Raw genomic sequence first — 57,671 nt, 5'->3', positions numbered from 1 at the left:
GGGGCTGCACTCAGTACTGGAGCCGGCGGAGTTCGGCGCGCCTGTGCTGTTTGGGCCGCGCCACACGCAGAGCCGCGACGCAGCGCTTCTCATTGCCGCGAGAGGCGGCGTCGCCTGTGACGATGCCGCCGCACTCGGCGCAGCCCTGCTCTCGCTATTGACGGACAAAGCAGAGCGCGTGGCGGCCGGCGGCCGCGCACGCGCAATGGTCGAGCGTGGAGTCGGCGCGGCCGAGCGCTCTGCTGCGCTCGTGTCGCGATTGCTCGCTACTTCTTGAGCCCCTTCGGCGTCCACGCCACCGAAAAACCAACGGCGTCGGTGGAAGCGAGATAATCTGTACCGCCAAGTAACGCCGCGACGCGCACCGACACCTGCGGGGTGAGTTGCAGGTTGGCGCCGATATCGACATCCACGTTCATCTTGGTGTCGGAGTGCCCTGCCACACAGTCGCCGCAGCGATCGAACGACAGCCGCGGGTGCACGAACGCCGTCAGGCGATAGCCTCGATCAAGGTCAAACGTATGACCCACCACCGCTCCCACCGGCAGACGGAACACCGTGCCGTTGGCCACATGCGCACCTGAGCCGCCCTGATCCGCACTACCCGCGGACAAGCCCGCGCCGGCGGTGGCGGCAATGTCAAAAGGAAAGTCTTCTTTGTTGCGCGTCAGCTGATACGCGGCGCCCACGCCGAGGATCACGCGCGCATTCACATTGGCACCCGCCGGAGCCGCGAGCCCGCCCTCGGCGGTGAGCTGCCAACCCGGCACCAGCGCTTCGCGCCATTGGAAAATGAGCGACGTTCCCGCGCCATTGCCGCTCGCGGCCACGAAGTTGTATTCGCGCTCGGAAATTATGGACGGCTGGAGCGAGGGCGCGTTATAGAACTGCGCGCGCGCGGCGCTGGAGACCAGCACGGAGAGCAGCAGGAGCGGGAGAAGGCGTCGCATAGGAGTCACAGAGTCGGAGACATCTGGTAGACGACCCGCGAACGCCTTTGGTCAAGCCTTGGCGGCTTTCTCCGTTACGACACGCACCTGATTATCGACGACCTGCAGAAATCCGCCTTCCACGGTGAACGACGGACCACCACCCACGCGCAACGTGCCCTTGCCGAGCACGGTGACCATCGGGGCGTGGTCCGTGAGAATGCCGACCTCGCCGTCAAAAGCAGGCGCCGTTACTGACGGCGCCTCACCCTCAAAGAGGGTGGCTTCTGGCGAAATGACGCTGACGTGGAGCACGGGAGTCTCGGTCGAATGAAAGGAAATCAGCTCGCGGCCATCTTCCGAGCGTTCTCAACCACATCCTCAATACCGCCGGCCATGAAGAAGGCCTGCTCGGGGAGGTGATCGAATTCGCCGGCCACCAAGCGCTCGAAGCTCGAAATGGTTTCGTCGAGCTTGCAGTACTTGCCCTTGATGCCCGTGAACTGTTCGGCGACGGCAAACGGCTGCGACATAAAGCGCTGAATACGGCGCGCGCGACCGACGACCTTCTTGTCGTCTTCCGAGAGTTCGTCCATGCCGAGAATGGCGATGATGTCCTGCAGTTCCTTGTAGCGCTGCAGAATGCGCTGCACTTCGGTGGCGGCCTTGTAGTGGCGCTCGCCAACGAACTGCGGATCGAGAATACGCGAGCTCGAGTCGAGCGGATCCACGGCCGGGTAAATTCCGAGCTCGGTGATCTTACGATTGAGCACGACGGTGGCGTCGAGGTGGGCAAAGGCCGTCGCCGGCGCCGGATCGGTAAGATCGTCAGCCGGCACGTAAATGGCCTGCACCGAGGTGATCGAGCCGTTGCGCGTCGAGGTGATGCGCTCCTGCAGATCGCCCATTTCCGTGGCGAGCGTCGGCTGATAGCCCACGGCGCTCGGCATGCGGCCGAGGAGCGCGGACACTTCGGAGCCGGCCTGCGTGAAACGGAAGATGTTGTCAATGAAGACGAGCACGTCCGCGTTTTCGCGGTCGCGGAAGTATTCGGCCACGGTCAGACCGGCGAGCCCGACGCGCAGACGCGCACCCGGCGGCTCGTTCATCTGGCCGTAAATCAGCGCGACCTTGTCGAGAATGCCCGCTTCCTTGAACTCGAGGTAGAGGTCGTTCCCTTCGCGCGTACGTTCACCCACGCCGCAGAACACCGACTTGCCGCCGTGTCCCTTGGCGACGTTGTTGATGAGCTCCTGAATGACGACCGTCTTGCCCACGCCGGCGCCGCCGAAGAGCCCGATCTTGCCGCCCTTTACGAACGGGGCGATGAGGTCGATGACCTTGATGCCCGTTTCGAAGACTTCCGTCTTCGGCTCGAGGTTCACGAAGTCCGGGCGCTTGCGGTGAATCGGCCAGCGCTCGACGCTCGCCGGAATCTCGGCGCCGTTGTCCACCGGCTCGCCGAGCACGTTGAGAATGCGTCCGAGTGCCGGAGCGCCCACTGGTACGGTAATGGCAGCGCCCGTATCGACGGCCGCCATGCCGCGCACCACACCGTCGGTGGAGCTCATGGCCACCGCGCGCACCTGATTGCGGCCGATGTGCTGCTGCACTTCGACCGTCACGCGAATCGATTGGCCCGAGTCGGTCTTGCCCTCGATGCGCAGCGCGTTGTAGAGCTCAGGCAGATTGTCCGCGGGGAACTCGATGTCGAGCACGGGGCCGATGATCTGGACAATCTTGCCGGTGTTCAGGGCGGTGGCGGTAGTCATGTGATTGAAAGCGAGAGTAGCTACTTGAGTGCAGCGGGTTGTCAGTGGTTTTCGGTTTACGGTTAACCGTGAACGGTCAACGGTAAACGTGTAATGCAGATCATCCAGTCAGTGCCGACGCCCCACCCACAATCTCCGCGATCTCCTGCGTGATGTTGGCCTGGCGGGCACGGTTGTACGTCCGGCGGAGCACATTCAGCATTTCACCAGCATTGTCCGTCGCGCTCTTCATGGCGTTGCGACGCGCCGCTTGTTCGGCGGCAGCCGTCTCGACGAGCGCGCGATACACGGCGTTGCGCACATACGCGGGCAGCAACTCCGTAAGAATCGCCTCAGCGGACGGGTAGAGTAGATAATCTTTCTGCGCGCTCGTTTTGTCGGGGCGAGCCACGGGGAGCACCTGCGTACTCGTCGGTGGCGCGGAAAGCGCCGACTTATACACGGAGTGCACGACATACACCGCGTCGAGCGCGCCCGTAATGAAGCGGTCCATCAGGCCGTCCACCAACGACGAGGCATCGGCGGCGTGCGGCGCTTCGGAAATATCCGTGCGCTGCGACGCGAGTTCGCGTCCCACGTAACGGAAATAGCCCGCACCCTTACGCCCCACCACGTGCAGTTCGACCGTGATCCCCTCGCCCTCGAGCTTGGCGACGAGTTGACGCGCTTCACGAATGAGATTTGCGTTGAAACCGCCAGCGAGGCCGCGGTTCGACGTGAGCAACAACACCGCCGCCGTCTTTATGGTGGACGGCTGCCGGAGCAGCGGGAACGACTCCGCGAGCTCGGCATTGTAGAGACTCGAGATCACGTCGCCCAACGCCTTGGCGTACGGACGCGCCGCGACCACGCGATCTTGGGCGCGCTTCATCTTGGACGTGGCCACCATCTCCATCGTCCGCGTGATTTTTCGAGTGTTCTCGGTCGACTTGATGCGACCGACCAGTTCGCGACCCTTAGCCAAAGCAACCCCTACAGCAGTAGACGGTAGACGGTAAACAGTGAACGGTTAACCGTACACGACTGAAAACAGCCCCTACGCCACCGACTTCTTGAACGCTTCAATCGCGCGCTTGAGTTCGGCTTCGGTGTCCTTCGACAGCGCCTTTTCCGTGCGGATCTTGTCGCCGATCTGCGGGAACTGGCTCTTCACAAACGCGTGGAATCCAGTCTCCCACGCGCGAACCTTGGCCACGGCGATTTCGTCGAGATAGCCGTTGCTCACGGCGTAAATGATCATGACCTGATTCTCGACGGCCATCGGCTCGTACTGCCCCTGCTTGAGCACTTCAACCGTGCGCGCGCCGCGATCGAGCTGCTTCTTGGTCGCTGCGTCGAGATCCGACGCGAAGGCGGCAAAGGCTTCGAGTTCGCGGAACTGTGCAAGGTCGAGACGCAGACGGCCCGCGACGCCCTTCATTGCCTTGATCTGCGCTGCGCCACCGACGCGACTCACCGAAATACCGACGTTCACCGCTGGGCGAACGCCCGCGTAGAAAAAGTCGGACTGCAGGAAGATCTGTCCGTCGGTGATCGAAATCACGTTGGTCGGGATGTACGCCGACACGTCGCCGGCCTGCGTCTCAATGATCGGAAGCGCGGTGAGCGAACCACCCGGCTTGAGAATGTTCACGCCGTCCACCACCGACGGATCGGTGGAGAGCTTGGCGGCGCGCTCGAGGAGACGCGAGTGGAGATAGAACACGTCACCCGGGAACGCTTCGCGGCCGGGCGGACGACGGAGCACGAGCGAGAGCTGGCGGTACGCGGCGGCCTGCTTGGAGAGGTCGTCGTACACCGCGAGCGTCGCCTGCCCTTCGTTGTACATAAAGTATTCGGCCATCGCCGCGCCCGAGTAGGGGGCGATGTACTGCATCGGAGCCGGGTCGGACGCGGTGGCAGCCACCACAATCGTGAACTCCATCGCGCCGGTCGCTTTGAGGCGTGCCACAACGCTCGCCACAGTCGACGCCTTTTGACCGATCGCGACGTACACGCAGATGACGCCGGTGCCCTTCTGGTTGATGATCGTGTCTACCGCGATCGCCGTCTTGCCGGTGCCGCGATCGCCGATGATCAGTTCGCGCTGACCACGGCCAATCGGAATCATCGAGTCGATAGCCTTGATGCCGGTCTGCAGCGGTTCCTTGACGGGCTCGCGGACAATGATGCCCGGGGCCTCGCTCTCCACTTTGCGCTTGTGCTTGGCGTTGATCGGGCCGAGGCCGTCAATCGGACGGCCGAGCGGATCGACGACGCGGCCGATGAGTTCCGGGCCCACCGGCACTTCGAGCACACGAGCCGTGCGGCGCACTTCATCGCCTTCTTTGAGGACGAGATAGTCGCCCAAGATGACGGCGCCGATGTTGTCTTCTTCGAGGTTCAGCGCGAGGGCGGTGATTTTCTCACCGGTTTCCGTCGCGGTGATTTCGAGCATCTCGCCAGCCATGGCTTTCTGCAAGCCATAAATGCGCGCGATGCCGTCCTTCACCTCAAGCACCGTACCGACTTCCTCGACATCGAGGGCGTTCAGGTCGGCCGCTTCGATTTCACGAAGCAGAATGTCCTTGATTTCACCGGGGCGGAGCGAGGTCGAGGATGCCATGGGAAGAAGGCGTTGGAAGCGTGAAATGACGTGGCGCGCGACTCAGGCAAATGCAGCGAACGGCGCCGAGCCGCACCGAATCCGGCACAGCTTGTGAAAAATATCACAAGACTGACATTCTTGCAACCGCTACCGGGGGTGGCGGCTACCCCGCGCGCCGGCGTGAGCGCCCGCGTCCTTGGCGGAATCTTTCCATTAGATCGGTCGCCCGCAGACGAGCCAGCGAGGCCGAACGCGCACCCACAATCCGCAGCGCGGTGCTCCCCAAGTGCGACGCCGACGCAAACTCCAGCACCTGCGCCACGTCGCTCACGTCGTACCCTGGGTTCTTCGACAGTTCCGCCGCGGCTATCAGACGCACCAAGTCAATGATGCGTTTGAGGTTGGGTGAGCCACTCGCCGAAAAACTACGGCTTAAATGCTCGCGGGTAACGCCGAGTTGTTCGGCAATCATTTCTGTGCGCACGGTGCGGCCGCCGTGCGCGATGATGGCGCGCCACGCCTTCTGCTGCATCGGTGCTTCCAATCCGAGTGCGGTTGGGGCGTCGTGCAGGGCGGCGGCAAACCGGCAGGTGAAGCTCGCTGGCATCACGAGGTCGCGCAAAACCCCCTCATCCACTCCCTCGGCGATGAGATCGGCAAACTCCGCCGCTGCGCAACGGGCCAGCGCCCCGCCATCGGCGACGCGCGACGGCCCGAGGCCAAAGAACGGAATGCTCGGAAAGTCCGGCGCGAGCGCCACGGCTTTCCAGGTCTCCTCACTCGGCTGCGCAATATCCACGATCACCGCATCCACCAGCGAACTGCGGAGGCCCGCCTCCAACTCGTCGGGGGTCCGAACGAAGATCAGGTGGTGGCGACGCTTGGGGAAAATCCGTTTGAGCATGTCGCGCGCGCGCGGCCGGCCGGTGTAGGCCAGCAGAACGGGCAGCGACGCCGGCGGTGGCGCTGGCACGGCGGCGCTGGCGGTTTTAGCAGCTGCGCGAGCCATTACGCGGCGTCCGACGGCGCGGCGTCGTGCGTCGCGTCGTGCGTCGCGTCGTGCGTGGAGGCGAGGATGGCGTGCGCCCGCTGCAACACAGACTTGGCGTTGTCGTACGCGAGCATCTGCGTGGCCTGCTCAAAGGTCACCCAGCGACAGGCGGTGATCCCTTCTTCAAGCTGCGGTTTTGTGCGGCGTTGCCGCGTTTCCATCAAATAGAAGTGGCACACCTTGTGAATCTGGCGGCCTCGGAACCGAAACTGCCACTCGATCACCTCAATGGCGGCCCGCATCACGAGGGCACCGAGTCCGGTTTCCTCAGAAACCTCGCGGAGCGCCGCGCGTTCCGGTTCTTCCCCCGCCTCGAGATGGCCCTTGGGAAAGCCCCAGTTGTGGTAGCTATCGCGAATGAGAAGAAAGACCACGCCCTCACGGCCGTGACGATACACCACGCCCCCCGCCGACGTCTCTTCCCGCGGTTTGCGGCGGCGCGGCTTCTGGGTCACGCCAACGGCCCGGCGACAATGGGCGAGGCGCGCCCTTCAATGAACTGGCGCACAACGGGATCGTCGGTGGCGTGGATTTCGTCGACCGTCCCCACCCAGCGCACCTGCCCCTCGTAGAGCATGGCAATGCGGGTGCCAACGGAGAAGGCGCTCCGCATGTCGTGGGTAATGACGATCCCCGTCACCCCCAGTTTGTCGCGCATGCGGATCATCATTTCGTCGATGACGGCGGCCGTCACGGGGTCGAGCCCGGTGGTCGGCTCATCGTACAGGAGGTACTTGGGATGCAACGCAATAGCCCGCGCGATGCCGACACGTTTGCGCATCCCGCCCGAGAGCTCGATGGGGAGCACGTGGCCGGAGTCGGGGAGGTCTACCAACTCGAGGGCCTCCTGCACCCGGATGTCGATTTCGCCGGGGGTCAGGGTCCCCATCTTTTTGAGCCCCATCGCCACGTTTTCGGCCACCGTGAGCGAGTCGAACAACGCCGAAAACTGAAAGACGTAGCCTATTTTGGCCCGGAGGGCGTACAGCTCTCGGCGGGAGAGAGTGGAGACCTCTTGGCCGTCCACAAAGACCCGCCCCTGGTCGGGCTCGAGGAGCCCCACAATGTGCTTGATGGCCACGCTCTTGCCGGTCCCCGAGTAGCCGATGATGACCATCGTCTCCCCCTCGCGGACTTCGAGGGAGAAGCCGCTGAGGACCTGCTTGGGGCCAAATGCCTTATGGATGTTGTCTAAGACAATCATGATACCGTTCAAGATATGCACTGCCAGCGGCCTGCACGAGGACAGGGGATAACCCGTGATGTGACAGAACCTTGACTGGGTGGGTACTTGGTCGGAAGATTGTCGGACTCTAGAGGAGCGTCTCCGCCCCCCCACTCTGGGCCGTGGATGGCACTCCACCCACCAAGTCTCTGGAGGCTTACGTGCGCAGGATCGTACTCTTCGCCGCCGCAATGCTGGTCGCGGTGGCACCCAATCTGGCTTTCGCGCAAGGGCGCGAGGTGACCGGTAAGGTCATTGAAGCCGGAACGGGGCAGCCCCTCGTTGACGCGACGGTGACCATCCTCGGTCAGAGCCTCGGTGCTCGGACCAACGAAAAGGGCGAATACCGCCTCAAGGTCCCGGCCGGCGACGCGACGTTGCTTGCCCGTTCCATCGGTTACAAGCGCATGTCGATCAAGATCACGAGCTCGACTGGCACGGCAGACTTCTCGCTTGAGAAGGACGTCCTGCAGCTCGAAGGCGTGGTCGTGACGGGTCAGGCCACGACGGTTGACCGCCGCAACGCCTCCACGGCGATCGCGACGGTTTCGTCGGAAGAGCTGAACAAGACCCCCGGCAAGTCGATCGAAGCCAACCTGTCTGGCAAGATCATCGGCGCCAAGATCTCCGAAAACAGCGGCACCCCGGGCGGCGGTATGCAGGTGCAGATCCGCGGCGCCACGTCGGTGCTGGCGCAGGGCGATCCGCTCTACGTCGTGGACGGCGTCATCGTCTCGAACGCCTCCGTCGGTGCGGGCCTCGCGGCGATCACGCGTTCGTCTGGTTCGACGACGTCGTCGCAGGACCAGATGGTGAACCGCCTTGCCGATATCAACCCGAACGACATTGAGAGCATCGAAGTGCTCAAGTCGGCGGCGGCGAGCGCCATTTACGGCTCGCGCGCAACGAACGGCGTGGTCGTGATTACCACCAAGAAGGGCACCTCCGGCCAGTCGCGCTGGAACATCACGCAGCGCATGGGCACGCAGCAGCCGTCGAAGCTCCTCGGCTCGCGTCACTTTGCCTCGTACGCCGCGGTCAAGCCGTACCTCGGCCCTGCGGCACAGGCTGATTCGGTGGCCAAGGCCAACTGCGTCACGGTTTGCCCGTACTACGATTGGCAGGGACAGCTCTATAGCCAGACGGATCCGTCGTATGAAACGATCCTCTCGACGCGCGGTGGCGTGGGCAACACGCGCTACTATGCCTCGGTCAACGATCGCCTCAACAAGGGCATCCAGATCAACACGGGCGCGCGCCGCACGTCGGGCCGCCTGAATCTTGACCAGACGATTGGCGACAAGCTCACGGTGAGCGCTGGCGTTGACGTCACGCACAACCTGACGCAGAACGGTCTCGGCAACAACGACAACGCCGGCGTCAGCCCGATCTATAACTTCGGCTACTCGCCGGCCATTATGGATCTGTTGCAGAAGACCTCGAACGGCCACTACGTGACCGTGCCGTTCAACGGCGGCGGATCGGTGAACTCGAATCCGTTCGAAGTGCTGAACAACATCACGGCCAACGAAGAAGTGTGGCGTCAGACGGGCAACCTCCGCGCCAACTACTCGTTGCTCTCGACGGCCAACAACACGATCTCCATTTCGTACCTTGGCGGCCTTGACCGCTTCCAGGACGAAGGCACCACCTACTCGCCGAACTTCCTGCAGTACGAGCCGGCGGACGGTTACCTCGGCACGGCGCAGATTGCCAACGTGTCGAGTCTCCAGTTCAACCAGAGCCTCAACGGCGTCTGGACCTGGACGCCGAAGTCGAACAAGTGGCTGAACTCGGCGCAGTCGTCGGTCGGTACGACGTATGAGAACCAGAAGATCGTCAGCTACAACATTCGCGCCCGCGGCCTGCTGCCGACGCGTCAGCTCGTCACGGCCTCGGCCGAACCGGCTGCGATCGGTAACGGCGTCACAGAATTCCGCGACCAGTCGTACTATGTGAACGAACAGTTCATCGGCCTCGACGACCACCTCACGGTGAGCGCCGGCGTTCGTATGGACCGCTCGAGCGCCAACGGCGACCGCAAGGCGTTCTATGCGTTCCCGAAGTACTCGGCCAGCTATCGCACGACCAAGCCGTTCAGCTTCCTCCCGGGCGCCATGGGCTCGGCGATTGAAGAACTGAAGATCCGTGCGGCGCAGGGGCAGTCCGGCAACCGTCCGAACTACGGCAACCGCGACGTGCTCATCGCCAACGGCGGCATCATCGGCGGCGCTGCGTCGCTCGCCGCGGCCACCGCGCTTGGCAACCCGGCGATCAAGCCGGAAGTCATGCACGAAAACGAAGTAGGCTTTGACGCCAGCGGCTTCAACTCGCGCGTGTCGTTCGAAGCGTCTGGCTATAGCCGCCAGATTAAGGACCTGCTGCTCAGCTTCCCGCTGCCGCTCAGCTCCGGCCTTTCGTCGCAGATTATCAACGGCGGCCAGATCTCGACGCGTGGCTTTGAAGCCGGCCTCACGATTGTGCCGATTCGCACGCGCAACTTCGAGTGGTCGAGCCGCGTCACGTACAACACGAACGTGCAGCACACCGACTTCATTCCGGTGCCGGCGTTCGCCGTCGGCGGTTCGTTCGGCGCTTCGTACGGCCGCAATCGTATCGTCGCGGGCACGATCAGCTCCAAGATCTGGGGCAACATTCCCTTCTCCTGCATCACGCCGGGCGCCACCGGTTCCGACGGCAAGCCGTGCCATCTGCTCGCCGAAGGCACCACGCTCGCCGGTTCCACGGCGCGTGACTCGATCGTCGCCGATGCGAACTCGCGTCACCAGACGCAGTTCCTGAACACGATCACGTACAAGAACTGGTCGGTGAGCGCGCTGCTCGACTGGCGCAATGGCGGCTATGTGGCCGACATGACGAACAACCTGTTCGACGAAGGCGGCCAGTCGGCCGACTACGACGCCAAGTCGCCGCAGGCTGGCGTCTTGTTGGGCGACTATCGTTATGGCACCTTCGCCAAGAACGACATCCGCCCGTACGTCCAGGACGGCACGTACCTCAAGCTGCGCGAGTTGACGGTGACGTACGAAGCCCCGCGCAAGCTCGCCGAAGTGTTCAAGGCGCGCGATCTGCGCGTGAGCTTCAGCGGTCGTAACCTGTGGATGTCGTCGAAGTACTGGAGCTTCGATCCAGAGTTCAACAACTTCGGCAACACGAACTTCAACCGCTTTATCGACCTGGCACCGTATCCGCCCATGAAGCAGTTCTTCTTCAGCGTGGACCTCGGGTACTAAGCCATGACTACTCTGATTCCAACCACCCGCCTTCGCGGGCCGAGGATTTCTTCGATGCGTATTCGCTTGATGAGCGTTGCGCTGGGCGCCCTGACGTTGGCGGCGTGCAGCGACAAGCAGCTCGCGATTGGCAACCCCAACAGCCCGACGGTGCAGGCCGCCGCGGGTGATCCGCAGGCGTTGCAGCTGCTGGCCACGGGACTCACGATCGATCACCGTGGCAGCCGCGCGGGTTTCATTCGTGACGTCGGGACGTTCGGCCGCGAAGCGTTCTTCTACTTCCCGACCGATGCCCGCTACACGTCGCACTACCTCATTGGTATCGTCGTGGGCGGCAAGGCCGTGATCGACCCGTCCGGCTTTGCCAGCGGCGATTGGGGCACGCAGTACAACGCGCTCCGCGACAACTACAACTTCCGCAAGACGGTGGCAGGAGCCAGCCTCTCCGACGCGCAGAAGAATGCGGCGCTCGGCTTTGCGCGGACGTTGGAAGCCGCCGAGTTGCTCGAAGTGATCATGACCCGCGACACGCTGGGCGCGATCACCGAGATCAAGGAAAACGCCGCCGAACTGGCGCCGTTTGTCTCGCGCGATTCCGTGTACAAGTACATCCTCGCGACGTTTGATGACGCCGCGAGCAAGCTGGCCGCCGGTGGTTCGTCGTTCCCGATCTCGCTGCACGCGGGCTACGCGGGCTTCAACACCCCGGCGACGTTCGCCACGTACACGCAGGCCCTCAAGGCCCGCGCCGCGGCGTACTATGCCACGTCCGGCGGCGGTGCCGCCGCGTGGGCGACCGCACTGTCGGCGCTCAGCAAGTCGTTCATCAATCCCGCCGCCACGTCGCGCGCGGCCCTCGATGTGGGTGTGTACCACATCTATTCGAGCGCCTCGGGTGATGCGACCAACGGCCTGAATGCCGCCACGGTCCTCGATCTGTATGCCCACCCGTCGATTCAGACGGATGCGCAGCTGAAGGCCGACGGCAATCCGGACGACCGTTACACGGCCAAGATTCGCACGGCGCCGGTGCGCAACGCGCCGCAGAACCTCGGCATCAGCTCCTCGCTCGGCTATAGCATCTGGGCCAACGCCAGCAGCCCGATGGCCGTGGTTCGCAACGAAGAATTGATCGCCCTTCGCGCAGAAGCGAAGCTTGGATCCGGTGACAACGCCGGTGCCATTGCGGACATGAACATCCTCCGCACGGTCTCGGGCGGTCTGCCGGCCAGCACGTTGACGGCCGCCAGCTCGGCCTCGGCGATTCTGCACGGCATTCTGTACGAGAAGCGCTATTCGACGCTGATGGAAGGCTTCCGTTGGGTCGATATGCGCCGCTACGGCCTGCTCGGCGAGCTCCCGCTCGACTTGCCCACGCACTTTGTGGCCAAGGTCATTCCGATCCCGCAGGCCGAGTGCCTGTCGCGGGCTGGTAAGACGGGCGCGATCGCTGGTCCGGGTTGCTGAGTTCGTTCGTCGTATGATGGGAAAACGGGGCCGCCTTCGGGCGGCCCCGTTTTCGTTTCGCTCACGTCCTGGTAGACACTGGTAGACAGTCGTCCGTTAACCGTTATCCGTTTCTAACAGGCGGAGCGTACAACGGCAGGTACGGATAGCCGAAAAAGGTATACGGTCCACTCGCCGTTGCCTGTACAAAGCGGGGCGCCGGCTATGCCGGCGCCCCGCTCGTTTTGTGCGCTCCGCAGCCTGCTACGAAGCGAACGATCCGAGTGCTCTACCCACATCGCCTTCGCGGAGGCGCTTGAGGGCCCGGTCGCGCAGCTGGCGGACGCGTTCGCGCGTGACGCCGAGCATGGAACCGATTTCTTCGAGCGTGTGTTCGCGACCCCCTTCGAGACCGAAGTAGAGGCGCAGAACCTTTGCGTCACGCGGCGGGAGCGTGTTGAGCGCTTGTTCGATTTCGTCGGTGAGGAAGCGGTTCATCGCTTCTTCTTCGGTGTCCGGCATTTCGTCGGCCACGAAGCGCTCGATGAGCGAGCGATCGCCGTCCGGGTCCATGGGGGCATCGAGGCGCACGTCACCCGTATTGAGGGCGGCGAGCGACTGCACGACGTCTACGGAAAGGCCGGTAACCTGCGCCAGTTCTTCTGGCGTGGGCTCGCGCCGCATTTTTTGGCGCAGGATTTCACTGGCCTTGATGATGCGCGAGAGGTCGGCCGTGCGGTTGAGCGGCACGCGCACGGTACGGCCCTGACGAGCGAGCGAGCTCAGGATGGCCTGACGGATCCACCACACGGCGTACGAGATGAACTTGACGCCTTGGTCGGGATCGAACTTTCGGGCGGCTGTGAGGAGGCCGACGTTGCCTTCACCGATGAGATCGATGAGGGGCAGCCCGCGATTCTGGTACTTCTTGGCGACGGAAATGACGAAGCGCAGGTTGCGCTTGACCAGTTCCTGAAGCGCATCGGCGTCGCCCGCGCGAATTTTGCGGGCGATGTCGATTTCTTCGGTGCCCTTGAGGAGCGGATAGGTGGACACTTCGTACAGGTACTGATCGAGGATGTCGCGTTCCGGCTCGCTAGGGGCAATGCCGGCAGGTGCGGCACGACGACGGCGGGCCTTTGGAGCAAGAGAAGTCACGAGTGCTTTTCCAGGAGGGGCGGGTGCCTTTGCGGGTGCAGCTTTGGCCGGGGCGACTTTCGCAACCGCACCCTTTGCCGGAGCGGCCTTGGAAGCCGGTGCGGATTTGGCCACAGAGACCGGCTTGGCAGCGGCCTTAGGCAGGGCGGCCTTTGACGCGACGGTCTTGGATGCTGCGGTTTTAGGTGTGACGGTCTTGGTTGGCAAGGCTTTAGCTGCTGCGGCTTTGGCGGAAGGAACGGACGCCGCTTTCTTTGCGGAGGGTTTGGCACGGGCAGGCGCGGCAGTCGCCTTGCCGCGCTTTGAGCGCGGAGTCGTCATTGCGGCATCGTCTCCCGAGGTGAGGCGCGGAGGAGCGGGCAGGAATGCCCGCGGAGCGCGCCCGTGTGATCCCCCGCAGTCGGGGGACGAAAAGGACTGAAAAAATAACGCTTTATCACCAAATATTCAACACTTATCACTTGACCCCTCTCCGACACCTGAATAGCTTTTTTGGTTCCTGTCGGTAGCGGCTGGTGAGCGGTTTCGGCTGCTAACCAGTGCTCGCCGCGGCGGGGGCGTAGCTCAGTTGGGAGAGCGCTTGAATGGCATTCAAGAGGTCAGGGGTTCGATCCCCCTCGCCTCCATCGTCCGGCTGCTGACCTTGAGAGCTGCCTGACGTGTGGATCCGGGTGACCTGATAGGAACGCACGGTTCCGTCAGTTCGCTCATTTTGCGGGAATAGCTCAGTTGGTAGAGCACAACCTTGCCAAGGTTGGGGTCGCGGGTTCGAGTCCCGTTTCCCGCTCTGAAGGGCCGTAGGACCAGTATTGAAGAAACGCTGAAGTATCCGGTTGGAAGCCGTTGGGGGTTCAACGCTCGAGGTACCTCCGCGCGTTCCCGTGGCATGATCGGCAACCTCTGTCTTTCGGGGCGGTTAGCTCAGTTGGTTAGAGCGCCACGTTGACATCGTGGAGGTCACAAGTTCGAGTCTTGTACCGCCCATCGCCTCACGGGGTCTTCTCGTGGGGCGTTCGTTTTCTGTGCCACGCATCACCTCTTCCCTGGTTTCGCCATGACCGCTCACCGCTCGGTTTTCGCGCTCGTCCTTGCGACGCTGTCCACCATCGCGCCGCTCGCCGCTCAGCAGCCAGCCGCCGCCCAAGCGGCTGCGGCGGTCTCCTGCCCCATTGAGTTGATGCAGCCGCAGCAGCTTGGCATCGCCAATCTGCAGCGCACCAAGGTCCTCAACGCCAAGTCAGACGCCGAGGCGATCAAGGCCATCCAAGAAGCCACCAAGCTGCTGTTTGACGCGCGCGCCGCGTCGAACGCGCTCGGCCGCGACTACCTGCTGGCGCAGTTCTATGCGCTCGCCATCGAGCATGGTGGCGAAGTGCAGACGCGCGGCGCCCTCGGGCTGCCGGGCGACAAGGCCGCCAACGTTGATCTGCTCGTCGCCTTTGATTCCCTCCTCACGATTGTGGAGAAGGGAAACCCGCAGTGCAAGAAAGACGTGGACGAATGGCGCCAGTACAAGCCGTACATGGCCAACATCCAGAACGCCTACAAGGCGCTTGGCGCGAACAAGCTCGACGACGCCGAGAAGATGGCCAGCCGCGCGCTTATCCTGTACAAGGAAGGCCCGCAGCCGTACGACGTCCTCTGGCGCACGGCCAAGGCCAAGAACAACGCTGAAGGCGTGGTGAAGAACCTGCAGTCCGCCGTGGAAAAGCTCGCGGGCGACACGCTCAACGACGCCGTGCGCGCGAACCTGATGTTCAACCTCGGGCGCGAACAGCAGGACTTTGGTCAGGCCGAAAAGGACCCCGCCAAGAAGCAGGCGTTCTACCGCGGCTCAGCTGCGGCGTACGTCGCCGTGGCCAAGGAATATCCGAGCTCGGAAGAGGCGCCCTTTGCGCTCAACGGCATTCAGATCAATGCCGCGGTGCTCAAGGATGAATCGCTGAACACGCAGGTGCTCGACCTTGTGAAGGGATCGCTCGACAAGTTCAGCGACGTTGCGCTCGCGCAGGCCGGCGTGCTCGCGACGCGTGCCAGCAAGACGCTCGACGCGGTGACGCTCTTTGGCGAAGCCTCCAAAAAGAACCCGTACTCGCGCGACTACCTCTACAACTACGCGGCGATGCTGTACGAAGCGCATCGTCCGTCGGTGATGGTGCCGGTGGTGAAGCAGCTCGTCGCGCTCGACCCGGCGAACCCGGACAACCTCATGTTGTTTGCGTATGCCTACAAGGGGTTCGCGGACACGGTCGGCGTGCAGGTGGCGCGCGTGCAGAAGGACTCCGCGACGCGCTTTGCCAAGGCGGACGTCGCCACCAAGAAGTTGCTGCGTGACTCGGTGGCGTTCCACCGCAACATCCAGAAGGCGCTCATCGACACAGTGAACGCGTGGGGCAAACAGGCCGAGGACATGCCGTATCGTTTGGCCTTCACGTCGGTGGACCGTTTGAAGGAAAAGACGAACGTCGAAGGGGAAATTGAGAACCGTTCGAAGGTGGCTCGCACGTACACCATCGAGCTCGACTTCTTGGGCAAGGACGGGGCGTCGCAGGGGAAGGTGACGGCGACGACGGAGAGCGTAGCCGCAGGTCAGACGGGGAAGTTCAAGGCCGAACTGCCGAAGGGTGGCGTTCTGGGCGTGAAATACGCTCCGTTGCCCTTGAAGTAAGGGTGCCAAACGTCTAACTTTTGATGCTCGCCCCGAGAGGGGCGAGTGAGTTGATGGGCGCTCGTAGCTCAACTGGATAGAGCATCTGACTACGGATCAGAAGGTTCGGGGTTCGAATCCCTGCGGGCGCATCACATGAACGTGCTGGACGAAGACTTTACCGAACAATCGGGGCGTAGCTTAGCCCGGTAGAGCGCCTGCTTCGGGAGCAGGAGGTCGGAGGTTCGAATCCTCTCGCCCCGACTGAAACGGCCACCCCTCATCGTCTGGGGTGGCCGTTTTTTTGTTGGACGGGCGTTGCGCGGCGGATCGCTTAGGGCCGAGCGACTGGTGGCGCGCCTGGCGGTGGGCCGTGTGGCGCGCCCTCTTCCGCGATCGCCACCCACTCACCGAGGTGCAGCGCGCGTTCGACGATGGCGGCCGCGAGCCCCACGCCGACGCCGATGGCAATGGTGGCGACCATCGATTTGTCCTGTGAATTCGGCGTCGAAGCAGAACCCCGAGATTGTGAGACCCGCTCAATGAAGCTGGTGGCGCCGATGCCCATGCCGCCGAATCGCATCCAACTCTTGAGAAATGGGCGTGGCTGCCACACGTCGAGCGACACAATCTGTGTGCGAGACACGGCCAGCCCGTGCCGTCCGACCAGGGAGTCACTGGTCCAGCTCATCACGGTGTCCTCCACAAGGCGGAGGCCGAGGAGATGCACGCGAACTCGGTCGCCGGGTGCTTGTGCTCGCACCGTCGTCGCGCAGGCGACCGATGCGCCCACCGCCAGCATTGCTACGCCACGTCGAACTGACAAACAGCCTCCTGACTTTAGAATGGGTTGCCTGGGCCCAACCGTGGGCGCGGCCTGCGGTTGACCGCCCGATCTTCGATGAACCGGTCGAGTCGCTGTAACTGTTGTGCGTCGAGAAGGGGTGACGCATCCGTGCGAAGTCGCTTCAACTGATCGCGCATCGCCTCCTCGGCGCGTTGCACGGTCGCGCGATTCACCGAATCGGAGCCAAGCAGCAGGGGACGCATGGCGTGCCGCTGCACGGAGTCACGCAGCTGCAGATAGCGTTCCATGTCGATCACAAAACGTGGGAGCTCGCCGGGGGGTGCACCGCCCTCCGGTCCGGGGCCGCGTGGGCGCAGCACTTCGGCCGCACCAAAAGCGCCAATCGCGGCGCCGAGCACGAAGGTGACCGCGATGGCGATGCGGGCTTTGGCATCGATACGCATATCGAGTTACTCCGGGTTCGACACGGCGATGGTGCCGAGTCCATAGGTGTCGTTGAGCGACGATGGCATGGTGCGCGAGGCGTTCGAACTAAACAGCGAGCGCGCGAGCGACTGCCCTTCACTCGTGTGGCGAATATCGAGTACGGCCAACACGAGTGCTGCGGCAGCGGCGAGCGGGAGGAGCCTCGTCGAGAGGTGTGCGACGGCGGCATCAAACGACGCCGTGCCCTGTGCGCTCTCGCGCTGCGCGGCGCGCACGCGTGCCAGTGCGCGCTCGGAAAATCCGGGCGAGAACTGGTCGCGCTGGGGCGCGCTGAGCACTTGCTGCAAGCGCGCGCGATCATCTCGGTTATGGGTCACATGAACTCCGGTCCAAGTGTCACTTTGAGTTTGCTGAGTGCTCGGGTCAATCGACTCATCACCGTGCCCTCGGGGACGCCGAGGAGCGCGGCCGTGTCTCGTGTGGAGCGTTCCTCGAGAATGCGGAGCACCACCACCGCCTTGTGTTTCGCATCTAGAGATTCGACGGCCAAGCGGAGCGCTTCATTCCGCTCGGCGATTTCGACGGATTCCGTGGGCTCCGGCGCGGCGAGGTGCACCGTGGTGTCGTCATCGCTGCCGGTGAGGCGGAGCCAGGTGGCTTGCCGTTTGCGACGGTCCAGAACGTCGCAACAACGGTTGATCGCGATTCGTGTGAGGTAGGAGCGCAGTTGCGACTCGCCGCGAAAATCCTGTTTAGCCTGAAAGAGTCGAACGAAGGTCTCCTGCCCAACGTCGTCGGCATCATCCCCGGGGCCAAGCATGGCTGTCACGACGCGTGCCACCGCAGACTCGTGGCGTTCGACGAGCACGCGGAACGCGGAGTCGTCGCCGTCAGAGGCGCGCTTGAGGAGCTCGAGATCGTCGGTGTGTGGCAGGCTCACAGCTGTTAGACGATTCACGGGTCTGGTCCATTCCATTGTGAAATGAACGGCGCTGTACATCCGTCAAATCGGGAGCGGCTGGCCTGTACGCCAGTCAGGAAGGTACAGCAGATGACTCTCACTGCTCGGCGGGACACGTTATGAACCGCGTTGTTTTTACTCCCCCTCCCAATACCCCGCCAATGGGCCGTCGCGCATGGCGTGTCGGAGCGAACGCACGGCTCCTGCGCATCGGCGCCCGCATGGCGGCAGAGCCCTTGGCGTGGATTATCGCAACGGCGATCGTGGCACGGGCGTGGTTGCTCTTCCGCACGCCGTATGTGCCGGGGGTGAATGGGGCCTACTATCTGGTGCAGGCGCGCGCGCTTCTTGAGCGTGGCGTGTTGGGCATTCCGGACATGCCGCTGACGTTCTACTTCCACGCGGCGGTGGCTTGGACGTTGGCCCAACTGTTTCATTTGGCGTCGACGGACGCGATTGTGTGGGCGGTCAAATGCAGCGATGCGGTACTGCCGCCGCTGGTGGCGTGGCCGGTGTACGTGCTGGTGCGCCGATGGGCGCAGGATCGTGGGCGGGGCGATGCGGTGCCGCTCGCGGCGGCGGCCCTGAGCTGCCTCGCGATGCCGTGGTTCGCCATTGTCGGCGAGTTACAAAAGAACTCGCTGGCGCTGGTTTGGCTCGCGCTCTTGATGATGACGTTGCATCAGTGGCTCCGCGCGCAAACCACTAGGCGTGGGCTTGCCGTGCTCGCCTCGCTGCTCCTCCTCGGGCTCACTCATATTGGGGTGCTCGGCGCGGCGTTAGTACTGCTCGGTACGGTCTTGTTTGTGTATGTCCTTCGGCACGGCAAGCAGGTTGATTGGCGCGTTGCATTGCCGTGGGTTGTCGCCGGCGCCGCTCTCATCGCGCTGTGCTCAGCGCTCGTGATGTGGAAGTTCGACTCGGCACGCATTCAGCGCCTGATCACAGCGCTCTCAAATCCAGGAATATTTGCGACTGACGGCAAGCGACCGCCGGGGCCAATGGCTAGCACCCTGCCGATGGAAATGTTTCTCCCTTGGATCGCCTTTGGCATCGTCGCGATTCCAGCGCTTGTGGTCGCGTGGCTGAAGCGGGCATCGCTTCCCGCCGCCGACGTCGCCGTCGTTATTGGAAGCGCCTCCACTGTGCTTATCCTCACGGGCCCGTGGTTTGGCGGCGACAAGATGATTCGTTTCGCACTGATTGCTCTGATTCCAGCGATAATCGCCGGCGCGTTCGCGCTGGTGCACATCACGAGGCCCTGGGTACGACGACTCACGTTAGGCATCGTGTGGCTGCTCGGCGTTGGCAGTGGGGTCGCGTCGTTGCCTCAATCAGGTCAAGCGGTGCTGACCGATGCCGCCCTAGCAGAACTACGGGGGCTTTCTCCGCTCATTGAGGTGCCAGAGCGCACGCTCATCGTGGCACCGCACGGCGCCGAGTGGTGGAGCGCGTGGTTCCTTCGCACGAGGATTGCGCAGGGGGAGGCGCTCCGAGTCGAAGACTGGGGGCGCTACGACCGGGTGCTATTTCTGACGGTGAAGCCCGGAGCACTGCCCAAGTTGATTGGCCGTGCGCCCCCACCTCCTGGAGGAGGCCCCGGACAAGGCCGCGGGAAGGACCGCGCGCCGCGTTCTGGCGCGGGCGCCCTGCCTCCCAGAGAGCCCGGAATGCCAGCGGAGGCGGTGATCGAGCACGATGGCGTGTACCTGAAGCTTGGCCGCCTCGACGCACCGCCGGATTTCATCCTGCGCGGGAACGGACGTTTTGGCGGTCAACCGCCCACCTGAACGGGATTGTTTTTCACACCGGTTACTGAGCATTCTGAGAGGGAGTCTGTTCCGAGCGCTCTCCTTTGCCTAGTTTGAACCTTTAAAGGTTACGGCTCGCGCTAAAGGTTCCGCCTCCCAAAGGCTCTCACACCGGAGCACCACGCATGCGCAGATTTGCGCTCGCCCGTTCGTCTGGGTTGCCGCGCCGCTCGATCGCCATCACGCTCGCGCTTGTTCTCGCGTTGAGCGGTGCGCGTTCGTTGCAGGCACAAAGCACCGCAGCGACACCCACATACACCCACTCACCGTTCGCGCTCCGCGCCGACTGGTTGCAGGGGAACTCGGCGCTCACGCGCTCAACCATGCCGAGCAACGCGCTGGCGATCGCGTACGAAGGGCAGTATTTCGGCGCGAGCGCTGGCTTTCTGCGGATTGCGCGCGACATGAGCACGGTGGAAGGTGGAACGCTCGGCGTCGAGGCTGGCTATCGCGCTGGTCGGTTTCGCGTTTCGCTCGGCGCCAATGCGCTGATAGGCGTCGCGATGGCCTCCATGGATACCACGGGATACCAATACGTCAGCAGTGGCGGCACAACCGGTCACACGCCACGGTGGGATTATTCGCGCACCTCTGCCAATGGCTTTGGTGGCACGGTGACGATGGAATACGATTTCTTTGAATACCTCGGGCTGCGCGTGACGGGCGGCAGCTGGTCGTTTACCGGTGCGCCACTCGGAAACGAGAAGACTCGCACGACCATTGGCGCTGGGCTGGCCGTTCCCTTTGGTGGGCTGAAGCCTGCCGCCCGGAGGACGCCGTGATGCGCCGCCCGACTCGCGGCCTTCGGGCCTCTGCGCTTGTGGCTGTTGCGATGACACTGGGTTTGGTCGTCACCGCATGCCAAGAAAAACTTCCCGTGAGCCCGTCGACCTTCGCGGCGGTGCTCTCACTGACCGGGCTGCCCGACACGATCGCCATTGGCGACAGCAAGGTGGCCACGGCGGCAATCAAGGACGCCGACAATAATTTGGTGACCGGTCTTAGCTACACGTGGACCGTGAGCGACACGGGCGTTCTCGGACTCGGCGCGTCAGACAGCGCGTTGTACCGCCAGCGCACGTTCGTGGCGAAGAAGCCAGGAATCGCGAACGTCACGCTGAACATGCTGGATGCGCGCTTTGTGATTTCGCCGATCGCCAAGTCGGTGAAGTCGGTGATCTCCGGCATTGCATTCCTGACCGCAAAAGACACGACGATGACCGCCATTGGCGACACGATTGTCGTGCGCGCCACCGGATATGTGAAGAGCGGTGCCACCACGGTGGCTCGTCCGTTGCTCGGTCTCACCTGGACGGTGATCACTGCTGGCGCCAACGCCATCACACAGTCCGGTGATTCCGCAAAGCTGGTGGGACAGACGCTCGGCGTGGACTCTCTCATCATTCGTCATCCGTATTGTTTGGCAGGCGCGCGTTGCGCCGACACCGCCGTTGTGCGTGTGACGCAGACGCTCAAACTCGCGCTCACGTCCAAGGCGCTCTCGGCGTGGAGCTTTGGCGACACGGTGTTCACGAGCGCCACGGTGAAGGATCGTCGCGGACTCGGGCAGTCGGGCACGTATCTGAAGTTCACGCCCAAGACGGCGGCCGATTCACTGATTGTCACTACGACGGCACTGACTGGGCTGAACCAGCCAGCGAACGGATCGATGGCGGTATCGAAGTTCATTGCGCTGAAGAACGGCACGGCGAAGGTGCTCGTGCAGGCGTTCGATGGCTCGAATGCCGTGATTGACACGGACTCGCTCACGGTGACCGTGCGCCAGCTCGCGGCGCGCACGGCGGTGTTCCCGCTTGTGGCGTCGATTTCGCACGGCGATTCGATTCCGCTCAAGGCACAAGCACGTGACGCGCGAGGCACCCTTATTGCCGATGCCACGCTGACGCTCACGCCGGTAGGCGGCACGCTGTCGGGTATTTGGGAAGTCGGGACGGCTGCGACGACGCCCACGAGCAGTAGCGTGTGGGCAGCGGTGAGTGGTGTGGCGTTGGCGGCGAATAACACGGGAGCACCAGCTGTGGTGATTGCGGCGGATAGTGCGCAGATCTCGCATCTCCCGATCATCACGGCGGTTGCGGGATCGGACTCCGCGAAGCACACGGTGAACGTGACGGCGAAGACATTCGCGGGCGCGGTGGTCGCGAGTGCGTGGGTGCGGTTTATTGGCTCGTCGGGGACGGTGGTGCCGGATTCCGCCCTCACGGGATCGCTTGGCACGACGTCTACGCAGTGGACGCCGTCGGGCGTCGCGGGGACGTATCGCTTCACTGCCATTCAGCGGTCAGGTACGACGGCACCGGCGACGGTGGCTGATTCATCGGGCCTGATTTTGGCGCGGCGCACTGTGCGGATTACGAGTTCGACGGCTGTCGCAGGCACTTCAACGCTCGCGAGCAACGACACGCTGCTAGCGGCTGGTGCCACGACGACGTACTCGTTGACGGCAAAGGACACGTATGGCAACGCGGTGGCATCGATTGTGCCGGCGGATTTCGTCGTGACGACAAAGTTCGGCAGCTTTGGAACGTGGACCTGCTCGACTAATGTCTGCTCTGCAACGTATACCGCGGTGACGACGATCAAGCGCGACACGATTGCCGCCACGATCGGTGGCACGGCGACGCTGGGTAGCCCGCTCTACGTCACCACGGTAGCGGCGGCGGCGTCTGCCACGAAGACAACGGCAAGCTACCCGGGCGGCAACGTCGCACAGGGTGCGACGACCACCATCACCGTGACCGTGAAGGATGCGTATAGCAACCCAGTACTAACGGCAGCGATCACTGACTTTGTCGCAACATCAACTACGGGCACCTTCGGGACATGGACCTGTGCGAACACCGGAGTGTGCACTGCGCTGTGGTTGGCGCCGAGCGCCACGAGCGTACCGTCACTCACGATTAAGATTGGCGGCACCAACGTGTCGGGAAGTCCTTTCACGATCAACGTGCCGTAGTAGCAAAGGCTGGATATCAAGAGAGCGGCCCCGCCATCGCATCGCGATGGCGGGGCCGCTCTCTTTCCTCCCCATCGAGCGCCACTATCGCGTCGTGAGCGCCCCACTCAACCGCACCGCAAACTGCTCGCGCGACATCGTCCCCAGCTCGGCAGGCAACACCCCCGCAATGCGCCGCGTGTGCGACACCAGCAAGCGCAAGCGACTGTAGCCGTACGCACTCGCCACATCCGACGGACGCCGCTTCTGCTCCACTATCGGCTCCCACACCTGTGCGAGCCGGGTGGTATCGAGCAACATCGCCGAACCGTTGAGTCCAGCGCGACTCATCCACCGATCAATCGTCCGACGACCGAGCTGCGCGGACTCCGCAAGCTCATCCACCCAGCGCACCCGCTGGCCGGCACTGAACAGGCGAACCGTCGCGATCTGGAGTCGCTCCGGTAGCCCGCGCAACTGCGGGGCGACGCTCGCGAGCAGCATAGCGGACACCGACGGACGGTCGAGTGCCGCCACTTTGCGCCGCAGTTCGTCGGGGCTGTCGTCGAAGTCGCGCAACACCAACTCGTGCGGACCGAGTTCGGCAATCCGCACCACGCGTCGCGCCCCGATGGTGCTCAGGGGCGTGTACACCAGCACGGGGCTTGGCCGCACCGTCATCGCGGCAAGCATCGCTTCAAACGCCGGGTCGGGGATAACCGTGGGGTCGATCACCAGCGCATCGCTCAACCCATCGGCCAGCGCGCGAGTCGCGGCACTGAGGTCCTGCTCGGGGAGCATATAGTGCACGGGCGCCAACGAATGCTCAAAACGTCGCCGTGAATCCGGCGGAAGAACGGCAAGAATACGCATATACATGGGATCGAGGGAAGCGAAAAGCACCGGGGGGAGCCTCGCCGTTGTAAGCGCCTACTGTGCCAGAGTTTGGCGCATGGGGTTGCACCCGTCAAGACCACACTGGTCTTGGTTTTGTCCTTGTCCCGGCATCGGCCACGGGGTAACTTTCTCCTTCCTCTCGGGGGTGGGCCGCGCCAGCGGTCCGGCCGGTTTGGCCAACCACTCTGAGTGTTGTGCGCGCGAGTAGCTCAGCTGGATAGAGCGTCGGCCTCCGAAGCCGAAGGTCGTGGGTTCGAATCCCTCCTCGCGCATGTAGTTCCCCTCCCCTCCCCTTTTTCGCTCCCCTCCCTCCCTCGCGCTGTCGGTTTTCCGCGACGCGCTCCCGCCAGACTTCGTGGACATCTCCGAACTCCGTCGCAAGCCAATTTCCGACTTGCAGCTCATGGCAGAAGGCCTCGGCATTGAGGTCACCTCCGGCATGCGCAAGCAGGAATTGATTTACCAGATCGAGCACTCGCTGCTCGCGACGGACATCGCCCTGCGCGCGGAAGGCACGCTTGAGGTTATGCCGGAGGGCTTTGGCTTTCTGAGAAGTGCCGACTACAGCTACCTGGCCGGCCCGGACGACATCTACGTCTCTCAAACGCAAATCCGCCGCTTCAATGTCAAAACGGGTGACACGATCCGCGGCCGCGTGCGCCCAGCCAAAGCGTGGGAGAAATATCTCGCGCTCCTGCAGATTGAATCGGTCAACGGACTCGATCCGGCACTCATCCTCACCCGCATTCCGTTCGACAACCTGACCCCGCGCTATCCCGACGCGCGCCTTCGCCTGGAGTCGTCCTCCGAGGACCTCGGCATGCGCGTCGTGGATCTCATTGCCCCGCTCGGCAAAGGGCAGCGCGGCCTCATTGTGGCACCGCCGCGCGCGGGGAAAACGATTTTACTCCAGCGTATGGCGAACGCCATCTCCGAGAACCATCCGGAGGTGGAGCTGTTTGTCCTTCTGATTGACGAGCGTCCAGAAGAAGTGACCGACTTTATTGCCTCGGTGCCTCGTGCTGAGGTGGTGAGCTCAACATTTGACGAACAAGCGAGCCGTCACGTGCAGGTGGCCGACATGGTCATCGAAAAAGCAAAACGATTGGTCGAAGCGGGACGCGACGTCGTCATTCTGCTCGACTCCATCACGCGGCTCGCACGCGCACATAACACCGTGACGCCAATGTCGGGCAAGATTCTCTCCGGCGGCGTCGACGCAAAAGCGCTCGAAAAACCCAAGCGCTTTTTTGGCGCCGCGCGGCGCATTGCCGGCGGCGGCTCGCTCACGATTGTCGCCACGGCGTTGGTGACCACCGGCTCGCGCATGGACGAAGTGATCTTTGAAGAGTTCAAGGGCACGGGGAACATGGAACTCGTGCTCGACCGCGAAATCGCCAACCGGCGCGTCTTTCCGGCCATCGATATGCTCAAGTCGGGGACCCGCAAAGAAGAACTGTTGCTCACCGAACTCGAACGCAATCGCATCTTCCTCCTGCGCCATTTTCTTGGCGACATGGCACCCGAGGACGCGATCACCTTTCTGCTCAAGCGTCTCAAACAGACCAAGAACAACGAAGAGTTCTTTGCGCGCATGGCCGAAGGGCAATGATCAACCCCACCAAGCTCGCGCGCTGGATGGCAATCGATCTCGGCGACCGCCGAGTGGGCTTGGCGCTGAGCGATCCCGAAGGGATGATCGCTAGCCCGGCAGGCTTCATCGAGCGGCGGGCAGGAAAGCGTCCCCCGCTCACGGCCCTGCTCGCCAAGGCCAAGGAGCTCGAGGCGCAGGGATTCGTCGTGGGGCTTCCCCTCGATGGCGCCGGCGAAGAAGGCCCGCGCGCTGCGGAAGCACGTCGACTTTCAGAAGAACTCTCCATTCGCACGGGACTTCCCGCCCGCTTGGTCGATGAGCGCTTTACCACCAGCGCCGCGCTGGGCGCGATTGCTGCGATGGGTGGGTCGACGCGCGGACGTAAAGGAGACGTCGACGCCATTGCCGCGACGTTGCTATTGCAGCACGCGATGCGCATGGCCGAGGTTGCGCCACAACCCGAAGCGAACGCAGGAGGAGCCGATGTTGCGTGAATCGTCGTCTCGGACTCACACGCGCCGCGCCGCGTGGTTGGTTGGCGTATTGATGGCCGCGGCACTCACCGCCTGCGGCAGCGCCACCGGCCCTGAAGTGCATCTCACCATCCGGAAGGGCTCGTCGTTCCGTGAGGCGGCAGACTCCCTCGCGGCGCATGGGCTCGTGCGATCGGCGCGCGTCTTTGGACTATATGCGGAAGTCCGTGGTCACGATCGGAAACTGCGCTGGGGCACCTATGTATTGCGCGCGGGGCTTTCGTACGAGCAGCTGCTCGACGCCCTGCGCGCCGGTCGCGGCATTGTGCACTCGATGACGGTGCCCGAAGGCTTCACTATTGCGCAGATCACGCCGCTCTTGGTGGAAGCGCTCGACGTGTCTGCGGATTCTGTGGATGCCGCCGTGCGCGACACCGCGTTGCGCCACCGCGTGGACACCCCTGCCCCGACGCTCGAAGGCTATTTGTTTCCCGACACCTACACCTTTGCGGACCGCACCACGGCGCGCGAAGCGGTGCGGTTGATGGTGGAGCGGTTTGAAAAAGCGTGGAAGCCCGAATGGAATGCACGACTCGCCGAGATGGCGATGTCGCGCAATGACATCGTGACGCTCGCGTCGATTGTCGAGAAGGAAGTGCGGCGCGGAGAAGAACGGCCCGTGGTGGCGGCGGTGTATCTCAACCGACTCAAGGCGCACATTCCGCTTCAGGCCGATCCCACCGTGCAGTACGCGCTCGGCAAGCGCCCAGGGCGCGTGTATTTCAAAGATCTGAGGGTCGATTCGCCCTACAATACGTACCGCGTGGTGGGGCTCCCTCCCGGCCCGATCGCGTCGCCAGGGAGCGCGAGTCTACAGGCTTCGGTATCGCCGGCCAAGGTGCCGTATCGATTTTTTGTGGCGCACCCAGACGGCCACCACGAGTTTCGGCGGACTTTCGCCGAGCATTTGGAAGCGATTCAGATGGTGCGGTCCGCAGCGCGCGTTGATTCGGCTCAGCGGGAAGCGGCGGCGCGGAAAGCGGCGCGTGACTCGGCGACTCGTGCGGTATGGCCGCGCGATACGATCAAGCCCTAGTCGGAGAGGAGGTCCTGCCGCAGGAGCACCGCGTTGCGGAGGTACACATGGCGCATTTCGTGGCGGGCGCGAGCGGTTTCGACGTGGAGCATCACCCGCAGGCAGTGCGAGAGCGCGCCTTCCACCGGAAGTTCTTGCGCGCAGATCAGCGGCACGTCGGTCCAGCCGTAGAGGCGCGCGGCATGCGCAGGAAACTCGCTCACGACATCGGGCGTCGCCGTGAAGAGGGCGCTCACGATGTCGAGCGAGGTCAGATCGTTCTGATCGAGGAGGGCGTCGAGCATTTCGTGCACGGCGAGCCGGATTTCACCCGGTTCGTCGCGATCGACCGTCGTGGCACCGCGCACGGCGCGGACTTTGTAGCGGGACATAGTCGGTATTCTGCTCATTTCCGCACCGCCTGTCCACCATTAGCTTGACCGAAGATGAAAGAATCCCACGCCGTCGTCTCCGCTCGAGGTGCCCGCCGCTGGCAGACGGGCCATCCCTGGATCTTCCGTTCCGACATCGTGAAGCCGCCTGCGGCACCGCCCGGCGCGGTGCTGACGCGCGACCAACAGGGCCGCGCACTAGGCTGGGCGCTTTGGAGTCCGGCGTCCGAGATTTCGTTGCGACTGCTCGACCGCGACCCCGACGCGGTGATTGACGGCCGTTGGTGGCACGCACAGCTCCAATCGGCGATCGCACGCCGCCTCCCGCTCGCGGGGCTGACCGACTCCTGCCGATTGGTGCATGGCGAGGGGGACGGCCTCCCCTCGCTGGTCGTGGATCGGTTTGACCGTTGGCTCGTGGCGCAGTTTCTCTCGGCCGGGGTCGAGGCGTTTCGCGAGGAGATTGTTGAAGCGCTGCATGCGCTGACCGGCGCCGAGGGGGCGTTGGCACGCAACGACGTGTCGGTGCGCACGCGCGAGGGCTTGGAGCGCACGGTGGAGCCGTTGTGGGGCGAGGTGCCGCAGGAAGTGGAAGTGAACGAACATGGCGTTCGATATTTTGCCGCGCCGCACACTGGGCAGAAGACCGGCGCGTTTTTGGATCAGCGCGAGAACCGCGTGCTGGTTGGCTCGGTGGCGCGTGGGCGGGCCCTCGATGTGTTCAGTTATCACGGGTCATTTGCGCTGCATCTCGCGCAGCGCTCGGACAGCGTGACGGCGGTGGACAGCTCCGGCCCGGCGCTGGCGCGGGCGAGCGAGAACGCCGTGCTGAACGGGCGCCAGAACATCACGCTGGTGGAAGCCGACGCGTTCGATTTTCTGCGGGCGCGCGAAGCGGAAGGGGCGCGGTACGACACGATCGTGCTTGATCCGCCAGCGTTTGCCAAGAACAAGGCATCGCTCGAAGGCGCCGTGCGCGGCTATAAGGACATCAACTTTCGAGCCATGCGGCTGCTCGCGCCCGGCGGATTGCTGTACACGGCGAGCTGCAGCTACCACCTGAGCAAGTCGCGCTTTTTGGAAATGCTCCAGGACTCGGCGGCCGATTCTGGGCGTCGCATGGTGTTGCGGGCGATCACCGGTCAGCCACTCGATCATCCGGAGGTCATCACGGTACCGGAGACCGGATACCTCAAGGGCGCGTTGCTCGAAGCCGGAGATTGATCAGGAGGCTGTGATAGGTCCCGCCGAGCAGCGCGACCGCCGAGCAGCGCGACCGCTGACGCCGGCGCTTGTTCCGCGCGGCACCAGCTAGCGCTTGAGCCGCTGGCAGCCCGCGCAGTAGTACGTGGAGCGCCCCGCCTGCGTGATGCGCCGAATCGTGGCACTGCAGCGCGTGCACGGTTCGCCTTCGCGATCGTACACCTTGAGCGGCGCCACGCGCACACCAGTACGGTACCGCGCGGCGTTGCGCACCCCATCGGCGAGTGAAGCGCGGATGGCGGTGATCAAACGTTGCAACGTGGGCTCGCGCAGTGCGGCGGCTGATGCGGCAGGATGGATAGAAGCGCGCCAGAGCGATTCTGCCGCGTAAATATTGCCGAGGCCTGCCAACACGCGTTGATCGAGCAAGACGGCCTTGATGGGGCCGCGGCGAGCCGCCAGCGCGTTGCGCAACGCCGTTGCGGTGATCGCGGGATCGTCCGCTTCGGGTCCGAGTGCCGGCAGTGGATCGACGCCGCTCTCATGCCAGGTGATGGTGCAGAGCGCGCGCGCGTCCACGAGCGAGAGGCGCGTGTCGTTCTCGAGATCGAGTACGGCGCGTGCAAAGCGCGCCGGCGGATCCTCGCACCGTCCAACGTGCCAATCGCCGTCCATGCGAAAATGCACGAGGAGCGTGGAGTCGTCGTCGAAGCGAATGCTCTGATACTTTCCGCGCCGCTCGACCGCTACGATGCGGCGGCCGATGGCACGCCGAGCACGACGGGCGGGGAGTTGCTTCCGCTGGGAGGGATGCAACGCACGCAAGGCGATCACGGTGTGCCCTACAGCGGCGACGCGGAGTCGCTGCGCGGCTTCTTCGACTTCCGGCAGTTCTGGCATCAGGGTTGGGAGATGGGAGCCGCTAGTGAGGACAGCTGTTCTGCGCCAGAAGAATGCGCGCCGTGCTCCGGTGGCGCCAATGGGGCGTGACGCGACGCTGGCGTGACACGTCACACATCAGAGACCATCCCGTCGTTGTGTGGACAACTTTTCTCTTTGAGTGCAGAGAAATCTTGTGTAGCTTGGATTTGATCAAGCACGCCCACTCGTGATCGGCCACCCGATGCAGCCACGCTCGCCACGCTCACTCCGTCACGAATATGAGTTGTACGTCGACCGCGAGGTTGAGGCGTACAAGGAGTCCGTGTCGCGCGAGCATTTGTGCGGCATTGCCGACGCCGCCCAGGCGGTCTTCGAGACGGAGCTACAGCTGGGGATGCGCGATGTGCTTCTCGCGGCAGAGGTCGACCGCCTGATTTTGCGCCGCCTCAAGATTCCGTCGTTTGCAACGTGGCGCCGCCGTCTGCTCAAAAACGCATCGGAGCCGAAGAACCCGGAATACTGGGGACTCCGGTCCGACACGCCACTCGCCCATGCACTCGGCACCGCGTCGCTCAGTGCACACGTCGTGGTCTCCGGCGCGCGCGTGCAGGGTTCGGCGCTGTACCTCGCGGCCAATGGCTGTCAGGTGACGGCCATCGAACCTGAGCACGACGTGGTCGAACGTGTGCTGCTCGCAGCGCAGGAAGCGGGGCTGCAGTCGCGCGTGACTGGCCTGACCACGGATTTCAGTCGCTGGCTTCCCGAGGGACCGATGGCAGCGGTGGTGTTTACGCCGGCGGCCTTTGCCGGACTTTCGGATCGGGAGCGCTCAAAGCTGATTGCCGCGCTCCAACTCGCCACGGCCGACGGCGGCGTGCACCTCGTCGAGACGATCATCGCCGGGCAGGAAGCGATCACCGAAGAGGAGCTCCGAGCGCAGTACGTGGGCTGGGATTTGTCCTTTGTCCCTGAGCCCGGCGCGTCGAAGACGCTGGTGGCAAGAAAAACCATGGCGTAACGAACTGACACACAGTTCAATTTACGACGTGTCTTAATGCAACAGCCGGCCTTTTTCAGGCCGGCTGTTTTGTTTATAACCCATTGCCACAAAAAGCTTTACCTATGCTTGGAAACTGGCACCCGTCCTGCAACGTCTAATGGACGAAGCTTTGAGTTCACTTCTTTATTGAAAGGCGAGCGGATCTGCTCGCCCTGAGGGATGCAATGGATAGTCTGCGTCGAGCCAAGGCGGATGAAGAGCCCATGGGAATCATTATTTCCGGGGGCAATCGCACGGAAGAGACGCCGCGTTTTTCGGCATACGTGTGGGGACCGGTGCCGGTGAACGAGGAAGAAGAGGCGGAAGTAAACGGAAAGCTGGTGGCCTAGAGTGGCCTAGCGTGGCCTAGCCGCGCACTCCCTCGTCGCCAGAACGTACACACGCTCCAGAGCTCGCTCTGGGGCGTTTCTTTCTTCCGGTTCATACGCTCAGCGCCGCTCGTGGGGCTTTTTGATTTTGGGGATCGCTTAAACGACAGCGGGGAGCCGGCTTGCGCCGGCTCCCCGCTGTACGAAGAAACTACTTCTTCTTCGCGGCCTTTTTCTTCGTGGCCTTCTTTGCAGCCTTCTTCTTGGCAGCCATGGTACTAGCTCCTGTGAAGGAGTGAAATCCCTGGCGATCCCCCGGTGGATCGCTGGGTCCGAAACCGCGTTTCCGCGGCCCCGTTCTTACACGGCCTCAGAGAGGCTCGTGAAGTTGAAGTCCCGGACTTTGATCGACGGCATTGCCACTGCTCCGCCTTGCTCAGTCCCGGCGAGTCGCTCAGTCCGTCCGAGCGCCTCAAGATTATTCAACATGAAGAGCGGTGATTCGTTGAACCGAAGGTTCGAAACGCTCTTCGCAATCTTTCCATTTTCAATTAAGAACGTGCCATCGCGCGTCAATCCTGTGTACAGAATTGTACGAGGATCGACTTCGCGCAAGTACCAGAGCCTAGTTACGAGAATTCCGCGTTCCGTGCCCTGGACCAATTCTTCGACACTTTTGGAGCCTCCGGACATATTAAACGAGCTTGGTGCACCGGTCGCGATCTTCTTTTGTTTCTGTGCCCAGAAGCGTGAATAGTACAACTGCTTCAACACGCCGTTTTCTATCCAAAGTTGTTTTTTCAGAGGGAAACCTTCCCCATCGAACGGTTGCGAGCGCAACTGTGGATCGGCGGGATCAGAAAATAAAGTGACCCGAGAATCGACGATCTTCTCCCCTATTTTGTTACCGCCATCGGCCTTCACGAAGGGCGATCGACCCTCGTCGGAACTGCGGGCATCGGCATAATTTAAAATGAGCTGAACGAGGTCTCCCGTCGCTTGCGGCTCAAGAATGACCACATATCGGCCGGGTTCGATTTTGGCCGGCGCACGTGATGCACGCGCTTTTTCGAGCGCGCGACGTGCCACGGCGGCGTAATCAATCTGCGCCCAATCGGGATGATCGGCCGCGGCCCATCCCGATCCCGTTCCATCGTTGGTGCGCACGGTGAGCTGATAATTCGCGCTCGTGGAACGGAAATACGCGAACAATCCCTTCTGGTTGGCGATGGCGTTGTAGCCGGCGCCAGCAATGAGGAAGCCCGCAGTGGTGACATCGCCGGCCTGCCGTGCGGGGTCGAGCGCGGTACGCGCCACACCGGCGCGGTCCGCCGCCGAGTTGTTGGCGGTGACATCAAACCACGCGTTGACGGCGTCGTACTGCTGCGCCGAGAGCTCGGGCATGGCTTCGGGATCGTCCGGAGCGAGCTTGGCGAGGCGTTCCGATGCCCGGACGGTGCGAAGGAGCGATTCGTCCGAGAGATCGTTGGTGGTGACGACGGCGTGCTTGGCGCCAAATGATGACTGCACCACTACCGTGGCATCGACGATCGAACCAGCGGTGGAGAGCTGATTGGCGGCAAAGCGGATGTTCTGCGTGATGCCGCCATTGATGCTCACGTTGACGGCATCGGCCTTGGACATTTTGACGGTCTTCTCGCACAGCGCCTGCACAGCCTCGCGGCTGAGCACCCCTTCGGGTTCGGCGGAAAGGCGGGTGACGGCGTCGAGGAGGCGTTTGGGGGCGGACATTAGTTCTTCCTCCCCGTGTTGATGATGTTGACGTTGCGGAAGCGGGCAGGCACGGCGCCGTGGCTGACAGCGTTGGACTGACCGGGCTGTCCTTTGCCGTCGAAGAAGGATCCGCCAAGCTGATAACTGGATTTGCCGCCGAGCATGTCGAGGGAGTTCCAGAAGTCCGGCGTGCGAATCTGGTAGGCCACGTCTTTGAGCATGCCGGCGAGCTTGCCGCCCTTAATCTCATAGAACAGCTGGCCACCGAACTGTGCGTTGTAGCGTTGCTGATCAATGGAGAACGAACCGTCGCCGATGATCGCGATGCCCTTGTCGGTGGCGGCAATGAGATCTTCCCACGTCTTGTCTTCCTTGCCGGGCAAGAGGGAGACGTTGGGCATTCGCTGGAAGGCCACGCTGGACCAACTGTCGGCATAGGCGCACCCGTGTGAGCGGGTGGGCCGGCCTTGCTTGTCATACCACCATTTGAGCCACGGGGCTTGTTCGCGCGTGGTCTGGTAGTCGTTGACCATCCCTTCCTTGATGATGAGGAAGTCGTCAGGCTGCACGCCGTCGTCGTCGTAGCCGATGGTGGAGAGCGCGCCTTCCTGCGAGCGGTCGCCCTGGATGTTCATGATGGCGGGACCGTAGCGCAGTTTGCCGAGCTTGTCTTCGGGGGGTGCGACGAAGCTGGTGCCGGCGTAGTTGGCTTCGTAGCCTAGCGCACGATCGAGTTCGAGCGGGTGGCCGATGGATTCGTGGATGGTGAGCCAGATGTTGGAGGGGTGGAGCACCAAATCATACCGACCGACATCCACCGACTTGGCGGTGAGTTTCTGCGCGGCTTCTTCGCCCCATTGGCGGGCGCGTCCCATAAGATCGCTGCCCTTCACATACTCCCACCCCCGCCCCATCGGCGCGACTTCTGCAGACTGACGGGTTTGGAAGTCGCTGCGATCATCCGCGACAGCGGTGACGGCGACTTGGGGCCAGCTTCGCACGAAGTTCTGCTCAATGACGGAGCCGTCGGTGTTGGCGTACTGTCGGTCTTGCTTCACAAAAAAGAGCACCGAGCTCACGAACTTCACCTTGCCGGCCTTTAGGGCCTCGGCGTTGGTCTTGAGCAGGAGGTCCACTTTTTCTTCGACGGTCACGTCAAAGGGGTCGACGGAGTACGCGCCCTGCCACTTGGCGTTTGGAAAGGCAGGTGCCGGGGCGAGTTCCACGGCGCGGTCGCGCGCGACACGATTGGCTTTGGCGATGGCTGCGGCTTCGCGAGCGGCGGCGGTGACCGCGTCGCGCGTGAGATTGCGGGTGGCGGCAAAGCCCCAGCAGCCGTCGACGAGCACGCGCACACCGCAGCCGATGGTGTCGGTGTCGACCACGTTGATGATCTGCTGTTCGCGGGTGACGACGAAGTTCTGACGAAAGCGCGCGATGCGCACATCGGCCCACGACGCGCCAGCGAGCTTGGCGGCGTTGAGCGCGTCCATCATCAGTTCCTTATTCCCACCGTTCATACCACTCAGGAACCGATCGAGATTCTGGGGTGTGGCGGCCGGGGCGGCATGGAGTCCACGCGGGAAGGTGGACAGCAGGGCCATGGCGGCGCCGGCGCTACCGGCATGCTTCAAGAACTCGCGCCTATCGGTCATTCAATCACTCGCTCCGGGCACCGGGCCACGAGGAGACAGTGCGCGGCCGAGTCGCGAATCTCGGTCGTGGTGAGCCGCAGGTGGGGGAAACGCGGCGGCAGAACTGACGGTTGATTGCTGAATATGAGTTGACCGTGCCGGATACGGGAAGGGGCGAGTCTTGGCAGAAAGCGCGCAGATCGCGACAACGTCGTGGAGGAGTTCCTCGTTTAGAGATCGGTGGGGGGCCGGCAGGGCGGTGCCACCCTCCGGAAACCCGCGCACCGGCGCGAGGGATTCCTCCACTTTCGCCACCCAGCGCCACCCGCGACGTTTAACATATGAAAGCCCTCGTTAAAACATCCCCGTCCGCCGGCTTTACGCTGATGGATGTTCCCGTCCCCGCCATTCGCGGCGACGAAGTGCTCATCAAGGTTCGCCGCGCTGGTGTCTGCGGTACCGACGTCCACATCCATGAATGGGACGCGTGGGCTCAGAACCGCTGTCGGCCGCCGTTTACCGTGGGCCACGAGTTTGCCGGTGAAGTAGTCGAGGTCGGCAACTTGGTGACCGATGTAAAGGTTGGCGACCGCGTGACCGCCGAGGGGCACATTGTCTGTGGACGGTGCCATCTGTGCCGCACCGGAAATGGGCATGTATGTCCGAACACAAAAATTATTGGCGTGGACCGCGACGGCTGCTTTGCGGAGTACATTGCGATGCCGGCGACGAATGTCTGGCACCTCGACGACGAGGTGTCGTTTGAGGTGGGAGGCATTCATGACCCCATGGGGAACGCGTTCCATACGGCGCTGCACGACACGGAACTGCCAGGAAAGACGGTTCTCATCACGGGATGCGGACCGATCGGCATTTTTGCGGTGGGGATCTGCAAGGCGGCTGGAGCCAGCCGCGTGATTGCAAGCGATGTGAATCCGACGCGACTGGCGCTGGCCGCGCAGATGGGCGCGCACGACGCCGTGCAACCACAGGACGCCGAACGCGCGGTGCGCGCGGCGACCGACGGACTTGGCGTGGACGTGGTGCTCGAGATGAGCGGCGTGCCGGCAGCGATCCATCAGGCGTTCAAGCTGGTGCGGGTGGGTGGCCGCGTGCAGATGCTCGGGATTCCGTCCAAGCCGCTGGACATTGAACTCGCCTCGGAGATCATCTTCAAGGGGATCACCGTCTACGGCGTGGTAGGACGCCGGATGTACGAGACGTGGATTCAGATGACGCAGTTTCTGCGGAGCGGTCAGTTTGATCCGCGCCCGGTGATCACGCACCGGTTCCCGCTGGAGGCGCACGCGGAGGCGATTCGCGTGATCAAGGCGGGGGAAGCGGGGAAAGTGGTGTTTGAAATCGCATAACTGCAACTGCGAGTTAACGGTGACCCGTTAACCGTTGACGGTCTACCGTTTACCTGCCGCATCCATCATGTCCATCAATACGAATTTCGTCGCGGATCTTGAAGGCAAGATTACGCAACTCAAGAAGGATCGCGTTTACAAGTCGCTCAACTATCTCGAGTCGCCGCAGTCGGCGCGGGTGAAGATGGAAGGGCGCGGCGAGGTGTTGATTCTCTCGTCGAACAACTACCTCGGCCTGTGCGACGAGCCGTCGGTGATGGAAGCCGGCATCGCGGGGATCCGAAAATACGGCGCCGGCACGGGAAGCGTGCGGTTTATTTGCGGCACCTTCACGGTGCACCGCGCACTCGAGCAGGCGCTCGCGCGTTTTGTGGGAGCGCCGGCGGCGATGTCGTTTGTGTCGGCGTGGAACGCCAATGAGGGACTGACCGCGACGGTGGTCGAGGAAGGTGATTTTGTGGTGAGCGATGCGCTCAACCATGCGTCGATCATTGACTCGATCCGGCTGGCCAAGGCGATCACGAAGTGCACGACGGCGGTGTATCCGCACGGCGATCTCGACGATCTGGTGGCCAAACTGCGCGCCAATAGTGGTGCGAAGCGCCGTCTTATTTGGACGGACGGCATTTTCTCGATGGAAGGGAGTATCGCGAAGCTGCCGGAACTGCTGCAGATTGCGCGCGACCACGACGCCGTGCTGATCATGGATGACTCGCACGCCACCGGTGTGATTGGCGCCACGGGGCGCGGCACCGCGGAGCATTTTGGGGTGATTGGCGAGGTGGACGTGATTACGAGTACGCTGGGCAAGGCGATCGGCGGTGCGGCCGGCGGGTTTGTGGCCGGCTCCGCGGCGCTGTGCGACATGCTGACGCAGCGCTCGCGCCCACAGCTGTTCTCGAACGCGCTCCCGCCCACGGTGGCGGCCAGTGCGCTGGCGGCGGTGGAGTTTATTGAAGCGCACCCGGACCGAGTGGCGACGCTCCACGACAACTCGAAGTTCTTCCGGCAGGCGCTGGTGGAGGCTGGGCTCAATCCGCTCGCCGGCGAAACGCCGATTGTGCCGATTATCGTGGGCGAGACAGCGGACGCGATCCGGATGAGCGACATGTTGTTGGACGAAGGAATTTTCGTGACGGGCTTTGGCTTTCCGGTGGTGCCGCAGGGCACGGCGCGGCTCCGGTGTCAGGTGTCGGCGGCGCACACGCGCGCGGACCTCGAGTTCGCCGTACGGGCGATTCGGAAGGTGGCGGAGCGCGTCGGCATCGTGAAATAGGGCGGTGTCACGCGGGCGGCACGGGAGCCACGCGTGACGCGAACGACCGGCGGTTCGTCCGAGAGGTGAGCCACCGGACCGCCCGAAAGGGTTGCCCGAGCGCGCCGTATGGACGGCCGGTCCTCCCCTCCGAGGTGTAGCATATGCGCCTGTTTCGAACTTTCGTCGTCATCGCCCTTACCGCAGTTCTGGCGCGCCCGCTCGCGGCGCAGGCCAGCACGGTCTCGTGGCAAGATTCTTGGTACTGGGGCCTCTATGGCGGCCAGCTGTCGTTCCCGACGGTCGTCGCGCGGACGACCGCTCCGACGATCGGCGCGGACTGGCTAATTACGCGCTCGAACTTCGCGTTGCGGGTGTTTACGGACCAGTCGTACTTCGACGCCGTGAGCACCGTGACCGATTTTCCAACGGGCGCAGCGCGCCAGGTGAGCATCACGGACCTCCGACGCGTGGGCGCGGCGGTCACGATCTTCACCCCGAACATCAATATTGTGCGGCCGTATGTGGGCCTCGGCTATGCGTTCAACTACGTGCGCGAGAGCGCGCCGCTGGGCACCTATTTTGCGAGCGCCGCCGCGAAGGACTCGATTGACACGCGCATCAACAAGGCGCGTTCGGCTGGCAAGCTCTTTGGGCAGTTTGGTGTGATGGCGACCTGGCGTCGCTGGGCACCGTTTGTGGAATACACGGTGATGCCGACACAGGGCGCCGGCACTTGGCTGATCAACGGCAAGGGATTCTCCAATGCGTGGGCGCTGGGCGTGCGCTACAACGCGGGGTCGTCGATCGATAAGAAGTGGTAGTCGGCGCGTAGGGTGCACAAAACGAAGAGCGGCGCGATCCCTAGGGATCGCGCCGCTCTTCGTTTACGCCACGGATGACAGGTGGGCCAGCGGTCGCCGTTCGTTAGGCGGTCGCGGCACCCTTCTTCTTCGACGCCGGGCGCTTGGCGGGTGCGTCGGCCTTGGCAGCCTTAGCCGGCGCCTTTGCCTTGGCAGGTGCGTCGGCCTTGGGTGCGGCCTTGGGTGCGGCCTTGGCGCGCGTCTTTTTGGCGGGTGCTTCAGCCGCGGCCGGTGCGGCACTGGAAACCGGAGCAACCGGGGCAACCGGCGTCACGACGGCGGCCGGCTTGGGCGACGCCGACTCGACGACACCGATCAGCAGGAAGTTCGGCGGCGGCGCCATAGCCTTTCCACCGCGTCCACCGCGATTCGGAACGCCACGTGCGACCATGCCACGGGGCGCGGGGGGATTGGCAGCGGCCTTGACCTTATCGTCGGCGGCCTTGAGCTCGGCTTCCTTCACTTCGATCTGCGAGGAAACGCTGGCGGCCGTCGCGGACCGCGCGACTTCGTACGAATCACCGCGCTTGCGAAGATCGACAACATCCCCGTCGTGCGCATCGCGGAGGATGCGCGGGAAGTTGCGTTCGTTGAGGCTCTCGCTGTCGCGGCCGAGGAGATCGAACGCCTTTTGGCGTACCTGTTCAGCGCCGACCGCGTCTTCGCCGGTGACGAGCGCCGTGACGGCGTTGCGCACGAGCGCAAAGGCTTCGTCGCGCGTGAGGCGAATGCCGGCGCGGCCGATGTTGGCGTTGACCACGACCGGCTCGCGACGCTCGCTTCGCGGTTCGCGATGACGGCGCGAGTCAACGGCAACCGGCGCAACAGGAACGGCCGGAACGGCCGGGACGGCAACAGCCACGACAACGACCGGTGCGGTGATCGGCTGCGTGGGAGTTGAGACAGCGACCGCGCCTGCCTTGCGGCTGCCACGACCAGCGGGGCGGGCCGATGCCAGGGCAGCCTGAGCGACGTCAGCGACGGCAGCGACGGCAGCGACGGGCGCGGCGACCGGCACTTCCACCGAAGCCGGAGCGACTTCAGCACCCTGCTCTGCGGTTCCGGTGGCCTCTTCACGCTCGCGACGACCGCGACCGCGACCACCGCGACGTCCGCGACGACGCCCTTCGCGTTCTTCAACTTCAGCGCCAGCTGGGCGCGGGGCCGGCGTTGCCGCCGGCTCGCCGCTCTTGACGGCGCCCTTCGTGGGGGCCACTTCGAGCTGCCCGTTTTCGAGCTTGGTGACGAGAATCAGTCCCTTCTGTGCCGCTTCGGCGCAGAACTTGGAGAATTTCGAAATGCCCAAGTCCTTTTCGTCGAAGGAGCTGTCGATCTCCTGCATGACCTGCTTGAGGCGATCGGAGCGCATGACGTCGCCGTTGCGCACCATACGCGTAATGGCTTCCGTGACGAGTTCCCACGGGTCGTACTTGGTGTCGGCTCCGCCTTCTTCGTTGGCCTTTACGAGGCCGGCGAGCGCGTTGTAGCTGTAGTACTCGTCGCAGTTCTGCACGAGCAGGTCGCTGGACGATTCACGGATGCCGACGCCGATGACGTACTTGCCGTACTCCTTGAGCTTGATAACGAGGCTCGAGAAGTCGGAGTCACCGGAGAGCAGGATGATCGTGCCGATTTCGGGACGCGTGAAGACGAGCTCCATGGCGTCGATGGCGAGGCGGATGTCGGTCGCGTTCTTCTTGGACGACCCGTAGGCCGGGGCGAAGATGAGGTCGATCGACGCTTCGCTGAGCGGGACGATGTACTGCGGGTAGCGGCGCCAATCCGCGTAGGCGCGCTGGACGGCGACCTTTCCGTGGATGATGTCGGACGACAGCAGGTTGCGCAGCTCCGTTTGTAGATCGGAGCGGATCCCCATCGTGACGTTGTCGAAATCGATGAGGAGCGCGGCGTTGGGCGCGTGATGCGGAACGAGGGCACCCGGCAGCATGGACTGTGGGGCGTGCGCCTGCGGTCCGCGGTGCAAAGGCGCAACCGGCCCGCGGGATGGAACGACGTGCGAATGACGTGACTTCATGACTCTCTGGCGAACTCGCCGATGGCGGGCCAGCGGCCAATCGGTGGCTGCTTCGCGCCAAATGCGCGGCAGCGCCCGTGAGGCGGCTCGGAGGCCCTGTGATGTGTAGGGGCGGCGAGCACGCTCATCCGGTCAGCTAGGCGCGCATCGTCCTTGCGATGCCAGCGACCCAGCGGATGGTGATGGCGCAGACGCCGACAACCCCGTGGTCCAATCGACGCGCCGGTCGTGCCGGTGATCGACGTCGCCTCTGAGCGCCGGCGATCATCGACGCGCACAGCGCATCGTGCATAGGAAGCTAATGACCCGATAGGCGTTTGTCACCGTCTCCCCGGCTGGAGAGGGGGCGGAGGGGCGTGGGGGACGGTAAGTTCCAAGGCGAAACCTTCCCTTCCCCGCACCGTACAAATAGTCAGTGAAGCGACTCGGGTTCCGGTCCCGTCTGTTCCTTATTCTGGCGCTTTTTGCCTTCGTTCCCGCCATTCTGCTGACGGTGGCATGGGGCGGGGCGGTCGCGCGTCTCCTTCCCCGTATGAGCGGGACGGCGGCTTGGGATAGCGCGGCCGCGAGTGGCACTCGGGCGTTGGAGGTGGCACGAAGCCGAGGGGCGCTCTCCCCTGCGCAAGCGGGAGTGTTGGCGGATCACGAGCGGGAGTTGGCGATGTCGCTGACCCAAGCGCGCCGGTTTGAGTATTTGGCGCGCCAGTTGGTGCCGGCGATGCTGTTGATCGGCGTGGTGGCGTTGGCGTTGCTGACGTTTTTGGCGTCGCGAGTGGCGGGGCATTTGAGCCGACAGCTCAGCCGTCCGCTCGACGAACTGGTCGGGTGGACTGGTCGAATCCGTGCTGGGCGGGCATTGCCGGAGCACACGGAATCGCGCGGTGCCCCCGAGTTTGCGCTGTTACGCGACGGGATGCGGCAGATGGCGCTTGATCTGGACGCGGGGCGCCGTGCTGCGATCGAAGCTGAGCGGTTGAGGGCGTTTCGGGAATCGGCGCGCCAGATGGCGCACGAGATCAAGAATCCGCTGACGCCGATCCGTTTTGCCGTAGACCGGCTCAAACGATCGGTGCCGCCGGAGCTGTCTGACACCGTAGAGGTGTTGCAGGTGGAGTCGGCACGACTGGAAGCGATGGCCCGGAGCTTTGCGCAGTTCGGCCGCCTGCCCGAAGGGCCGTTGGCGGAGATAGACCTTGGCGAGTTGGTGCAGACGACGGCGCGCACGACCATACCGGAACAGGTGGTCTTCCAACTGCATGCCGACGAGCCGTTGCCGTTGATGCTGGGCTATTACGACGCGCTCAGTCGTGCGGTGGCCAATGTGCTGCTCAATGCCGTGGACGCGTGCCAGCAGGGCGGAGCGATTGAGGCGCGGGTAGTGCGTGTGGGTGCAGACGAACTCATGCTGGCGGTACACGACACGGGGTCCGGCATTCCAGCCGATTGCGTGACGACTATTTGGGAGCCGTACGTAACTATGAAGGCCGGGGGCACCGGACTCGGCCTCGCCATTGTCAAGCAGACCGTGGAAGCCCACGGCGGGCGCGTGGAAGCGCAAAGTTCGCCCGAAGCGGGAACAGAGATTCGACTCATCTTTCCGGTAACGCCGCCGGTATTGGGGACCATTTCTTGAACGCAGACATCATCATTCCTATCGCATTTTTCGGCACGGTGGTGGTGCTCGCCCTTGGGGTTCCGCTTGTGCGCGCGTATGTGCGTCGGCAAGACGCGCAGTCGCATTTGCCGCCGAGCGATCCAGAGCTGTCGGCTCGCCTCGCGCGGATTGAGGCATCGCTGGAATCGGTGGCAATAGAAGTCGAACGCATTTCGGAGGGACAGCGCTTCACGACGAAGCTGCTCTCGGAACGTCGCACGCCGGATGCGGCGCATGCGCTCCAGGCGTCATCACTCGACGCGGGCGCGGTGCGCCGCGACGCGGTCTGATTCTCGACATTTTTCTCGAACTCACTCATGCCGTCGCTACTCATTATTGATGACGAGCCCAACATCCGGCGGATGGTGGGGGCGTTGTTGGCGTCGGAAGGGTTTGAAGTGCGTGACGCGCACGATGGGCCGTCTGGCCTCGCGCGCGCCGACGAACTCGAGCCAGACCTGGTGCTCCTCGACTTGATGATGCCCGGGACGCTCGATGGCATGACGGTACTCGAGCGGCTTCGAGAACGGTTTCCCGACTTGCCGGTGATCATGATGAGCGGCCGCGCGGGATTGGCGGACGCCGTGAAAGCCACGCGGCTCGGCGCGGTGAATTTTCTTGAGAAGCCGTTGTCGCCAGAAGGGGTGCTGCTGGCGATCGCGAGTGCCCTCGAACTGCGGATGGCGCGTCGCGAGCGCACGGCACTGCGCGCGGACCTCGGGCTCCTCGGCGAGTTGGTGGGCGACAGCCCCGCGATGCGCGAGGTGCGAACGATGATCACGCGCGTGGCGCCAAGTGATGCGCGGGTGATGATCACGGGCGAGAGCGGCACCGGCAAAGAACTTGTGGCCGCGGCGATTCACGCGGAGAGTGGGCGTCGCGACCGGCCCTTCGTGCGGGTGAACTGCGCGGCGATTCCGCGCGATCTCCTGGAAAGCGAAATGTTCGGACACGAGCGCGGCAGCTTCACCGGCGCCACCGAGCGGCGCATTGGCCGTTTTGAACTGGCGCACACCGGCACGCTGTTACTCGACGAAGTTGGCGACCTCGGAGCGGAAGCGCAGGCGAAGTTGTTGCGTGCCATTGAGGCGCGGGAGATTGAACGCGTCGGCGGCGGCCGGCCGATCAAGATTGACGTGCGCATTCTTGCCGCGACGAATCGCGACTTGGCGCGCGCGGTTCAAGAGGGAGAGTTCCGCGAGGACCTCTATTTCCGACTGAATGTGATTCCGCTGCCTGTACCGCCGTTGCGCGAACGGCCCTCCGACATTCCCGCGTTAGTCCTTCACTTCGCGGCGCTCTTGCGGCGTCGATCGGGACAGCAAGCGCCAACGTGGACGAGTGAGGCGGTGGATTACTTGGTACGGCATCGGTGGCCCGGCAATGTGCGCGAACTCGCCAATATCGTCGAGCGGCTCTCGATATTGCACGCCGGAAAAACGATTGGTGCCACCGAGGTTGAGGCAGTATTGCCGTTAGGCCACGACGGGGTGTCGGCGCCGCGGCTCCCTGCCCTTTCGCAGCCAGAGCTCACGCTCAGCGACGCACTCGACGAGCATGAGAAGTTGCTGATCAATCGCGCGCTACAAGCGGCAGACGGCGTGGTCGCTGAGGCGGCGCGTCGGTTGCGCACGGATCGTCCCAACTTGTACCGCCGCATGAAGCGGCTCGGGATTATTGCGCCAGGCGATGCGTGAAGGTGGCGCGCGAAGTGACACGGTACGTCTCACGCAAAGCGACACAGGCGACCACCGTAACACAGATGATGGCATGCACGAATGATCAGCGGGACAACGACTTAGGCGATGGGCGGACACGCGGCACAGCCCGTGCTTGTGCTACAGGTGACCGTTCACCTTTGGAGAACTACCTGATGAAATCCATTCTGCGATACACACTGCTCGCTGGCCTTGCGTGCGCCCCGCTGATGCCGCTGACTGCAACGGCGCAACGCGTTGACACCACTGCGCTCCGATTGTCGTCGGTGGCACGCAGTGCGGTGGAGAGTTACAACGCCGCGGCGACGCGACGGGTGACTGGCGCGTTGGATGTACCGGCAGGCACGATCTTCACTGGCGATGTGGCGGTCCTCAACGGCCCCGTCACGGTGGCAGGTCGGATTGCCGGCACCTTGGTGGCGATCAACGCCGATGTCCACTTTGCGGCGGGCGCCGAGGTGGGCCAGCACGTGATTGTGGTTGGGGGCAGCCTCGCCGGTCAGGACGCGGCGAAAATCGGTGGCGAGATGCGCGTGCAGGCCGAGTTGCTCCGCTATCATCTCGACGGGCAACGTTTGGTGGCCGACGGTGAGCCGGTGTACGACGAGTCGTGGTGGACCCGACATCGCGTGCGGCACGAGTTCCGGCGCGGTGAGGCCTTCACCGACTTTTTCTATGTCGCCTCCCGCTCGTACAACCGAGTGGAGGGATGGTCGTTTGTGGCTGGACCGCGTTTTCAGCGCACGCCCGATTGGGGCAAGGTCAAAATTGAGGCGTTCGGTGTGGTTCGTACTGTGAGCCCCATCCAATGGGACAATCAGACGCTGGGTCACGACGCGCGCGCTGAGGTGCAGTTCGGCAAGCCGATTGGTTTGGCGATTGGTGCGCGCGCGTTCGACGTAGTGGAGCCAACGGAAAGCTGGCAGATGGGGAATACCGAAACGGGGCTCGCGTCGGCGCTGCTCCACCGTGATTATCGCGACTACTATGTGCGCCACGGCGGTCAGCTGTATGCGCGCCTTCAGGCGTCGGATGATGCGGATCTTACCGTTGGGCTCAGTGACGAGCAGTGGCGCAATCGCGCCGCTGGCGACCCGTGGTCGGCGACGCGCGGCAATGAGCCGTGGAGAGCGAACCCGACGATGGATCCCGGTTCGATGCACCTGCTCACCACGCGTCTGCGGGTCGACACGCGCGAGCAGACCGGCTCGCCGTGGGCCGGCTGGTATTTGGTGGCGGAGTTGGAAAAAGGCGCGGGGCGTATCACGCGCTTCGGCGCGCCGGTGCAGACGTTTGCCGTGCCGACACCCGAAGCGGTGTCGTACACGCGAGGGTTTGCGGATGTGCGCCGCTACAATCGCATTGCGCCCGACTTCTTCTTGAACTTCCGCGTGGCCGCGGGCGGCTGGATGAGCGGTGATGCATTACCGACGCAACGGCGACTCGGCGTCGGCGGTCCCGGCACGCTACCGGGCTTCGACTTTCGCGATACCGGTGGGCATCCTGACATCCTGACCTGCGCGGGCGGTATGGTGCAAGCCGGTGCCCCCGCGCAGTGCGATCGTGTGGCGTTGGCGCAGGTTGAGTTGCGCTCTGGGTTCTTATGGTCGGCGCTGCGCAGCGATGCAGAGGAAGACTGGTGGCGCCCCGGCCTCAATCACCGCACCCAGTGGGTGCTGTTCGCCGATGCGGGCCGCGGCTGGAAGGTTGGGACCGCAGACGGCTCGCTGACGTACTCCAAGGATGCGATGCCGAGCTTCAACTCGTACAAGACCGACCTCGGTATCGGCATCGACTTTGGTGGCTTTGGCGCGTACTGGGCTAAGCCGGTGAGCGACGAACACGAGCCCGCGCGATTCATCGTTCGTTTGGAACGGCGGTTCTAGCGCGTGGGTGCATTGCGACGCCTGGCCGCATTGGCGGCCTTCACCGTGGTGAGCCGGATGCCGTTGCTCGCGCAACGGCATCCGGTGGTGGAGGTGCGTGCGCCTGCGCCAGCGATGGCGATGGTCGAAGGGCCCGTGGTCACGGCGCGCGACATGCTCGCGGGGAGCCGTATTCGCGAGCTATTGATGGCCGGCTTTCCCGCGCAGTTCCACTTTCGGGTGGAGCTGTGGAGCGAGGGGCGATGGACGAATGACGTCGAGCGTCGGGCGGAGTACGACGTCAAGGTGCGCTACATTCCGCTCGAGAAAGTGTACGAAGTGGTTCAGGTGACAGACGATCGCGCGCTTCCGCTCGGACGATTCGCACGAGTGGAAGATGCCGAAGCGGCGATTGCACGTCCCACGCGCGCGCCGGTGACTGCACGGCGCATCAGTCGCCGGCAGTATTACCAAGTGACGCTCGATGTGGAAGTACTCTCGCTACGCGACCTCGACGAGGTGGACCGTTGGCTCCGCGGCGAAATCGAGCCCGCGTTCAACGGGAACGCCGGCACGGCGATCACCCGCGGACTCAAGACCCTCGTGGCGCGCGTCCTAGGCGGAGAGAAACTCGAGTACGAGGCGCATACGGAGTCGTTTCAGCTTCCGTAGCTTCGCGTTATCCCTTCCGCGCCGCGCGTGGTACGGCTGGCGTGCGACTCTCGAGTGCTTCGATCTGGTGCAGCACGTCGGGGCCATAAAACATCCGAATGTACTTGGCCTGCGCGGGGGTGAGGCGACGGACGGCCCACGACAGGTGCACGAAATGCGGCTCCACTGGCGGATGCTGGAGATGCATCCCGCATTCGTCGGGGAGGTGATTCGACTTGCGCGTATTGCAGCTACTGCACGCCGTGACGACGTTGTTCCACGTATTGAGTCCGCCGCGGGAAAGCGGCACGACGTGATCGCGCGTGAGCGCTTCACGGTGGCGTAGCTGATTCGAGCGACGACCGCAGTACTGGCAGGTATAGTGATCGCGCGCGAACAGGAACGTATTCGTCACCTGACGGCGGAAACGCCGCGGCACGTGAATGAACTTGGTAAGGCGAATGACGACCGGACGCGGGTAGGCGAAGCGCGCCGAGTGTACGAGGGAGTCGAGGTCGGCTTCGACGATCTCCGCTTTGCCGTCGATAACCAGTCGCAACGCGCGGCGCAGCGGCACCATCGTCAATGGTTCGAAGGACGAGTTCAGGGCGAGACAGCCAACAATCACGCATCCCTCCGTGGAGAGTGAGTCTGGCGGCGCAGTCTCGCGCCCACCGTCATCTACTGCTTTCCGCCTCGGTGACCGGCACGGGGGTCAACCAGCCGTGCACATCTTCGGCCCGTCCCTTGGCGATGGCCATGTAGCGTTCGCGGATCGCCGTCGCGATGGGGCCGGGCTTGCCGTCGCCAACCGGATAGCGATCAATCGTTCGAATGGGGGTCAGTTCTGCTGCTGTTCCGCAGAAGAACGCCTCATCCACCAAATACAGAAACTCACGCGGCATCACCATTTCTTTGACGGTGAGGCCGAGGTCCGTGGCGATCCGCACCACGGAGTCGCGTGTAATGCCGTTGAGAATCCCCGACGAGAGGGGCGACGTGAACAGCACGCCGTCGCGCACCAGAAACAGATTCTCCCCCGATCCTTCGGCCACAAAGCCGGCGCTGTCGAGCATGATGCCTTCGAGGTAATCGTCCTGCCGCGCTTCGGCTTTGGTGAGCTGCGAATTCAGATAATTCCCGCTGGCCTTGGCGAGTGTCGGGAAGGTGTTCGGGGCCGCGCGGCGCCAACTGGAGACGCGAACGTCCGCGCCCTCGGTGACGGCAGCATGACCGAGGTAGGTGCCCCATTCCCAGCAAATAATAAAGGTCTCGACCGGGGCGTCCTTGGCGAAGATCCCCATCTGTTCACCCGTGCGCGCGATGAGCGGACGGATATAGCACTCGCGAAGTCCGTTGGCCGCGATGGTGTCGACGACAGCCTGACAGAGTTGGTCCACCGACCAGGGTACATCGAGGCGGTAGATCTTGGCGGAGTCGCGCAGGCGGCGCATATGGTCATGCAACCGGAAAACAGCGCCGCCGGTAGGAGTCTCGTAGCAGCGAACGCCTTCGAAGACCGCCGACCCGTAGTGCACCACGTGACTCATCACGTGGATGTTGGCGTCCGCCCAGTTCACGAGCGATCCGTTTCGCCAAATGCGGGCCGTAGGTCCGCTGCCCTGCGCCATTGCGCTCCTCGTGCGAGAGGTACTCCGAATTCTAACTGCGGTGCGCAGCGCCGCGCTACGGAGTGCGCTGGCGTGGCATTCGCCTGCAGACAGTGGTATCGCTCCCACGCGGGGGCGGGAACGTCAGGGCGTTGGCGTCACGGTGCCGGAGCGGGCGCGCTTCCAGCGCCCAAGGCGCTGGGCGGTCTCGCGTACCACCAGCGCTTCTTCGCCAATATCCACACCGAGGACTCGGCCATTTCGCACGCGCGGCACGCCGTTGACGACCACCAGCGACGCCGGCGAGTTGCTGAGCGACCAGATGAGCGCGTCGGCCGGTTCGTACACGGGATACGCCTCGTCGGGAACAGGAAACGCGGCGAGATCGGCGGCCTTGTTATGCTCGATCGAACCGATGATCCCCCCCATTCCGAGTGCCTTGGCTCCTCCGAGGGTGGCCATCTCAAGGGCGTCACGGCCGGTGAAGAGGTCGTCGCGCCCTGCACGCGCGCGCTGCGCCAAGATCGCGAGGCGCCCCTCGTCGAGGAGGTGCATCCGATTGTTGGATGCCATGGAATCGGTACCGAGGCCCACGTGGATCCCGATGTCGCGCATCTCGCGGAGCGAGGCGATGCCGTGGCCGAGTTTGGCGTTGGAGGCCGGGCAATGGGCGACGCCGCAGTTGTGTGCGGCGATGGCGGCGAGGTCGGCGGCGTCGGTTCGGACGCAGTGAATGAGCAGCGGTCGCTCGGCGAGCACTCCGGTCTGTTCCAGAAGAGCGATGGGCGAGCGCGCCCGCTTGGCAACATCGATTTTGCGGCCGTGCAGAAACGCGGCAAAGGCGCCCTCTCCTCCTTCGACGAGATCGGACTCCTCTGCGCTTTCGGCGATGTGCGTGGCTATCGGGAGCTGATGTGCGCGCGCGAATGCGGCAACGCCGGTGTAGAGCGCATCGCTCACCGAGTACGGCGCGTGCGGCGAGACGCCGACACGCACGAGCGGGGTCTCATACGTCTGCATCGCGCGCACGGCGCGCCGGAGATCATCCACCGACTGCTGCCAGGCGCGCGGATCGGGACCGAAGGTTTCACGATACGAAATGCCGCGCACGCCGAGCGCGCGCATGGCGTCGAACGCGGCGGGACTCGGCGCGGTGTCCGCAAATGTTGTGATGCCGTGCCGGAGTCCTTCGATGATACCGAGACGCGCGCTGGCGAGGAGCTCTTCGTACGTGAGCTCGGCGCGCGCGGCGGTGAGGGTGCGGATCCACGAGAAGAACGAGAGTCCTTCGAGGAAGCCTCGCATCACCGTGAGGTCAAGATGCGTGTGCGTGTTGACGAGCCCTGGGGTGAGAATGACTTCGCCGAGGTCTTCGTCGCGTCCTTCGGGCGCATCGCCGCGCGCCCCCACCCAGATGATGCGTTCGCCTTCTACGACGACGGTGCCGTGCTCAATGGTTGGCGCGGTCACCGGGATGACCCAGCGCGCATGGTAGCGCGTGCGCGGGGCCGTTCCGGACGAGGTCACGGTTTGGTGGAGATGACCGTGGTGCGCCGCGGGCACTCGCGGGTGGGCTCCGTGCCGGCAATAAACCACTCGGTGTAGGCGTCTTCGACGGGACAGAGCGGACCGTGCAGGAGCCCTGTCCCCACATCGACAATGCGCGAGACGAGCGAGGACGGACGTGGCCAGTCGGGCGGCGCCGGTTTGCGCTCGTACACTTCGCGCATGAATGATGTCCACGCGGGAGCCGCGAGGCGCCCACCCTGTGCGTTGGGCATGATTTTCTGCGGCGCGTCGAAGCCCATCCACACACCGGCGACGAGATCGGCGGTGTAGCCAATAAACCAGACGTCGGCTCCGTCGTTTGTCGTTCCGGTTTTTCCGCCGGCGGGGAGCCGGATGTACTGCCCCACACTGGCGGCGGCGGTGCCCTTTCGGATGACGTCTTTCATCATGTCCACCATCAGCCACGATTCTTCGCGTGAGAGGACGGGCTCGATGACCGGCTCCGGCTTCCACACGACTTCGCCTTTCTCGTTTTCGACGCGCATGATCGGATAAGGCGCGGTCCGTGATCCGAGATTCGCAAAGACGGAATACGCGGCCACCATTTCGATGGGATACACGTCCGCCGAGCCGATGTGGACCGACGGAAACGGCGGCACTGGGGTGGTGATGCCGAAGCGTTTGGCCATTTCGACCACGCTGGCTTCGCCGACTTCCATTCCCACTTTGATGGCGATCATGTTGCGCGACTGATAGAGTCCGCGCCGCATGGTCATATTGCCTTCGAACTTGAGATCGTAGTTTTGCGGCGTCCACGGCTTGGTGGAGTCGAGCTGTGGCACGCTGATGGGCGAGTCGTCCACGAGATAGCTCGGCGGGCGACCGCTCTGAATGGCGGTGGCGTAGACGATGGGCTTGAACGTCGAACCAGGTTGCCGCTTGGCCTGCGTGGCGCGATCAAACTTGGAGTCTTCAAAATCGCGCCCGCCTACCAGCGCGCGAATGGCACCGGTGCGCGGATCGAGCGCAATGAACGCACCCTGCAAGTACGGCGACACGGCGGCCGAGGAGTCTTCGGCGGTCACCATCGCGGAGCGCGCGAGGTACTGCTCGTAGCTGCGGTGCGGGAAGGCGCCGAGTGAACCACTCTCCACGGCGCGGAGCTGGCGGTCGAGCGCGCGTTCGGCGGTGCCCTGAAGGTCGAGATCGAGCGTGGTGTAGACGCGCAGTCCCTGTTCGTAGAGTTTTTTGCCGAATTTTTCGTCGAGCATGCGGCGGACGTATTCGACGAAATACGGGGCGTTCTCGCCGGAGCCGCCGCGACGGTGCGCCATGCGCAGCGGATAGGCGCTGGCGAGTGAGGCATCCGCGTCGCTGATGGCGCCCGCGCGGCGCATCAGCTCGAGGACGGTGTTGCGACGCTGCACCGCGCGCTCGGGAAAGCGGCGCGGGTTATAGCGTTCCGGACCTTTGGGCAGTGCGGCGAGCATGGCGGCTTCGGCGAGGTTCACTTCTCGCACCGACTTGCCGAAGTAGCGCTGGCTGGCCGACTCTACGCCGTAGGCGCCGTTGCCCAGGTAGATCTGATTGAGATACAGCTCGAGAATGCGGTTCTTGGAGTACTTGGCTTCGATGTCGCGCGAGACTTTGGCCTCGCGGAGTTTGCGCATGATCGTCTTTTCGCGAGCGTTGAGTCGCTCGGGGAAAAGATTGCGCGCGAGCTGCATCGTGATGGTGGAGAAGCCCTGCGCAATGCCGGCGGCTCGCAGATTGGCGAGACTCGCGCCGAAGATGCGATAAAAGTCGATGCCGCCGTGGGAGTAGAAGCGTTTGTCTTCGGTGATGACAAAGGCTTGCTGCACCACACGGGGGATTTGTTCGAGCTTGATGAGGGTGCGGCGTTCGAGGCCGATTTCTGCTACGAATCGACCGTCAGCGGCGTAGATACGGCTCGTCTGACGGGGCTGATACTGCTCGAGGCTCGTGAGCGAGGGGCACACGCCGCGGCACACCAGGGACCAGCCAATACCCGCGCCGACGAGCCCAATGAGGGCGACGCCAGCGAGGATGGCCAACGCGATGAGGAGGGGACGGCGGCTGTTCATCTTCCTGCGCGGAAGCTAGGCCGTTGCGAAGGGCTGGGCAACGCAGGACGGGGGCGATTCGACGGTACCGTGCCGGCGGGGGCTCAGTGAGATCAAGTGACAGCGGGGGGCGAGGTGTCTAGCTTTCGGCATGGCTCACCCCTCTCCCGTTCTTGACGAGCTCGCCTGGCGCGGACTCGTATATCAGCAGACCGATGGTCTCGACGCGCACCTCTCCGGTGCGCCGCGCACGGCCTATTGTGGCTATGACCCCACGGCGCCGAGCCTGCACATTGGCAACCTGATTCCCACGATGCTGCTGGTGCATCTGGCGCGGCACGGGCATAAGGCCGTGGCGCTGATTGGCGGCGGCACGGCGATGATCGGTGATCCGTCGGGCAAGTCGGTGGAGCGTCCCCTGCTCTCTCCAGAGGCGATTGACGCCAACGGCGCGCAGATCCACGCGCAGCTCTCCGGCGTCTTTGCGCGCGCGGGCGCGAGCGGTGTGACACTGCGGAACAACGATGTGTGGCTACGGCCGCTGGGGTTTCTCGACTTCCTACGCACGGTCGGCAAGCATTTCAGTGTGAACTTTATGCTGGCCAAGGATACGGTGGCGAGCCGTCTCGAGACGGGGATCTCGTACGCCGAGTTCTCCTATATGCTCACACAGGCCTACGATTTTCTTGTGCTGTACCGCGAAGGGGTGTCATTGCAGGTGGGTGGGAGCGACCAGTGGGGGAATATCACCTCGGGCACGGAACTCATTCGGCGCTCGGACAGCGGCGAGGCGCACGCGCTCACGGCGCCGCTCATTACGACGTCGAGTGGCAAGAAATTTGGCAAAACGGAATCGGGGGCGGTGTGGCTCGACGCCACGCTCACGAGCCCGTACCAGTTCTATCAGTTTTGGGTGAACGCGGAGGACGCGGACATTGGGCGATTCCTGCGGATGTTCACGTTACTGCCGAAGGGAGAGATCGAAGCGCTCGAGGCCTCGCACGCGGCCGCGCCGCACGAACGGCGCGCACAGAAGGCGTTGGCGACCGCCGTCACGACGCTCATTCATAGCGCCGAAGCGGCCGCGCTCGCCGAAACGGTGAGCCGCATCATCTTTGATAAGAATGCAAACCCGTCGGAGTTTGGCCACGACGTGTTTGAGTTCTTGCGTCCAGAGATTCCGAGCGTCACGGTCACGCGCGCCGCCGACGGCACGGTGGACGTGCTGGCGATTCTTGAGGGCGCGTTTGCCATCTCGCGCGGCGCAGGGAAAAAACTGCTACAGCAAAACGCGTTGTCGGTGAACGGTACCAAGCTGGGCGCGGACGAAGCGACGATTTCGGCGGACCGCGCCGTGCAGGGGCGCTGGCTCCTCGTACGCAAAGGCGGGCGCGACATCGCGCTCGCGGAACTCGGCTAAGTCGCCATTCCGCGAGGCGTCGCGCTGGCCGAACTCAGCTCAGCAGCAACTCCAGTGCGGCGTCGAGTTCCGCCGCGGTGTTGTAGAAATGCGGTGAAAGTCGGATACACCCTTCGCGCACGGTGTGCGTGACTTTGCCGAGGCGCAGACGTTCACTGGTCGCGGGAACGTCGACCGTGCGGAACGAGAGCACCCCGGCGCGCTGCGCCGGATCGACTGGGGTGATGAGCGCGACTTCCGGATGCGCGTCGGCGAATGCCACCGCACGGTCGGCGAGCATTCGCACGCGATCGGCAATCTCTTGTGGGCCGATCTCCAGAAACATCTCGAGCGATTCGGCCATAGCACTGAAGTGCACGAAATCGAGGGTGATCACTTCAAAGCGACGGGCATCATCGTGGAAGGTGGGGTCGTAGTCGAGGAAACGCCCGAAGTCGCCACTCGAGGCCTGTGATGCCCATCCAATCTCCTCGGGTTCCAGTTCGCCGATGAGTTCGTCGCGCACGTAGGTGAAGCCCGTGCCCCACGGGGAGAGCAGCCACTTCTGTGTACCACACGCAAAGATGTCGACCGGCGTGTTGGCGAGGTCGATGGTCAGCGGCCCCAGCCCCTGAATGGCGTCGACCACAAAATAGATGCCGCGTGCGCGGCAGGCGGCTCCGATGGCCGCAAGATCAAAACGGTAGCCACTCCAGAAGCTCACCCAACTGAGCGCGACTACCTTCACCCGTGGGTCGGTCTCGATGGCATGCATCAACGCCGCTTCATCTGGGCGTCCGTTGACGAGGGGAAGCAACCGGTGTTCGGCGCCGCGCCGGCGAGCGGCGATGATCCACGGATACACGTTGGCCGGAAACTCGCCGTGTACGCTGAGCACGACATCGCCGGGACCATAGGGGAGCGCGCGCGCCGCGAGGTTCACACCGTGCGAGGTATTCGACATCAACGCAATGGTGCGCGGACTCACATTGAGCAAACGAGCCGCCGCGTTGCGCGCGCGCTCGAAGGTTGGGAAGTAGTCGTCGTTCGAGAGCCGGAACGGTTCGGCACGCTTAAGACCGAATGCGGCGATTTCGTCGCGGGTCCGCTGCGGTAACGGCCCCGTCGAGGCGTGGTCGAGATAGATGGCCTCACCGGCCTCGGCCCACGGAAACTCCCGGGCGCGAAATGCGTGCACGTCGAAGGTCACGGTTCCCTCAAGTGTGGCGGCGTGTCGGGGGGCTGATGTTTCCAACGGCGGTGCTGCCAGAAATACTGGCCGGGATATTGGCGCACGAGCGCTTCGAGCCGCTCCGAGAAGCGGATCATGATGTCGTCCACGTCGCGCTCGCGATTGTCCGAATGCGTGATCGGAATTTCCTCGGCGACAAACACATATCGACCGTCTTGCTGGCGCAGCGCCTGCACGAACAGCACGGGCACATCGCCACGAAGGGCAAAGACGGCGCCCCCGCGCGGGGTTTTGGCTGGGCGGCCAAAGAATGGCACGATGGTGGAGGCCAGCCCCACGGTGGCTTGATCGCTCAGCACGCCGACCGCCTCACCGGCCTTGAGGGCCCGCGGCACGCGGCGCACCGCCTCTTGGTCGTGCATCACCTGCATGCCGAGGCGTTCGCGCGTGCGGCGGAAGAAGCGATCGGAGAGCGGGTTCCCCATGCCGCGGGCAATGGCGTGAAACGGAATCCCGCGCGCGGCGATGTACGCGCCGCTGAGTTCCCAGTTGCCGAGGTGCCCAGCTACAAAGATGAGTCCGCGTCCGCGCGCTAAGGCTTCGTCCACAAGGTGCCAGGTGGGGCACGGGTGGAAGAGCTCCAGCAGGTTTTCGCGGGTTCCGCGCGAGAGCAAGGTGGCTTCGATGGCCACGCGGCCAATGTTGTCGTAGGCCTCGCGAGCGACCGCCGCGACTTCGGCCTCGGAAAAGGCCGGAAAGGCGGCGGCGACCTGCCGCTCGACCACGCCCCGCCGGATGCCGAGCGGCCAATAGCCAAGCCGAGCAATGAATCCGGCCACCGCCCCGCCGCGGCGCACCCCGAGGGGTGCGAGCGCCCCGACAAATGCACGGAGCGCGGCGTATTCGAGTCGGTGCGCGAGGGTCGGAGTCTTCACGAGAGCGAAGGAAGGGGCGGTAGAACCTGCTCGAACGATAACCTTACGCGCGGAACAGGACACCTGCTCAGCGGCGTAGTATTATTCAGCTATGTCACGTCTGCTTGTTACCGGGTCGTCGGGGCTCATTGGCTCCGAAATGGTCGTGCACTTTGCGGCGCTGGGCTGGGAGGTACACGGCCTCGACAGCAATCAGCGCGCGGTGTTCTTTGGCCCGAGCGGCGATACCCGCTGGAACCAGCAGCGACTGCAGCGTGAAGTGCGCGGGTTTACGCATCATGAGGTGGATGTCCGCGACCGGGCTGGAATTGACGCCCTGCTCGCCACCGTGCGCCCCGATGCCATCGTGCACGCTGCGGCGCAGCCGAGCCACGACCGCGCCGCCAGCATTCCGTTCGACGACTTTGATACGAATGCCGTGGGGACGCTCAATCTGCTCGAGGCTGCGCGCCGCCACACGCCGCGCGCGCCGTTCGTGCACTTCTCCACGAACAAAGTGTACGGCGACGCGCCCAACCGGATTGCGCTCACCGAACTCCCCACGCGCTGGGACTACGCGGATCCCACGTATGCGCACGGCATCGCTGAAACGTTCACCATTGACCAGAGTACGCATTCGCTGTTCGGGGCATCGAAGGTGGCGGCCGACGTGCTCGTGCAGGAGTACGGCCGCTACTTCGACATGCCCACCTGCTGCCTGCGTGGCGGCTGTTTGACGGGGCCGAGCCACAGCGGTGTGGAGCTCCACGGTTTTTTGAGTTACCTCGTCAAATGCAACGTCGAGGAGCGCACCTATCGCGTGTTCGGCTACAAAGGAAAGCAGGTGCGCGACAACATCCACGCCAAAGACGTGGCGCGCTTTGCCGAAGCCTTCATCGCCGCACCGCGCGTGGGTGAGGTGTACAACCTCGGCGGCGGCAAGGGAAATGCGTGTTCGGTGATCGAGGCCTTTGATCTCGTCGCCGCGCGCACGGGCAAGCCGATGCTGCACGAGTACGACACAACCAATCGTGTGGGCGACCACATCTGCTACTACAGCGATCTCCGGAAGATGGAAGCGCATTTTCCGGGGTGGACGATCACGATTCCGCTCGGCACGATCTTCGACGAGATCGTTGACGCGTGGCGGGACCGGTTGCGCTGAACACACCAGCGGCGCTGCCGCGACTCGCGGTCATCACGGACGGCGACGTCAAGCACGATAGCCGCGGTGCTGGGCGCACACTCGTCAACCTGCTCGCGCGCTGGCCTGTGGATCGCCTCCTCATTGCCACCACCGCCAGCGGTCAGCCGCCACTCGACGAACATGGGCATCGCGTCATGCAGGTCGGCGGGTGGTTAGCCGGCGGCATGGCGTCTCGCCTCTCCCCGCTGGTCGGAGACGCGCAGGCACTATGGGCGCGGTGGCGCCCGTTGCCTGGTCGCACGGAACTCCGCGCGTTTGCACCAGAGGTGGTGCTCGTGGTGCCGTCGACCGCCCCCGCACTCGTGTGGGGAGAGCGGATGGCGCGCGCACTCGGGCGCCCGGTGGTGACCTACCTTATGGACGAGTGGATGAACGAGCCCAAGTGGTTGGGCGGGAATGCCATCGACTCCACTCGGGCACTCTTACGCGCGTCCGCCGGCTGGTTAGCGATTTCACCCTCGCTGGCTGAGCGACTGCCGAAAATGGCGCGGATGCAGCGCCCGTTGCAGGTGGTGCACAATCCCGTGACGCTGGACACCACGCCGCCGACCGCCCTCGCGGCACCGCGCACGGGTCCTTATCGCATCGCCTACGCGGGCTCCGTGTGGCCGATGCATGCCGACGCCATTCGGCTGGTGGCCGAATCCGTGGCGCGGCTTCGTGCGCGAGGCCTCGACGTGCGACTCGTATTGCACACCGACGATTATTTCTGGCGCACGGGCGCGACCGAGTGGACCGCGCTCGGCGTGGAATGGGGCGGACTTGTCCCGTACCGCGACCTTCGCGCGAAGCTCGGCGAGTACGATCTACTGCTGGTGGCGAGTTCATTCGCGCTCGAACACGCAGCACTCTCGCGATCATCATTGCAGACCAAAGTCACCGACTATCTCTCGGTGGGCCGACCGATTCTCGCCTGCGGCCCGGAGTTTGCCGCATCGAATCGCTATTTGCGCGATCATCGTTGCGCGTGGTTGCTGGAGTCCACCGCGCCTTCGACGGCGGACGAGGTGCTGCAACGGTGCATGGAGCACCGCGCCGAAGGGCAGACGATGGCCGCCGCCGGGTACGCGCTCGTGGCCGAGGCACATGAGGCGACCGCCGTGACCTCGCGCCTCTACGAATTCCTCGCAGCCGCTGCGGCACGTTCGTAGCCGTCGGCCATGGCCGCGCGCGGCCAGTGTGCCGCGGTAGCGAAGGCGCCCGTGACGAGTTGGGCGTGCAACGCATCGTCGGCGAGCAATCGCGCGACCGCTGAGGCCGCGTTCGCCGGATCCGCAGACGTCAGGGCGATTCCGTTGACCCCGTCGGTGACGTACCGCGCGGCGAGCGGCGTGCGTAGCGCAAGCACTGGCACGCCCGCCGCGAACGCGTCGAGCGCAGCGAAGGCAAAGTTATCGCCATCGGAGAGGTTCCATACGACGCGTGCGTCCGCCACCGCCAGCGCGCGCGCTGCCGGCTCGTCAGCGAGTGATACGACAGCGCCAAATCCGAGCGCGGCCACCTGAATCCGGAGTGCATCGTCGTCGCCGGTCGGCCCAGCCAAGACGATACGAAGCTCCGGATGGCGTGCCGCGACGAACGAGAGTGCGCGGAGCGCCGGAAGGAGTGCACTCTGCGTGTCGTGATCAAACACACAGGTGACCACGGCGCCCGTGGGCACACGCGGCGACATGGCGTCCGGCGCCGCGCTGACCGCTACGCCGGCGTCGATCAGCCGCGGTGAGAGCTGTGCCGTGCGACGATCTTCTTCCGAAGCAAAGAGCCATCCGGTTCGCACGAGACGCGCGCCAAATCGAGCGGCGCGCCCGTCCGCCAAGTGCGCGCGAGGTGGATGGCGGCGCACGACGGCGCCGCGCCCCACAGTCCGAGTTGCCACGGACGCCACGAGTTGCGCGCGTTCACCGTGCACGAAGACCACGTCGGAGAGCGTCTGTCGCAACACGCCGCGGAGTCGCCACGCATCGCCCATCCAGCGGCCTCGCACCGCGATTTCTACCGCGTCGAATCCGCAGTCACGCACCATCCGTGACACCGCACTGTGCGCGGGGCAGACCATCGCGAC

Annotated in this window: 50 protein-coding genes and 6 tRNA genes (2 of these 56 running past the window's edge); 30 read left to right on the top strand and 26 right to left on the bottom strand. The window is 63.9% G+C overall.

Annotated elements, in window-relative coordinates; all coding sequences use genetic code 11:
- Positions 1-277: the 3' end of a hypothetical protein gene (locus NTZ43_11735; GenBank protein MCX5767879.1), read on the top strand. It extends 1,016 nt beyond the left edge of the window; 277 of the gene's 1,293 nt are visible here — the last part of the coding sequence; its start codon lies off the left edge, out of view; it ends in the stop codon at positions 275-277.
- Here NTZ43_11735 and NTZ43_11730 read toward each other — a convergent pair.
- The 8 genes from NTZ43_11730 to NTZ43_11695 form a co-directional block, all read right to left on the bottom strand.
- On the bottom strand, positions 267-950 hold the full coding sequence (locus NTZ43_11730) for a hypothetical protein (GenBank protein ID MCX5767878.1): 684 nt from the start codon (positions 948-950) through the stop codon (positions 267-269). The two genes, NTZ43_11735 and NTZ43_11730, sit on opposite strands and share 11 nt — an antisense overlap.
- Positions 951-1,001: 51 nt before the next feature.
- The gene (locus NTZ43_11725; GenBank protein ID MCX5767877.1) at positions 1,002-1,244 is read right to left on the bottom strand and encodes a F0F1 ATP synthase subunit epsilon; all 243 of its coding nucleotides are present in this window, start codon (positions 1,242-1,244) and stop codon (positions 1,002-1,004) included.
- A 26-nt stretch (positions 1,245-1,270) separates the two neighbouring features.
- Entirely contained in the window at positions 1,271-2,683 is a 1,413-nt protein-coding gene (gene atpD, locus NTZ43_11720) for a F0F1 ATP synthase subunit beta (protein ID MCX5767876.1), read from the bottom strand.
- A 118-nt stretch (positions 2,684-2,801) separates the two neighbouring features.
- A complete protein-coding gene (gene atpG, locus NTZ43_11715; GenBank protein MCX5767875.1) occupies positions 2,802-3,665 on the bottom strand; it encodes an ATP synthase F1 subunit gamma in 864 nt (287 codons plus the stop codon).
- A gap of 72 nt (positions 3,666-3,737) precedes the next feature.
- A complete protein-coding gene (atpA, locus tag NTZ43_11710; GenBank protein ID MCX5767874.1) occupies positions 3,738-5,306 on the bottom strand; it encodes a F0F1 ATP synthase subunit alpha in 1,569 nt (522 codons plus the stop codon).
- 145 nt (positions 5,307-5,451) lie between these two features.
- Complete coding sequence (locus NTZ43_11705) at positions 5,452-6,297, bottom strand: hypothetical protein (GenBank protein MCX5767873.1); 846 nt, start codon at positions 6,295-6,297, stop codon at positions 5,452-5,454.
- Positions 6,297-6,794 (bottom strand): NUDIX hydrolase, encoded by a 498-nt coding sequence (locus tag NTZ43_11700; GenBank protein MCX5767872.1) that lies wholly within the window; start codon positions 6,792-6,794, stop codon positions 6,297-6,299. The genes NTZ43_11705 and NTZ43_11700 overlap by 1 nt, the downstream gene beginning before the upstream one ends.
- Positions 6,791-7,543 (bottom strand): ABC transporter ATP-binding protein, encoded by a 753-nt coding sequence (locus NTZ43_11695; protein ID MCX5767871.1) that lies wholly within the window; start codon positions 7,541-7,543, stop codon positions 6,791-6,793. Before NTZ43_11695 ends, NTZ43_11700 begins: the two co-directional genes overlap by 4 nt.
- Positions 7,544-7,725: 182 nt before the next feature.
- Between NTZ43_11695 and NTZ43_11690 the strand changes: the two genes are divergently transcribed.
- Together NTZ43_11690 and NTZ43_11685 are read left to right on the top strand one after the other, a co-directional pair.
- Positions 7,726-10,818 carry a SusC/RagA family TonB-linked outer membrane protein gene (locus tag NTZ43_11690; protein ID MCX5767870.1) on the top strand — a complete coding sequence of 1,031 codons (3,093 nt, stop codon included), beginning with the start codon at positions 7,726-7,728 and terminating at the stop codon, positions 10,816-10,818.
- Positions 10,819-10,872: 54 nt separating this feature from the next.
- Entirely contained in the window at positions 10,873-12,285 is a 1,413-nt protein-coding gene (locus NTZ43_11685; GenBank protein MCX5767869.1) for a RagB/SusD family nutrient uptake outer membrane protein, read from the top strand.
- Positions 12,286-12,528: 243 nt separating this feature from the next.
- Here NTZ43_11685 and NTZ43_11680 read toward each other — a convergent pair whose 3' ends face one another.
- Positions 12,529-13,743, bottom strand: a complete 1,215-nt coding sequence (locus NTZ43_11680; protein MCX5767868.1) for an RNA polymerase sigma factor RpoD/SigA — start codon at positions 13,741-13,743, stop codon at positions 12,529-12,531.
- A gap of 232 nt (positions 13,744-13,975) precedes the next feature.
- Between NTZ43_11680 and NTZ43_11675 the strand changes: the two genes are divergently transcribed.
- The 6 genes from NTZ43_11675 to NTZ43_11650 all read left to right on the top strand — a co-directional run bounded on the left by NTZ43_11675 (position 13,976) and on the right by NTZ43_11650 (position 16,333).
- Positions 13,976-14,048: transfer RNA gene (locus NTZ43_11675), tRNA-Ala, on the top strand.
- 88 nt (positions 14,049-14,136) lie between these two features.
- Positions 14,137-14,209: transfer RNA gene (locus NTZ43_11670), tRNA-Gly, on the top strand.
- A gap of 123 nt (positions 14,210-14,332) precedes the next feature.
- Positions 14,333-14,406 (top strand) — tRNA-Val (locus tag NTZ43_11665).
- A gap of 70 nt (positions 14,407-14,476) precedes the next feature.
- A complete protein-coding gene (locus tag NTZ43_11660) occupies positions 14,477-16,090 on the top strand; it encodes an FxLYD domain-containing protein (protein MCX5767867.1) in 1,614 nt (537 codons plus the stop codon).
- 57 nt (positions 16,091-16,147) lie between these two features.
- A tRNA-Arg gene (locus NTZ43_11655) sits at positions 16,148-16,221 on the top strand.
- A gap of 38 nt (positions 16,222-16,259) precedes the next feature.
- Positions 16,260-16,333, top strand: a tRNA-Pro gene (locus tag NTZ43_11650).
- A gap of 70 nt (positions 16,334-16,403) precedes the next feature.
- Here the strand turns inward: NTZ43_11650 and NTZ43_11645 are convergent.
- From NTZ43_11645 to NTZ43_11630, 4 genes are read right to left on the bottom strand one after another with little or no spacing between them, the layout of a single operon-like run.
- Positions 16,404-16,895: a hypothetical protein gene (locus NTZ43_11645; GenBank protein ID MCX5767866.1), complete on the bottom strand. Its 492-nt coding sequence runs from the start codon at positions 16,893-16,895 to the stop codon at positions 16,404-16,406.
- Between the two features lie 14 nt (positions 16,896-16,909).
- Positions 16,910-17,320 carry a hypothetical protein gene (locus tag NTZ43_11640; GenBank protein ID MCX5767865.1) on the bottom strand — a complete coding sequence of 137 codons (411 nt, stop codon included), beginning with the start codon at positions 17,318-17,320 and terminating at the stop codon, positions 16,910-16,912.
- Between the two features lie 6 nt (positions 17,321-17,326).
- On the bottom strand, positions 17,327-17,680 hold the full coding sequence (locus NTZ43_11635; protein ID MCX5767864.1) for a hypothetical protein: 354 nt from the start codon (positions 17,678-17,680) through the stop codon (positions 17,327-17,329).
- A complete protein-coding gene (locus tag NTZ43_11630; GenBank protein MCX5767863.1) occupies positions 17,677-18,243 on the bottom strand; it encodes an RNA polymerase sigma factor in 567 nt (188 codons plus the stop codon). Before NTZ43_11630 ends, NTZ43_11635 begins: the two co-directional genes overlap by 4 nt.
- 182 nt (positions 18,244-18,425) lie before the next feature.
- Here NTZ43_11630 and NTZ43_11625 point away from each other — a divergent pair, with 182 nt between their 5' ends.
- The 3 genes from NTZ43_11625 (at position 18,426) to NTZ43_11615 (ending at position 23,052) form a co-directional block, all read left to right on the top strand.
- Positions 18,426-20,054 (top strand): hypothetical protein, encoded by a 1,629-nt coding sequence (locus tag NTZ43_11625; protein MCX5767862.1) that lies wholly within the window; start codon positions 18,426-18,428, stop codon positions 20,052-20,054.
- Between the two features lie 146 nt (positions 20,055-20,200).
- A complete protein-coding gene (locus NTZ43_11620) occupies positions 20,201-20,857 on the top strand; it encodes a hypothetical protein (GenBank protein ID MCX5767861.1) in 657 nt (218 codons plus the stop codon).
- Positions 20,857-23,052: a hypothetical protein gene (locus NTZ43_11615; protein MCX5767860.1), complete on the top strand. Its 2,196-nt coding sequence runs from the start codon at positions 20,857-20,859 to the stop codon at positions 23,050-23,052. The genes NTZ43_11620 and NTZ43_11615 overlap by 1 nt, the downstream gene beginning before the upstream one ends.
- A gap of 84 nt (positions 23,053-23,136) precedes the next feature.
- Here NTZ43_11615 and NTZ43_11610 read toward each other — a convergent pair whose 3' ends face one another.
- Positions 23,137-23,934 (bottom strand): hypothetical protein, encoded by a 798-nt coding sequence (locus NTZ43_11610; protein MCX5767859.1) that lies wholly within the window; start codon positions 23,932-23,934, stop codon positions 23,137-23,139.
- A gap of 192 nt (positions 23,935-24,126) precedes the next feature.
- Between NTZ43_11610 and NTZ43_11605 the strand changes: the two genes are divergently transcribed.
- The 4 genes from NTZ43_11605 to mltG all read left to right on the top strand — a co-directional run bounded on the left by NTZ43_11605 (position 24,127) and on the right by mltG (position 27,091).
- A tRNA-Arg gene (locus NTZ43_11605) sits at positions 24,127-24,200 on the top strand.
- A gap of 83 nt (positions 24,201-24,283) precedes the next feature.
- Complete coding sequence (gene rho / locus NTZ43_11600; GenBank protein MCX5767858.1) at positions 24,284-25,540, top strand: transcription termination factor Rho; 1,257 nt, start codon at positions 24,284-24,286, stop codon at positions 25,538-25,540.
- Entirely contained in the window at positions 25,537-26,016 is a 480-nt protein-coding gene (ruvX, locus tag NTZ43_11595) for a Holliday junction resolvase RuvX (GenBank protein MCX5767857.1), read from the top strand. Before rho ends, ruvX begins: the two co-directional genes overlap by 4 nt.
- Positions 26,006-27,091, top strand: a complete 1,086-nt coding sequence (gene mltG / locus NTZ43_11590) for an endolytic transglycosylase MltG (protein ID MCX5767856.1) — start codon at positions 26,006-26,008, stop codon at positions 27,089-27,091. The genes ruvX and mltG overlap by 11 nt, the downstream gene beginning before the upstream one ends.
- Here the strand turns inward: mltG and aroH are convergent.
- Complete coding sequence (gene aroH / locus NTZ43_11585; GenBank protein ID MCX5767855.1) at positions 27,088-27,462, bottom strand: chorismate mutase; 375 nt, start codon at positions 27,460-27,462, stop codon at positions 27,088-27,090. The genes mltG and aroH overlap by 4 nt on opposite strands.
- A gap of 54 nt (positions 27,463-27,516) precedes the next feature.
- On the opposite strand from aroH, the gene NTZ43_11580 reads away from it, so the two are divergent.
- Positions 27,517-28,686 (top strand): class I SAM-dependent rRNA methyltransferase, encoded by a 1,170-nt coding sequence (locus NTZ43_11580; protein ID MCX5767854.1) that lies wholly within the window; start codon positions 27,517-27,519, stop codon positions 28,684-28,686.
- An 87-nt stretch (positions 28,687-28,773) separates the two neighbouring features.
- On the opposite strand, the gene mutM is transcribed toward NTZ43_11580, so the two are convergent.
- Positions 28,774-29,565, bottom strand: coding sequence for a bifunctional DNA-formamidopyrimidine glycosylase/DNA-(apurinic or apyrimidinic site) lyase (gene mutM / locus NTZ43_11575; GenBank protein ID MCX5767853.1), 792 nt, complete (start codon positions 29,563-29,565; stop codon positions 28,774-28,776).
- Positions 29,566-29,788: 223 nt separating this feature from the next.
- On the opposite strand from mutM, the gene NTZ43_11570 reads away from it, so the two are divergent.
- Positions 29,789-30,565: a hypothetical protein gene (locus tag NTZ43_11570; protein MCX5767852.1), complete on the top strand. Its 777-nt coding sequence runs from the start codon at positions 29,789-29,791 to the stop codon at positions 30,563-30,565.
- 206 nt (positions 30,566-30,771) lie between these two features.
- Positions 30,772-30,936, top strand: coding sequence for a hypothetical protein (locus tag NTZ43_11565; protein ID MCX5767851.1), 165 nt, complete (start codon positions 30,772-30,774; stop codon positions 30,934-30,936).
- 339 nt (positions 30,937-31,275) lie between these two features.
- Here the strand turns inward: NTZ43_11565 and NTZ43_11560 are convergent, their stop codons facing one another.
- A complete protein-coding gene (locus tag NTZ43_11560) occupies positions 31,276-32,667 on the bottom strand; it encodes a TldD/PmbA family protein (GenBank protein MCX5767850.1) in 1,392 nt (463 codons plus the stop codon).
- On the bottom strand, positions 32,667-34,304 hold the full coding sequence (locus NTZ43_11555) for a metallopeptidase TldD-related protein (protein ID MCX5767849.1): 1,638 nt from the start codon (positions 34,302-34,304) through the stop codon (positions 32,667-32,669). Before NTZ43_11555 ends, NTZ43_11560 begins: the two co-directional genes overlap by 1 nt.
- 320 nt (positions 34,305-34,624) lie before the next feature.
- On the opposite strand from NTZ43_11555, the gene tdh reads away from it, so the two are divergent.
- The 3 genes from tdh to NTZ43_11540 all read left to right on the top strand — a co-directional run bounded on the left by tdh (position 34,625) and on the right by NTZ43_11540 (position 37,732).
- Complete coding sequence (gene tdh / locus NTZ43_11550; protein ID MCX5767848.1) at positions 34,625-35,653, top strand: L-threonine 3-dehydrogenase; 1,029 nt, start codon at positions 34,625-34,627, stop codon at positions 35,651-35,653.
- Between the two features lie 67 nt (positions 35,654-35,720).
- The gene (locus tag NTZ43_11545; GenBank protein MCX5767847.1) at positions 35,721-36,929 is read left to right on the top strand and encodes a glycine C-acetyltransferase; all 1,209 of its coding nucleotides are present in this window, start codon (positions 35,721-35,723) and stop codon (positions 36,927-36,929) included.
- A gap of 143 nt (positions 36,930-37,072) precedes the next feature.
- Positions 37,073-37,732, top strand: coding sequence for a hypothetical protein (locus NTZ43_11540; protein MCX5767846.1), 660 nt, complete (start codon positions 37,073-37,075; stop codon positions 37,730-37,732).
- Between the two features lie 103 nt (positions 37,733-37,835).
- On the opposite strand, the gene NTZ43_11535 is transcribed toward NTZ43_11540, so the two are convergent.
- Positions 37,836-39,719, bottom strand: a complete 1,884-nt coding sequence (locus tag NTZ43_11535) for an NYN domain-containing protein (GenBank protein ID MCX5767845.1) — start codon at positions 39,717-39,719, stop codon at positions 37,836-37,838.
- Between the two features lie 502 nt (positions 39,720-40,221).
- Between NTZ43_11535 and NTZ43_11530 the strand changes: the two genes are divergently transcribed.
- From NTZ43_11530 to NTZ43_11510, 5 genes are all read left to right on the top strand, one after another.
- Positions 40,222-41,439 carry an ATP-binding protein gene (locus tag NTZ43_11530; protein MCX5767844.1) on the top strand — a complete coding sequence of 406 codons (1,218 nt, stop codon included), beginning with the start codon at positions 40,222-40,224 and terminating at the stop codon, positions 41,437-41,439.
- Positions 41,436-41,750 carry a hypothetical protein gene (locus tag NTZ43_11525; GenBank protein ID MCX5767843.1) on the top strand — a complete coding sequence of 105 codons (315 nt, stop codon included), beginning with the start codon at positions 41,436-41,438 and terminating at the stop codon, positions 41,748-41,750. Before NTZ43_11530 ends, NTZ43_11525 begins: the two co-directional genes overlap by 4 nt.
- Before the next feature lie 27 nt (positions 41,751-41,777).
- Positions 41,778-43,157 carry a sigma-54 dependent transcriptional regulator gene (locus NTZ43_11520; GenBank protein MCX5767842.1) on the top strand — a complete coding sequence of 460 codons (1,380 nt, stop codon included), beginning with the start codon at positions 41,778-41,780 and terminating at the stop codon, positions 43,155-43,157.
- Between the two features lie 176 nt (positions 43,158-43,333).
- Positions 43,334-45,064: a BamA/TamA family outer membrane protein gene (locus NTZ43_11515; GenBank protein MCX5767841.1), complete on the top strand. Its 1,731-nt coding sequence runs from the start codon at positions 43,334-43,336 to the stop codon at positions 45,062-45,064.
- Between the two features lie 3 nt (positions 45,065-45,067).
- The gene (locus NTZ43_11510) at positions 45,068-45,715 is read left to right on the top strand and encodes a DUF4390 domain-containing protein (GenBank protein MCX5767840.1); all 648 of its coding nucleotides are present in this window, start codon (positions 45,068-45,070) and stop codon (positions 45,713-45,715) included.
- A gap of 7 nt (positions 45,716-45,722) precedes the next feature.
- Here the strand turns inward: NTZ43_11510 and NTZ43_11505 are convergent, their stop codons facing one another.
- From NTZ43_11505 to NTZ43_11490, 4 genes are all read right to left on the bottom strand, one after another.
- Positions 45,723-46,322 (bottom strand): HNH endonuclease, encoded by a 600-nt coding sequence (locus tag NTZ43_11505; protein MCX5767839.1) that lies wholly within the window; start codon positions 46,320-46,322, stop codon positions 45,723-45,725.
- A gap of 49 nt (positions 46,323-46,371) precedes the next feature.
- A complete protein-coding gene (locus NTZ43_11500; GenBank protein MCX5767838.1) occupies positions 46,372-47,325 on the bottom strand; it encodes a branched-chain amino acid transaminase in 954 nt (317 codons plus the stop codon).
- A gap of 123 nt (positions 47,326-47,448) precedes the next feature.
- On the bottom strand, positions 47,449-48,831 hold the full coding sequence (locus NTZ43_11495) for an amidohydrolase family protein (GenBank protein MCX5767837.1): 1,383 nt from the start codon (positions 48,829-48,831) through the stop codon (positions 47,449-47,451).
- Positions 48,828-50,918 carry a PBP1A family penicillin-binding protein gene (locus NTZ43_11490; GenBank protein MCX5767836.1) on the bottom strand — a complete coding sequence of 697 codons (2,091 nt, stop codon included), beginning with the start codon at positions 50,916-50,918 and terminating at the stop codon, positions 48,828-48,830. Before NTZ43_11490 ends, NTZ43_11495 begins: the two co-directional genes overlap by 4 nt.
- Before the next feature lie 130 nt (positions 50,919-51,048).
- Between NTZ43_11490 and tyrS the strand changes: the two genes are divergently transcribed.
- Positions 51,049-52,317 (top strand): tyrosine--tRNA ligase, encoded by a 1,269-nt coding sequence (tyrS, locus tag NTZ43_11485; GenBank protein ID MCX5767835.1) that lies wholly within the window; start codon positions 51,049-51,051, stop codon positions 52,315-52,317.
- Positions 52,318-52,351: 34 nt separating this feature from the next.
- Here the strand turns inward: tyrS and NTZ43_11480 are convergent, their stop codons facing one another.
- Together NTZ43_11480 and NTZ43_11475 are read right to left on the bottom strand one after the other, a co-directional pair.
- Positions 52,352-53,506 (bottom strand): aminotransferase class V-fold PLP-dependent enzyme, encoded by a 1,155-nt coding sequence (locus NTZ43_11480; GenBank protein ID MCX5767834.1) that lies wholly within the window; start codon positions 53,504-53,506, stop codon positions 52,352-52,354.
- Positions 53,503-54,423: a lysophospholipid acyltransferase family protein gene (locus tag NTZ43_11475; GenBank protein MCX5767833.1), complete on the bottom strand. Its 921-nt coding sequence runs from the start codon at positions 54,421-54,423 to the stop codon at positions 53,503-53,505. The genes NTZ43_11480 and NTZ43_11475 overlap by 4 nt, the downstream gene beginning before the upstream one ends.
- Positions 54,424-54,514: 91 nt before the next feature.
- Between NTZ43_11475 and NTZ43_11470 the strand changes: the two genes are divergently transcribed.
- Positions 54,515-55,567 carry an NAD-dependent epimerase/dehydratase family protein gene (locus tag NTZ43_11470; GenBank protein ID MCX5767832.1) on the top strand — a complete coding sequence of 351 codons (1,053 nt, stop codon included), beginning with the start codon at positions 54,515-54,517 and terminating at the stop codon, positions 55,565-55,567.
- On the top strand, positions 55,546-56,760 hold the full coding sequence (locus tag NTZ43_11465) for a hypothetical protein (GenBank protein MCX5767831.1): 1,215 nt from the start codon (positions 55,546-55,548) through the stop codon (positions 56,758-56,760). The genes NTZ43_11470 and NTZ43_11465 overlap by 22 nt, the downstream gene beginning before the upstream one ends.
- Here the strand turns inward: NTZ43_11465 and NTZ43_11460 are convergent.
- On the bottom strand, positions 56,724-57,671 hold the 3' portion of the coding sequence (locus NTZ43_11460) for a glycosyltransferase (GenBank protein ID MCX5767830.1). It continues 96 nt past the right edge of the window; only the last 948 of its 1,044 coding nucleotides appear in the window; the start codon falls outside the window, past its right edge; it ends in the stop codon at positions 56,724-56,726. The genes NTZ43_11465 and NTZ43_11460 overlap by 37 nt on opposite strands.

This window comes from Gemmatimonadota bacterium (assembly GCA_026387915.1).
GTDB lineage: Bacteria > Gemmatimonadota > Gemmatimonadetes > Gemmatimonadales > Gemmatimonadaceae > Fen-1231.
The sequence above is the reverse complement of the archived record's forward strand: the minus strand, read 5'-3'. Positions and strand labels throughout refer to the sequence as shown.

What these genes read in the sequence shown, in the direction of transcription:
- NTZ43_11540 (MCX5767846.1), top strand. Translation starts at nt 37,073, where the DNA reads ATGCGCCTGTTTCGAACTTTCGTCGTCATCGCCCTTACCGCAGTTCTG.
- mltG (MCX5767856.1), top strand. Translation starts at nt 26,006, where the DNA reads ATGTTGCGTGAATCGTCGTCTCGGACTCACACGCGCCGCGCCGCGTGG.
- atpA (MCX5767874.1), bottom strand. Translation starts at nt 5,306, where the DNA reads ATGGCATCCTCGACCTCGCTCCGCCCCGGTGAAATCAAGGACATTCTG.
- NTZ43_11660 (MCX5767867.1), top strand. Translation starts at nt 14,477, where the DNA reads ATGACCGCTCACCGCTCGGTTTTCGCGCTCGTCCTTGCGACGCTGTCC.
- NTZ43_11580 (MCX5767854.1), top strand. Translation starts at nt 27,517, where the DNA reads ATGAAAGAATCCCACGCCGTCGTCTCCGCTCGAGGTGCCCGCCGCTGG.
- NTZ43_11500 (MCX5767838.1), bottom strand. Translation starts at nt 47,325, where the DNA reads ATGGCGCAGGGCAGCGGACCTACGGCCCGCATTTGGCGAAACGGATCG.
- NTZ43_11560 (MCX5767850.1), bottom strand. Translation starts at nt 32,667, where the DNA reads ATGTCCGCCCCCAAACGCCTCCTCGACGCCGTCACCCGCCTTTCCGCC.
- ruvX (MCX5767857.1), top strand. Translation starts at nt 25,537, where the DNA reads ATGATCAACCCCACCAAGCTCGCGCGCTGGATGGCAATCGATCTCGGC.
- NTZ43_11705 (MCX5767873.1), bottom strand. Translation starts at nt 6,297, where the DNA reads ATGGCTCGCGCAGCTGCTAAAACCGCCAGCGCCGCCGTGCCAGCGCCA.
- tyrS (MCX5767835.1), top strand. Translation starts at nt 51,049, where the DNA reads ATGGCTCACCCCTCTCCCGTTCTTGACGAGCTCGCCTGGCGCGGACTC.
- NTZ43_11545 (MCX5767847.1), top strand. Translation starts at nt 35,721, where the DNA reads ATGTCCATCAATACGAATTTCGTCGCGGATCTTGAAGGCAAGATTACG.
- NTZ43_11640 (MCX5767865.1), bottom strand. Translation starts at nt 17,320, where the DNA reads ATGCGTATCGATGCCAAAGCCCGCATCGCCATCGCGGTCACCTTCGTG.
- NTZ43_11470 (MCX5767832.1), top strand. Translation starts at nt 54,515, where the DNA reads ATGTCACGTCTGCTTGTTACCGGGTCGTCGGGGCTCATTGGCTCCGAA.
- NTZ43_11730 (MCX5767878.1), bottom strand. Translation starts at nt 950, where the DNA reads ATGCGACGCCTTCTCCCGCTCCTGCTGCTCTCCGTGCTGGTCTCCAGC.
- NTZ43_11685 (MCX5767869.1), top strand. Translation starts at nt 10,873, where the DNA reads ATGCGTATTCGCTTGATGAGCGTTGCGCTGGGCGCCCTGACGTTGGCG.
- NTZ43_11555 (MCX5767849.1), bottom strand. Translation starts at nt 34,304, where the DNA reads ATGACCGATAGGCGCGAGTTCTTGAAGCATGCCGGTAGCGCCGGCGCC.
- NTZ43_11615 (MCX5767860.1), top strand. Translation starts at nt 20,857, where the DNA reads ATGCGCCGCCCGACTCGCGGCCTTCGGGCCTCTGCGCTTGTGGCTGTT.
- NTZ43_11625 (MCX5767862.1), top strand. Translation starts at nt 18,426, where the DNA reads ATGGGCCGTCGCGCATGGCGTGTCGGAGCGAACGCACGGCTCCTGCGC.
- NTZ43_11520 (MCX5767842.1), top strand. Translation starts at nt 41,778, where the DNA reads ATGCCGTCGCTACTCATTATTGATGACGAGCCCAACATCCGGCGGATG.
- aroH (MCX5767855.1), bottom strand. Translation starts at nt 27,462, where the DNA reads ATGTCCCGCTACAAAGTCCGCGCCGTGCGCGGTGCCACGACGGTCGAT.
- mutM (MCX5767853.1), bottom strand. Translation starts at nt 29,565, where the DNA reads ATGCCAGAACTGCCGGAAGTCGAAGAAGCCGCGCAGCGACTCCGCGTC.
- NTZ43_11490 (MCX5767836.1), bottom strand. Translation starts at nt 50,918, where the DNA reads ATGAACAGCCGCCGTCCCCTCCTCATCGCGTTGGCCATCCTCGCTGGC.
- NTZ43_11570 (MCX5767852.1), top strand. Translation starts at nt 29,789, where the DNA reads ATGCAGCCACGCTCGCCACGCTCACTCCGTCACGAATATGAGTTGTAC.
- NTZ43_11620 (MCX5767861.1), top strand. Translation starts at nt 20,201, where the DNA reads ATGCGCAGATTTGCGCTCGCCCGTTCGTCTGGGTTGCCGCGCCGCTCG.
- NTZ43_11535 (MCX5767845.1), bottom strand. Translation starts at nt 39,719, where the DNA reads ATGCTGCCGGGTGCCCTCGTTCCGCATCACGCGCCCAACGCCGCGCTC.
- NTZ43_11565 (MCX5767851.1), top strand. Translation starts at nt 30,772, where the DNA reads ATGGATAGTCTGCGTCGAGCCAAGGCGGATGAAGAGCCCATGGGAATC.
- NTZ43_11680 (MCX5767868.1), bottom strand. Translation starts at nt 13,743, where the DNA reads ATGACGACTCCGCGCTCAAAGCGCGGCAAGGCGACTGCCGCGCCTGCC.
- tdh (MCX5767848.1), top strand. Translation starts at nt 34,625, where the DNA reads ATGAAAGCCCTCGTTAAAACATCCCCGTCCGCCGGCTTTACGCTGATG.
- NTZ43_11515 (MCX5767841.1), top strand. Translation starts at nt 43,334, where the DNA reads ATGAAATCCATTCTGCGATACACACTGCTCGCTGGCCTTGCGTGCGCC.
- NTZ43_11695 (MCX5767871.1), bottom strand. Translation starts at nt 7,543, where the DNA reads ATGATTGTCTTAGACAACATCCATAAGGCATTTGGCCCCAAGCAGGTC.